The 57,671-nt window shown below is 44.9% G+C and carries 61 protein-coding genes, 1 pseudogene and 1 other annotated feature (2 of these 63 cut by a window edge); of the genes and pseudogenes, 40 read left to right on the top strand and 22 right to left on the bottom strand.

Features of this window, described 5'->3' with window-relative positions:
- The 11 genes and pseudogenes from argB to BM265_RS02890 form a co-directional block, all read right to left on the bottom strand.
- Positions 1-382 carry the 5' end (the start) of an acetylglutamate kinase gene (gene argB / locus BM265_RS02940; protein WP_074959975.1) on the bottom strand. The gene continues 482 nt to the left of window position 1, outside the view, so the window shows 382 of its 864 coding nt (coding positions 1-382); its start codon is at positions 380-382; its stop codon lies beyond the left edge, outside the window.
- 38 nt (positions 383-420) lie between these two features.
- The gene (locus BM265_RS02935) at positions 421-1,053 is read right to left on the bottom strand and encodes a GyrI-like domain-containing protein (RefSeq protein ID WP_074959974.1); all 633 of its coding nucleotides are present in this window, start codon (positions 1,051-1,053) and stop codon (positions 421-423) included.
- Between the two features lie 9 nt (positions 1,054-1,062).
- Complete coding sequence (locus BM265_RS02930) at positions 1,063-1,815, bottom strand: TraX family protein (protein ID WP_074959973.1); 753 nt, start codon at positions 1,813-1,815, stop codon at positions 1,063-1,065.
- Positions 1,816-1,867: 52 nt separating this feature from the next.
- Positions 1,868-3,166, bottom strand: a complete 1,299-nt coding sequence (gene argJ / locus BM265_RS02925; RefSeq protein WP_074959972.1) for a bifunctional glutamate N-acetyltransferase/amino-acid acetyltransferase ArgJ — start codon at positions 3,164-3,166, stop codon at positions 1,868-1,870.
- A 12-nt stretch (positions 3,167-3,178) separates the two neighbouring features.
- A pseudogene (locus BM265_RS02920) lies at positions 3,179-4,276 on the bottom strand (glycoside hydrolase family 3 protein).
- A 257-nt stretch (positions 4,277-4,533) separates the two neighbouring features.
- Positions 4,534-5,487, bottom strand: coding sequence for an N-acetyl-gamma-glutamyl-phosphate reductase (gene argC, locus BM265_RS02915; RefSeq protein ID WP_074959971.1), 954 nt, complete (start codon positions 5,485-5,487; stop codon positions 4,534-4,536).
- 21 nt (positions 5,488-5,508) lie between these two features.
- Complete coding sequence (locus BM265_RS02910; protein ID WP_074959970.1) at positions 5,509-5,976, bottom strand: hypothetical protein; 468 nt, start codon at positions 5,974-5,976, stop codon at positions 5,509-5,511.
- Complete coding sequence (gene argH, locus BM265_RS02905) at positions 5,957-7,330, bottom strand: argininosuccinate lyase (protein WP_074959969.1); 1,374 nt, start codon at positions 7,328-7,330, stop codon at positions 5,957-5,959. The genes BM265_RS02910 and argH overlap by 20 nt, the downstream gene beginning before the upstream one ends.
- Positions 7,331-7,351: 21 nt before the next feature.
- Entirely contained in the window at positions 7,352-7,789 is a 438-nt protein-coding gene (locus tag BM265_RS02900; protein WP_074959968.1) for a C-GCAxxG-C-C family protein, read from the bottom strand.
- Positions 7,790-7,937: 148 nt separating this feature from the next.
- Positions 7,938-8,369 (bottom strand): pentapeptide repeat-containing protein, encoded by a 432-nt coding sequence (locus tag BM265_RS02895; RefSeq protein WP_074828487.1) that lies wholly within the window; start codon positions 8,367-8,369, stop codon positions 7,938-7,940.
- Between the two features lie 39 nt (positions 8,370-8,408).
- Positions 8,409-9,638 carry an argininosuccinate synthase gene (locus tag BM265_RS02890; RefSeq protein WP_024856709.1) on the bottom strand — a complete coding sequence of 410 codons (1,230 nt, stop codon included), beginning with the start codon at positions 9,636-9,638 and terminating at the stop codon, positions 8,409-8,411.
- Between the two features lie 361 nt (positions 9,639-9,999).
- On the opposite strand from BM265_RS02890, the gene BM265_RS02885 reads away from it, so the two are divergent.
- The 8 genes from BM265_RS02885 (at position 10,000) to BM265_RS02850 (ending at position 17,663) form a co-directional block, all read left to right on the top strand.
- Positions 10,000-10,533: a flavin reductase gene (locus tag BM265_RS02885; protein WP_074959967.1), complete on the top strand. Its 534-nt coding sequence runs from the start codon at positions 10,000-10,002 to the stop codon at positions 10,531-10,533.
- 210 nt (positions 10,534-10,743) lie between these two features.
- Complete coding sequence (locus tag BM265_RS02880) at positions 10,744-11,181, top strand: NfeD family protein (protein WP_074959966.1); 438 nt, start codon at positions 10,744-10,746, stop codon at positions 11,179-11,181.
- A 19-nt stretch (positions 11,182-11,200) separates the two neighbouring features.
- Positions 11,201-12,163 (top strand): SPFH domain-containing protein, encoded by a 963-nt coding sequence (locus BM265_RS02875; RefSeq protein WP_074828470.1) that lies wholly within the window; start codon positions 11,201-11,203, stop codon positions 12,161-12,163.
- Positions 12,164-12,293: 130 nt separating this feature from the next.
- Positions 12,294-12,896, top strand: a complete 603-nt coding sequence (locus tag BM265_RS02870) for a pentapeptide repeat-containing protein (RefSeq protein WP_074959965.1) — start codon at positions 12,294-12,296, stop codon at positions 12,894-12,896.
- A gap of 9 nt (positions 12,897-12,905) precedes the next feature.
- Positions 12,906-13,715 (top strand): TIGR02452 family protein, encoded by an 810-nt coding sequence (locus tag BM265_RS02865; RefSeq protein WP_074959964.1) that lies wholly within the window; start codon positions 12,906-12,908, stop codon positions 13,713-13,715.
- 163 nt (positions 13,716-13,878) lie between these two features.
- Complete coding sequence (locus BM265_RS02860; RefSeq protein WP_074959963.1) at positions 13,879-15,975, top strand: glycogen debranching protein; 2,097 nt, start codon at positions 13,879-13,881, stop codon at positions 15,973-15,975.
- Positions 15,976-15,979: 4 nt separating this feature from the next.
- Complete coding sequence (locus tag BM265_RS02855) at positions 15,980-17,161, top strand: DNA polymerase beta superfamily protein (RefSeq protein ID WP_074959962.1); 1,182 nt, start codon at positions 15,980-15,982, stop codon at positions 17,159-17,161.
- Positions 17,162-17,174: 13 nt separating this feature from the next.
- Complete coding sequence (locus BM265_RS02850) at positions 17,175-17,663, top strand: acyl-CoA thioesterase (RefSeq protein ID WP_074959961.1); 489 nt, start codon at positions 17,175-17,177, stop codon at positions 17,661-17,663.
- A 186-nt stretch (positions 17,664-17,849) separates the two neighbouring features.
- Here BM265_RS02850 and BM265_RS02845 read toward each other — a convergent pair whose 3' ends face one another.
- The 5 genes from BM265_RS02845 to BM265_RS02825 form a co-directional block, all read right to left on the bottom strand.
- On the bottom strand, positions 17,850-17,999 hold the full coding sequence (locus tag BM265_RS02845) for a cyclic lactone autoinducer peptide (protein ID WP_074959960.1): 150 nt from the start codon (positions 17,997-17,999) through the stop codon (positions 17,850-17,852).
- Between the two features lie 133 nt (positions 18,000-18,132).
- On the bottom strand, positions 18,133-18,738 hold the full coding sequence (locus BM265_RS02840; protein WP_074959959.1) for a hypothetical protein: 606 nt from the start codon (positions 18,736-18,738) through the stop codon (positions 18,133-18,135).
- Complete coding sequence (locus tag BM265_RS02835) at positions 18,735-19,316, bottom strand: accessory gene regulator ArgB-like protein (RefSeq protein WP_074959958.1); 582 nt, start codon at positions 19,314-19,316, stop codon at positions 18,735-18,737. The genes BM265_RS02840 and BM265_RS02835 overlap by 4 nt, the downstream gene beginning before the upstream one ends.
- A 98-nt stretch (positions 19,317-19,414) precedes the next feature.
- Positions 19,415-20,692, bottom strand: coding sequence for a sensor histidine kinase (locus tag BM265_RS02830; RefSeq protein WP_074959957.1), 1,278 nt, complete (start codon positions 20,690-20,692; stop codon positions 19,415-19,417).
- Positions 20,692-21,402, bottom strand: a complete 711-nt coding sequence (locus tag BM265_RS02825; RefSeq protein ID WP_074959956.1) for a LytR/AlgR family response regulator transcription factor — start codon at positions 21,400-21,402, stop codon at positions 20,692-20,694. The genes BM265_RS02830 and BM265_RS02825 overlap by 1 nt, the downstream gene beginning before the upstream one ends.
- Before the next feature lie 397 nt (positions 21,403-21,799).
- Between BM265_RS02825 and BM265_RS02820 the strand changes: the two genes are divergently transcribed.
- The 4 genes from BM265_RS02820 to BM265_RS02805 all read left to right on the top strand — a co-directional run bounded on the left by BM265_RS02820 (position 21,800) and on the right by BM265_RS02805 (position 24,559).
- Complete coding sequence (locus BM265_RS02820; protein WP_074959955.1) at positions 21,800-22,093, top strand: hypothetical protein; 294 nt, start codon at positions 21,800-21,802, stop codon at positions 22,091-22,093.
- 183 nt (positions 22,094-22,276) lie between these two features.
- On the top strand, positions 22,277-23,293 hold the full coding sequence (locus BM265_RS02815; protein ID WP_074959954.1) for a tyrosine recombinase XerC: 1,017 nt from the start codon (positions 22,277-22,279) through the stop codon (positions 23,291-23,293).
- Positions 23,286-23,672 carry a RidA family protein gene (locus tag BM265_RS02810; protein WP_074959953.1) on the top strand — a complete coding sequence of 129 codons (387 nt, stop codon included), beginning with the start codon at positions 23,286-23,288 and terminating at the stop codon, positions 23,670-23,672. The genes BM265_RS02815 and BM265_RS02810 overlap by 8 nt, the downstream gene beginning before the upstream one ends.
- Positions 23,673-23,686: 14 nt before the next feature.
- Entirely contained in the window at positions 23,687-24,559 is an 873-nt protein-coding gene (locus tag BM265_RS02805; RefSeq protein WP_074959952.1) for an SUKH-3 domain-containing protein, read from the top strand.
- A 74-nt stretch (positions 24,560-24,633) separates the two neighbouring features.
- Here BM265_RS02805 and glyA read toward each other — a convergent pair whose 3' ends face one another.
- Positions 24,634-25,881, bottom strand: a complete 1,248-nt coding sequence (glyA, locus tag BM265_RS02800; protein WP_074959951.1) for a serine hydroxymethyltransferase — start codon at positions 25,879-25,881, stop codon at positions 24,634-24,636.
- Positions 25,882-26,286: 405 nt separating this feature from the next.
- Here glyA and BM265_RS02795 point away from each other — a divergent pair, with 405 nt between their 5' ends.
- From BM265_RS02795 to BM265_RS02735, 12 genes are all read left to right on the top strand, one after another.
- Positions 26,287-26,652, top strand: coding sequence for a hypothetical protein (locus tag BM265_RS02795; protein ID WP_074959950.1), 366 nt, complete (start codon positions 26,287-26,289; stop codon positions 26,650-26,652).
- Between the two features lie 2 nt (positions 26,653-26,654).
- The gene (locus BM265_RS02790; protein ID WP_074959949.1) at positions 26,655-27,128 is read left to right on the top strand and encodes a GNAT family N-acetyltransferase; all 474 of its coding nucleotides are present in this window, start codon (positions 26,655-26,657) and stop codon (positions 27,126-27,128) included.
- A 34-nt stretch (positions 27,129-27,162) separates the two neighbouring features.
- The gene (locus BM265_RS02785) at positions 27,163-27,681 is read left to right on the top strand and encodes a GNAT family N-acetyltransferase (RefSeq protein WP_074959948.1); all 519 of its coding nucleotides are present in this window, start codon (positions 27,163-27,165) and stop codon (positions 27,679-27,681) included.
- A gap of 558 nt (positions 27,682-28,239) precedes the next feature.
- Positions 28,240-28,995 carry a nucleoside phosphorylase gene (locus tag BM265_RS02780; RefSeq protein ID WP_074959947.1) on the top strand — a complete coding sequence of 252 codons (756 nt, stop codon included), beginning with the start codon at positions 28,240-28,242 and terminating at the stop codon, positions 28,993-28,995.
- A gap of 20 nt (positions 28,996-29,015) precedes the next feature.
- Positions 29,016-29,480 (top strand): GNAT family N-acetyltransferase family protein, encoded by a 465-nt coding sequence (locus BM265_RS02775; protein WP_074959946.1) that lies wholly within the window; start codon positions 29,016-29,018, stop codon positions 29,478-29,480.
- 11 nt (positions 29,481-29,491) lie between these two features.
- Entirely contained in the window at positions 29,492-30,073 is a 582-nt protein-coding gene (locus BM265_RS02770; RefSeq protein WP_074959945.1) for a GNAT family N-acetyltransferase, read from the top strand.
- A gap of 13 nt (positions 30,074-30,086) precedes the next feature.
- Entirely contained in the window at positions 30,087-31,034 is a 948-nt protein-coding gene (gene metA, locus BM265_RS02765; RefSeq protein ID WP_074959944.1) for a homoserine O-acetyltransferase MetA, read from the top strand.
- On the top strand, positions 31,031-31,711 hold the full coding sequence (locus BM265_RS02760) for a YoaK family protein (RefSeq protein ID WP_074959943.1): 681 nt from the start codon (positions 31,031-31,033) through the stop codon (positions 31,709-31,711). The genes metA and BM265_RS02760 overlap by 4 nt, the downstream gene beginning before the upstream one ends.
- Before the next feature lie 202 nt (positions 31,712-31,913).
- Entirely contained in the window at positions 31,914-32,846 is a 933-nt protein-coding gene (locus BM265_RS02755; RefSeq protein WP_074959942.1) for a DHH family phosphoesterase, read from the top strand.
- Positions 32,847-33,046: 200 nt separating this feature from the next.
- Entirely contained in the window at positions 33,047-33,493 is a 447-nt protein-coding gene (locus BM265_RS02750) for a hypothetical protein (protein WP_074959941.1), read from the top strand.
- 48 nt (positions 33,494-33,541) lie between these two features.
- A complete protein-coding gene (locus tag BM265_RS02745) occupies positions 33,542-34,366 on the top strand; it encodes a zinc ribbon domain-containing protein (RefSeq protein WP_074959940.1) in 825 nt (274 codons plus the stop codon).
- 509 nt (positions 34,367-34,875) lie between these two features.
- Positions 34,876-36,909, top strand: coding sequence for a CotH kinase family protein (locus BM265_RS02735; RefSeq protein ID WP_074959938.1), 2,034 nt, complete (start codon positions 34,876-34,878; stop codon positions 36,907-36,909).
- Between the two features lie 182 nt (positions 36,910-37,091).
- Here BM265_RS02735 and BM265_RS02730 read toward each other — a convergent pair whose 3' ends face one another.
- The 4 genes from BM265_RS02730 to BM265_RS02715 form a co-directional block, all read right to left on the bottom strand.
- Positions 37,092-38,240 carry a zinc dependent phospholipase C family protein gene (locus BM265_RS02730; protein WP_074959937.1) on the bottom strand — a complete coding sequence of 383 codons (1,149 nt, stop codon included), beginning with the start codon at positions 38,238-38,240 and terminating at the stop codon, positions 37,092-37,094.
- A gap of 64 nt (positions 38,241-38,304) precedes the next feature.
- Complete coding sequence (locus BM265_RS02725) at positions 38,305-38,895, bottom strand: flavin reductase family protein (protein WP_074959936.1); 591 nt, start codon at positions 38,893-38,895, stop codon at positions 38,305-38,307.
- Positions 38,892-39,248 (bottom strand): hypothetical protein, encoded by a 357-nt coding sequence (locus tag BM265_RS02720; RefSeq protein ID WP_074959935.1) that lies wholly within the window; start codon positions 39,246-39,248, stop codon positions 38,892-38,894. Before BM265_RS02720 ends, BM265_RS02725 begins: the two co-directional genes overlap by 4 nt.
- Positions 39,241-39,585 carry a hypothetical protein gene (locus tag BM265_RS02715; RefSeq protein ID WP_074959934.1) on the bottom strand — a complete coding sequence of 115 codons (345 nt, stop codon included), beginning with the start codon at positions 39,583-39,585 and terminating at the stop codon, positions 39,241-39,243. The genes BM265_RS02720 and BM265_RS02715 overlap by 8 nt, the downstream gene beginning before the upstream one ends.
- A 548-nt stretch (positions 39,586-40,133) precedes the next feature.
- On the opposite strand from BM265_RS02715, the gene cysK reads away from it, so the two are divergent.
- From cysK to BM265_RS02635, 16 genes are all read left to right on the top strand, one after another.
- Positions 40,134-41,060 carry a cysteine synthase A gene (gene cysK, locus BM265_RS02710; protein WP_074959933.1) on the top strand — a complete coding sequence of 309 codons (927 nt, stop codon included), beginning with the start codon at positions 40,134-40,136 and terminating at the stop codon, positions 41,058-41,060.
- A 121-nt stretch (positions 41,061-41,181) separates the two neighbouring features.
- On the top strand, positions 41,182-41,367 hold the full coding sequence (locus tag BM265_RS19650) for a hypothetical protein (protein ID WP_143098654.1): 186 nt from the start codon (positions 41,182-41,184) through the stop codon (positions 41,365-41,367).
- 57 nt (positions 41,368-41,424) lie between these two features.
- Positions 41,425-41,629, top strand: a binding site (T-box leader).
- A 95-nt stretch (positions 41,630-41,724) separates the two neighbouring features.
- Positions 41,725-42,567 (top strand): VWA domain-containing protein, encoded by an 843-nt coding sequence (locus BM265_RS02700; RefSeq protein ID WP_074959931.1) that lies wholly within the window; start codon positions 41,725-41,727, stop codon positions 42,565-42,567.
- 27 nt (positions 42,568-42,594) lie between these two features.
- Positions 42,595-45,252, top strand: coding sequence for an alanine--tRNA ligase (alaS, locus tag BM265_RS02695; protein WP_074959930.1), 2,658 nt, complete (start codon positions 42,595-42,597; stop codon positions 45,250-45,252).
- Between the two features lie 77 nt (positions 45,253-45,329).
- Positions 45,330-45,842: a GrpB family protein gene (locus BM265_RS02690; RefSeq protein ID WP_081358340.1), complete on the top strand. Its 513-nt coding sequence runs from the start codon at positions 45,330-45,332 to the stop codon at positions 45,840-45,842.
- 25 nt (positions 45,843-45,867) lie between these two features.
- Positions 45,868-46,212 carry a histidine triad nucleotide-binding protein gene (locus tag BM265_RS02685; RefSeq protein ID WP_074959928.1) on the top strand — a complete coding sequence of 115 codons (345 nt, stop codon included), beginning with the start codon at positions 45,868-45,870 and terminating at the stop codon, positions 46,210-46,212.
- A 60-nt stretch (positions 46,213-46,272) separates the two neighbouring features.
- Positions 46,273-48,225 (top strand): ComEC/Rec2 family competence protein, encoded by a 1,953-nt coding sequence (locus BM265_RS02680; protein WP_074959927.1) that lies wholly within the window; start codon positions 46,273-46,275, stop codon positions 48,223-48,225.
- A 69-nt stretch (positions 48,226-48,294) separates the two neighbouring features.
- A complete protein-coding gene (locus BM265_RS02675; RefSeq protein WP_074959926.1) occupies positions 48,295-48,585 on the top strand; it encodes a hypothetical protein in 291 nt (96 codons plus the stop codon).
- A 60-nt stretch (positions 48,586-48,645) separates the two neighbouring features.
- Positions 48,646-49,713, top strand: a complete 1,068-nt coding sequence (gene holA / locus BM265_RS02670; RefSeq protein WP_074959925.1) for a DNA polymerase III subunit delta — start codon at positions 48,646-48,648, stop codon at positions 49,711-49,713.
- Positions 49,714-49,715: 2 nt separating this feature from the next.
- Positions 49,716-50,315 carry a ribonuclease M5 gene (locus BM265_RS02665; RefSeq protein ID WP_074959924.1) on the top strand — a complete coding sequence of 200 codons (600 nt, stop codon included), beginning with the start codon at positions 49,716-49,718 and terminating at the stop codon, positions 50,313-50,315.
- The gene (locus BM265_RS02660; RefSeq protein ID WP_074959923.1) at positions 50,312-51,688 is read left to right on the top strand and encodes an MBOAT family O-acyltransferase; all 1,377 of its coding nucleotides are present in this window, start codon (positions 50,312-50,314) and stop codon (positions 51,686-51,688) included. The genes BM265_RS02665 and BM265_RS02660 overlap by 4 nt, the downstream gene beginning before the upstream one ends.
- A 12-nt stretch (positions 51,689-51,700) precedes the next feature.
- The gene (locus BM265_RS02655) at positions 51,701-52,804 is read left to right on the top strand and encodes a DHHW family protein (protein WP_074959922.1); all 1,104 of its coding nucleotides are present in this window, start codon (positions 51,701-51,703) and stop codon (positions 52,802-52,804) included.
- Between the two features lie 218 nt (positions 52,805-53,022).
- Positions 53,023-54,111 (top strand): aspartate carbamoyltransferase, encoded by a 1,089-nt coding sequence (gene pyrB, locus BM265_RS02650; RefSeq protein WP_074959921.1) that lies wholly within the window; start codon positions 53,023-53,025, stop codon positions 54,109-54,111.
- A gap of 33 nt (positions 54,112-54,144) precedes the next feature.
- Entirely contained in the window at positions 54,145-55,278 is a 1,134-nt protein-coding gene (locus BM265_RS02645) for an N-acetylmuramoyl-L-alanine amidase (RefSeq protein WP_074959920.1), read from the top strand.
- Between the two features lie 187 nt (positions 55,279-55,465).
- The gene (locus tag BM265_RS02640) at positions 55,466-56,959 is read left to right on the top strand and encodes a Y-family DNA polymerase (RefSeq protein ID WP_074959919.1); all 1,494 of its coding nucleotides are present in this window, start codon (positions 55,466-55,468) and stop codon (positions 56,957-56,959) included.
- 11 nt (positions 56,960-56,970) lie between these two features.
- Positions 56,971-57,399 (top strand): hypothetical protein, encoded by a 429-nt coding sequence (locus BM265_RS02635; RefSeq protein WP_074959918.1) that lies wholly within the window; start codon positions 56,971-56,973, stop codon positions 57,397-57,399.
- Between the two features lie 16 nt (positions 57,400-57,415).
- Here BM265_RS02635 and BM265_RS02630 read toward each other — a convergent pair whose 3' ends face one another.
- On the bottom strand, positions 57,416-57,671 hold the final stretch of the coding sequence (locus BM265_RS02630) for a putative bifunctional diguanylate cyclase/phosphodiesterase (RefSeq protein ID WP_074959917.1). 1,397 nt of this gene lie beyond the right edge of the window; 256 of the gene's 1,653 nt are visible here — the last part of the coding sequence; its start codon lies off the right edge, out of view; its stop codon occupies positions 57,416-57,418.

Here is a 57,671-nt window from a genome sequence, read left to right as displayed (position 1 = left end):
CGTCGCATCCGCAGAGACCCAGCGCATTTCCGCCGTGAAGCTGTAAAGCCGATACAAGCTCCTTGTTCAGCTTACCGCAGAGCACCATCTTGACTATATCCATAGTCTCCTTGTCGGTGTATCTAAGTCCGTTTATGAACTTGCTCTCAATGCCAACTCTTTTGAGCATAGCATTTATCTCGGGGCCGCCGCCGTGTACCAGCACGACCTTTATGCCAACCTCGCTCAGCAGAACGATATCGCTCATGACAGCCTCTTTGAGAGCCTCGTTAGTCATGGCGTTTCCGCCGTATTTTACAACAACTACCTTGTCGTGATACTTCTGTATGTAGGGCAAAGCGTCGCTGAGTATCTGACTTCTAATGCTGTTTGAAATATCCATTTTACATCTTCCTTTATATTATCCCTTGTGGGAAATTATTAGCTTTTTCTAATCGGGTGCCTGATGACTGTTTTAAGCTTGTCAGCCTCGGTCTTTCTCGGGTCTGAAAGATATATCTCGTGATGCTGTCTTTCTTCACCTATATCATTTACATATCCCTGCTCTTCCAGAAATCTCTCCATCATCTCAACAGATGCGGGCTCATCATCGTAAGAACCGATATGCATCATCTGCACACAAAGCCCCTCATTAAGTGTGAGGTATTCGACCATTGAACAGTCAAGCTTTTTCTTCTTCGCGGCAGTTTCCACCGCCCACTCAAAGTCAGCCTTTGTTATAAAGTCGGGCAGACGTATCATCGCCACCCATTCAAAGCCGTCTTTGCGTGAGTAATCAATGCTCTCCGAACCGTCCTGCTTCCAGAGACCTTCCAGCGGCGGTACGACATACTCGTAAAAGCCATCTATCCTGTGGTCGGTCTTGTAGCTCATTTTCAAGGTATATGCCACTGCATACAGCACCCCGACAGCCTGCTTGTATTCGCCGTCTTCTTCATTCGGGTCGCCTTTGCCTCTCACAGCGATGTATCTCATTTCGGGAACATCAACGATAACAGGCTTTTTGGACGGCATATAGAATTCCTTGTATTCTTTCTTGAAATCAAAAGCCATATTAACTCCTTATGCAAGCACTACCCATTTTATGATGCCAAGTATCAGCAGGTGTGCAGGGTAGAATATGTAGAAGAACCACTTGTTGAAAGCATTCTTCTTTCCGCCCTTGCCGTTGTAGCAGAAAATTATTATCAGCGGTACCATAAGAACGCCCGCCTGATGCCACCCGTCCATTATGAGAACCATCAGCATCATCGGCAGATATGCCAGCGTCACTGCGATATAGCGCTTCTTCTTGTCATCTCTGTAAATATACATAAACAGCGGCGCAAGAACGTCCATTATCGGCCAGTCTCCGATCACCGAAGCCAGACACAGCAAAAATATGAATATTATTTTCGCATCTTTTTCGTAATTCGGGCTGTCCCAGATCCTTATTGCTGTTATTCCGAGGAATAGTGTATAAATTACGCTCTGCTGTAGAAAATATACGGGAGATTCTATCAGTTTTTGAGGTCCGGGGTTTGCGAATATGAAAGGCAGCCATGATATAGCAGCAAATATCGCAAGCCTTTTCTGATACTTAGCTATATCCCGCGTGTACTTGGCGCCCTCTGCAAGAAAGAATGCCATGGTGGGACCTGTAAGTCTGCCTATGAACCTCATTATGTGGTATATGTTGGGGTCAATTGAACTTTCAAAAAGTTCACCTATGTGGTCTATCAGCATAGCCACGATAACTATGTATTTCAGCGCATTGCGGTTGATGAAACCGTGTTCCTCAGACGACACCGAAACATTGCTGATGGTGTTTTCCATATTCTTTTTTCCTTTCTTTTGTGCTGTATCTTTACAGAATCTTCTGTTTCTCTTAGCTTCTGTAGTCGCCGTTTATCTTTACGTAATCGTATGTAAGGTCGCATCCCCATGCAGTGGCACTGCCTTCGCCGTTACCCACGCATACATTTATGAAGATCTCATCTTCAAGCAGTATCTTCTTTGCTTCCTCTTCTGAGAAAGGCACGCCCGCACCGTTCTCGCAAACGTGTATCTCGCCCTGCTTTGAAGCGATCTTTACATCTACTTTGTTGATGTCGAATTCAGCTTCGGCATAACCTACCGCACAAAGTATGCGTCCCCAGTTAGCGTCCGCGCCGAACATAGCGCACTTGAAAAGGGGAGAGCAGATAACGCTCTTGGCGATGATGATAGCATCGTCCTGATCCTTTGCGCCGCATACGTTGCATTCCAGAAGCTTAGTAGCGCCCTCGCCGTCCTTAGCCAGCATCTTTGTGATGTTGCTCATTATGATGAACAGACCCTGCTTGAACTTGTCAAAATCAGCGCCCTCCGCAGTGATCTCAGCATTTCCTGCCAGACCGTTAGCCATAACAGCACAGGTGTCATTTGTGGACTGATCTCCGTCAACAGAAAGACAGTTGTAAGTTACCTTTACTATCTCGCTCAGAGCCTTTTTCAGCATATCAGAGCTAACTGCGCAGTCTGTTGTGATGACATTCAGAGTAGTAGCCATGTTAGGATGTATCATACCGCTGCCCTTGCCCATGCCGCCGATATGACAGGTCTTTCCGCCTATCTCAAACTCAACTGCTACTTCTTTCTTTACAGTGTCGGTGGTCATTATAGCGATGGCAGCCTTCTCGTTGCCGTCATAAGCAAGTCCGTTGTACAGGTCGTCCATAGCATTTTCAACAGGCTCGATAGGCATTATCTGACCGATAACACCTGTCTGTGCGATAAGCATTTCCTCAGTCTTGATGCCCAGTTTGTTTGCAGCCAGCTCGCACATTTTCAGAGCCTTAGCTTCGCCGTCAGCATTGCAGGTATTGGCGTTCTTGGAATTCAGTATAAATCCCTGTGCCTTGCCGCCTGTCTTTTCAAGATGCTTCTGTGAAACAGTTACAGGGGCGCCCTTGACCTTATTCTGTGTGAACACTGCTGCAGCACTGCACATAACGTCAGATGCTACCAGACAAAGATCGGGTTTTGTATTTGAAACGGGGCTCTCGTTTCCGTCAGGAGTTTCAGCTGCGTCCATAGCTTTCTTGATACCGCAGTACAGACCGTTTGCCTTGAAACCCTTGGCAGCACAAACGCCGCCCTCAATGTATTTGTAGCCGTCGTATACGACTTTGTTTATTTCTTTCATATCAATTTCTCCTTAGCTTTCCGATGAATCACTGTCTGTGTCCTTTGATGTGTCATCAGACTTCTGAGCATAATCATCAAAAAGATGGTTTTTAACTTTGAGCCAGAGTATCCTCTCAACGCTCTTATCTATTCTTGCTTCGCTTATCTTTCCGTCCTCTACAGCTTTCAGCACCGAGTCGTAAGCTTCGTCCAGGTCATAGGGCATCAGTATAATGTCAGCACCCGCGATGATGGCATTTACAGCAATTTCGCGCTTGACGTAGTTTTCTGTAATGCATTTGGCGGACATTGCATCTGTTATAACAACGCCTCTGAATTTCAGCTCATCTCTTATCTTGCCCTAGATTATCTGCTGTGACATCGAAGCGGGAAGACCGTCGTCACTGACTTCCGGCAGCATTATGTGCCCCACCATCAGCATATCTGTCTTTTCAAGTGCTTCAGTAAATGCAAGACCGTCGTCTTCCATTATCTCGTCCCAGGACATATCATTTACAGGAACATTGTTCTTATTGGTCACTGCATCACCGTATCCGGGGAAGTGCTTTACCGCCGACATAACTCCCGCTTCATGCAGACCCTCTATCTCAGCCACTGCCATGTCTGATACCATCATCGGGTCAGCTGCAAAACTGCTGGCTTTAACTTCTTCATCGTCTTCCGAAACATCAGCGATTGGAGCAAAATCAATGTTTATGCCGTAGCCCGCCAGATATTTTCCGATGGCTTTGCCGACTTTCTTGGCGTTTGCTGCTGTGGCAGTTTTACCGACTTCGTTCATATTGCCGAAGAGCGGCACATCGAAATTCATGTTGTTGGCGATAGGCGCCAGCTCACCGCCCAGTTCTTCAATACCTATAAACAAAGGATAATCCGAATTCGCTTGAAGATCGGAAGTCAGTTTTATCAACTTGTCTTCGTCCATGATGTTCTTTTCCATCAGGGCAACTCCGCCAACATGGTACTTTTCAAGGGCATCGATCATCATATCGTCAACATAGGTAACGCCGCCGATACTGTCGTCATTTACGACCTTGTTTTCGTATCCTGTTTCCAGAGCGTCAGCCCTTACAAAGAAAAGCTGTCCTATCTTTTCTTCGAGAGTCATATTCTCGACGGTCACTTTAACGAAATTTTCCGGATCATCCTCTATTGAGTATTCTGCGTTATCGCTGACCGAGCTTTCCTCGTCAGTTGAGAACATTTCATCAACAAGGCTTCTACGCGAAGAATTCTGATCCTCATTTGTTCTTTCGACCGTCTTGGGATCCGGTCTGCCGAAATTGCCGCACGATGCCATTGATATTGTTATTAGTAGTGCCAGTGCTGCAGCGAACGATTTTTTCATAAATTCACCTTAATAATCTATTCAAGACCGGTTGTTTCATCAATGCCCAGCATGATGTTCATATTCTGCATAGCAGCGCCGCTTGCGCCCTTGCCGAGATTGTCGAATCTCGAACACAGAAGTATCTGGTCATCGTTTCCGCAAACAAATATCTGCATATTGTTGGTATCAGCCAGAGTATTTGCAGCCAGGAAACCGTCAGCCAGTGTCTCAGTACCGCCAAGTTCCATAACTTTCACAAAATGCTGACCAGCATAGTGTGCAGTCATTATCTCGTGTATCTCAGCGGGAGTGTACTTTTTTGTCAGGCATCTTGTCACAAGAGGCACGCTCACTACCATACCGCTGTAATAGTCATCAACGATAGGATTGAACATAGGAGCATACTTCATGCCGCATATCTTCTGCATCTCAGGGATATGCTTGTGCTGCTGACCAAGAGCATACTGTCTGGGGGAGTTCATCTCAAAGGTCTTGTCAGCGCTCTCGATTACGTTGATCATCTTGTTGCCAGCACCGCTGTAACCTGATACCGCATGGCAGGTTACAGGATAATCCTCGGGCAGAACACCTGCCTGAATCAGAGGATATACCAGAGATATGAAACCGCTGGCATAGCAGCCCGGGTTAGCTACTCTCTTGGACTTACGTATGTTCTCCCTGTGCTTTTCCGAAAGCTCGGGGAAACCATAATCCCATGCAGGATCGGTTCTGTGTGCGGTAGAAGCATCGATTATCCTTGTCTCGGGATTTGTACACAGCGCTACAGCTTCCTTTGCAGCAGCATCGGGCAGGCAGAGAAATACTATATCCGCGCTGTTTATCATCTTGGCACGCTCTGCGCTGTCCTTACGCTTTTCCTCATCTATCAGCAGTATCTCGATATCGTCGCGCCTGCCAAGTCTTTCGTATATCTTAAGACCTGTAGTTCCTGCTTTACCATCTATAAAAACCTTGAATTTATTGCTCATAACGTTACACTTCCCAAAAGATCATTTCTTGTTTTTTTTGATATTATTATCATCTATTATCGAAGAATAAGGTTTGTCCTCACCGAGTTTTTTCAAGCGTCTGTTTTCACGGTAAGCTTTTACAGCTTCCTTGTCCGCAAAACATCCGCCCAGTCCGCATCCGAATAGCAGACAGAGTATGGTGAGGATAAGCATATTCGGGATTATCGCCCTGTAAGTACCCCATGCCGCGTACATAATAACATCAACTAATATGACTGCAACAGGGAAGTACCACATAACTCCGTGGCTTTTGCAAAGTCTGAAAAACATTACCAGACAACCTGTAGGATATATAAACCCGAAAGCCAGCATAAGGGTCAGTATGCTTGGTATAACTTTGTCCACCAGAATAACCAGCCCTATTCCGAAGACCAGCCACAGCAGAAAAACTGCCGCTGCGCTGAGCTCCTCGCTCTGCCTTATCTTATTAAATCCTTTCACGTACATACGCAATCTGTGCCTTTACCGATTCAGGTGCAGGTCCGCCTGCAGCCTTTCTCTGCATAACGCAGGTGTCAAGGCTTATTGCCTCATAAACGTCTTCGTCAAAATTCTCTGTGAGCTTCTTGTACTCTTCCATAGGCAGAGTTTCAAGAGTGCAGCCCAGCTCGATGCAGGTGTGTACCAGAGTACCTGTTATCTTGTAAGCATCTCTGAAAGGCATACCCTTCTTTACCAGATAATCTGCGCAGTCGGTAGCATTTATGAAACCTCTTGCAGCAGCATTTCTCATGTTATCTTTAAGAACAGTCATGGTATCCAGCATTGGTATGAATGTTTTCAGGCAAAGCTTAACGGTATCCACAGCATCAAAGATAGCTTCCTTGTCCTCCTGCATATCCTTGTTGTATGCAAGGGGAGTGCCCTTCATCATTACCAGCAGAGTGTTCAGGTCGCCGTAAACTCTTCCTGTCTTACCTCTGATAAGCTCGGTAACATCGGGGTTTTTCTTCTGGGGCATTATGGAAGAACCTGTTGCATAAGCGTCGTCAAGCTCAACGAACTTGAACTCCCATGAACACCAGAGTATTATCTCCTCCGAGAATCTTGAAAGATGCATCATCAGCATGGATATAGCCGAAGCCAGTTCAATGCAGAAATCTCTGTCCGAAACGCCGTCCAGTGAATTCTGAGTTATCTCGTCAAATCCCAGCAGGTCGCATACTCTCTGTCTGTTGATAGGATAAGTGGTTGAAGCCAGCGCACCACTGCCCAAAGGCATAATGTTGAGTCTCTTCTTGCAGTCCTCAAGTCTGCCCAGGTCTCTCAGCAGCATATTTGCATAAGCCATCAGATGATGCGCGAAAGTGATGGGCTGTGCCCTCTGTAAATGAGTATATCCGGGCATTACCGTGGTCAGGTGCTTTTCAGCCATATTGAGTATAGTCTGCTCCAGTTCCTTTACCAGCGCGATTATCTCGTCAGCCTCAACTTTCAGATTCATTCTTATATCCAGCGCTACCTGATCGTTTCTCGATCTCGCAGTGTGTAGTCTCTTGCCTGTGTCGCCAAGTCTTGAAGTCAGCTCAGCTTCCACGAACATATGGATATCTTCGGCAGTAGGGTCAAATTCAAGCTTGCCGCTTTCGATATCAGCAAGTATGCCCTTAAGACCCTCGATTATCTTCTTGCTCTCTTCGATATCGATTATACCGCATTCACCCAGCATAGTAGCGTGTGCGATAGAACCCTCGATATCCTGCTTGTACATTCTGTGGTCAAATGAGATAGATGAATTAAAATCGTTGACCCTCTCGTCTACCTCTTTAGTGAAACGTCCTGCCCACATTTTTCCAGCCATTTTACTTACCGTCCTTTTTATTTATTCATTCATAAGTTCTTCTGCTGTCTCAACGGCACTAGCGACCATCTTCGGGCAGAATTCCGTAAACATACCTTTTTCGCGAGCCTCAGCCTGCTGCTTCGGGTCTGAAAGATCATATCCGAGAAGCTCTCTGCAAAGAAATGAGCCATTCTTTTCCTTGAATCTTCTCAAAAATACCGAAGTAACAGCATTGTTCTTTTCTTTGCTGCCGATATCATCGGCTTTGAAAAATCTGTATTTCAGACCGATAGCCATCAGCGCTCCCGTGCAAGCACCGCAGACTTCACCGTTCCTCATACCGCCGCCGAAACTGCCGCTGACACTGAGAGCGAGTTCATCGCTCATGCCAAGTTCTTCTGCAAAAGCACCAAGAACAGCCTGAGAACAATGAAATCCCTGACTGAAAAGACTCAAAGCCTTGTCTTTGTGTGTCATGATACTTCTCCTTATTTATAATGATCATTTAGTCTGCTTATACAGACCGTCCTGCACAGGGCAGTCTGTATAAACAGGCATGGGCAAAATAACCCGAACCAAGGAGTTATTCTGCCCGAACACCTGCTAGCGTCCGCCAAACGGACGATCAATCCTTATCGTGCTGTTCCAGAAGCTTCTGGATGTCGATGCCGTTGATCTTCAGACCATCTATCTTGCAGTCGCTGATCTCAACACCTGTGAGGTCACAATGTATGAACTGAGAATTCTTCAGATCAGGATTCTTGAATTCAACATTGTTCATGATAGAACAGCCAAAACGTGAACCGCTTATGTTAACGCCAAGGAAACGGGAATTTACCATGTACATATCGGTGAATCTGGTGTTCTGCATACTGATGTTGTCAAAGATGGTGTCATCCATGTTGACATCTTCAAAATTTGAGCCTTTCAGATTAACATTGGTAAAAGTCGCACCGCCCAGATTAACGTCCTCGAAAGACGAATTGGGAAGATTATCGTAGGATATCTCTACTTTTTTGTCGAAGCCCGGTTCAAAGTAAGAATTCTTGTCTGACATACTATGACCTCCTAATAATAGATTTTTTACGGCGTAAGATTACTTATTGTTTCTCTTCTGCTCCAGCTTAGCGCGTACCTTGATAGGCAGACCGAACAGATTGATGAAGCCTGCGGAATCAGCCTGATTGTAAACATCATCCTCATCGAATGTAGCAACTTCCTCATCATACAGGGTGTAAGGAGAAGTAACGCCTGCATTGATAACGTTGCCCTTGTACAGCTTCAGCTTAACATCACCGGTAACATTCTTCTGTGTTTCGGTAACGAATGCGCTCAGAGCCTCTCTCAGAGGTGTGAACCACTGACCGTTGTAAACTATATCAGCGAACTTGATGCCGATGTAGCTCTTCATTCTAGCGGTCTCCTTGTCGATAGTGATGGTCTCCAGTATCTCGTGAGCCTTGTACAGGATAGTTCCGCCGGGAGTCTCGTATACGCCTCTGGACTTCATACCAACCAGTCTGTTCTCAACAAGGTCAGCCAGACCGATACCGTTAGCGCCGCCCAGTTCGTTCAGCTTTGCAACGAGATCCTTGCCGCCCATCTTTACGCCGTCAACAGCGGTGGGGATACCCTTTTCAAAGTGGATAGTAACATAAGTGGGCTTGTCGGGTGCCTGTATGGGAGATACACCCAGCTCCAGGAAACCGGGCTTCTCGTACTGAGGCTCGTTTGCGGGATCCTCAAGATCCAGACCCTCGTGAGAAAGGTGCCACAGGTTCTTATCCTTGGAGTAGTTGGTCTCTCTGTTTATCTTCAGAGGAATGTTGTGTGCCTCGGCATAATCGATCTCCTGATCTCTGGACTTGATATCCCAGATTCTCCAGGGAGCGATGATCTGCATATCGGGTGCAAATGCCTTGATAGCCAGCTCGAATCTTACCTGATCGTTGCCCTTACCTGTGCAGCCGTGGCAGATAGCGTCAGCGCCTTCCTTGATAGCGATCTCAGCAATTCTCTTTGCGATGATAGGTCTAGCAAAGGAAGTACCCAGCAGGTACTGATTCTCGTATACAGCGCCAGCCTGTACGGTGGGATAAACGTAATCAGTGATGAACTCTTCTGTCAGATCCTCGATGTAAAGCTTGGAAGCGCCTGTCTTGATAGCCTTCTCCTCCAGGCCGTCAAGCTCTGTGCCCTGTCCAACGTCGCCGGAAACTGCGATAACTTCACAGTTATTGTAGTTTTCCTTCAGCCACGGGATGATGATAGAAGTATCAAGTCCGCCCGAGTAAGCGAGTACAACTTTTTTGATTTCTTTAGCCATGATGTATTCCTCCAAAAATAAAAATTCAGGCATAAGGTGAATAGTATGTCAAACAATAATCATATTATACACCATTATTCGGATTTGTCAAGGGGTTTTACGCATAAAATTACACGAATATGCAAATTTTTGATGAATATTACGTATAAAATACAATAATATGCAGAATATCATGCATATTATGAAAAATCCTCAACACTGCATACAGATATCCCACGACAAAAACGCCCTACATATAGACTATTATAACACCAATTCTGTAAAAAAGCAATTACAAAACGGTTGCATTTTCATAAAATATGGAGTATAATAGTATCATGCTTGTATAAGCATAAATCTTACGCGAAAGGCGGAATGGAAAATGAGCATACTTACTGAGAAATACGGTTTTAAAGAGGTAGACCCCTCGGAACTGCATACAATGGGTTTTGATCCTTATAAGAAGATAGATAAGGACTGGTTCCTTGTTACCGCAGGTAACGAGAACGGCTGGAACACCATGACAGCTTCATGGGGCTTTGCAGGCATAATGTGGGGCAAGCAGACCTTCACCACCGTTATCAGACCCCAGAGATATACCAAGGAATTTCTTGACAAGGAGAATACCTTTACAATTAGTTTTTTTGATGAATCCGAGAGGAAAGCACTGGCCTTCTGCGGTTCTCACAGCGGCAGAGATTGCGATAAATCCGCCGAAACAGGGCTGGTTCCCGTTGTAGCAGACTGCTCCGTCACTTTTGAGCAGGCAAAGCTGGTTTTCGTATGTGAAAAAGCATACGTACAGTCAATGACTCCCGATAGCTTCATCAACAAAGATCTCATCGAAGCAAACTATGCAACAGGTGACTACCACGTGCAGTACATCGGCATAATCAAAAAGGTATATGTCAAGTGATTTTCTTGACATATAATCATTGAACGACAAGTTGGCTTGCTTGACCGGATCACTGTAATTTCTATCACTTTTCTGTCAGCAAAATTTTTTCTGTTATACGAATTTACCTATTGAAAAAATCGAAAAATTATGGTATAATTATGTTGCGGTAAAATTAATACCGCAGAAAGAAATATATATTTTCAGAACAGGAAAGGAGTTGATCTGTTTATGGCTACCACTTACATCATCGTTTGGGCAGTGGCTTTCGTATTCTTTGTGATCGTTGAGATCGCAAACGGCGCAGGATTGCTTAGCATCTGGTTCGCACTGGGCGCACTTGCGGCTATGTTCTGTGCTATCGCGAAGCTTTCATTCGTGTCGCAGTTTGCTGTGTTCGTTATCGCTTCGATAGTATTCCTTATAGCGACACGTCCTCTTGCAAAAAAGGTCAGAATGACCGCTGTTCCCACAAACTTTGAACTTGATGTCGGTAAGACAGCGCAGGTCATCGAGAGCATCGACAACAGCCTGAATAAAGGCAGGGTCAGACTGGACGGCACTGACTGGTCAGCTGTTTCCGAGGACGGGAGCACAATAGAGAAAGGCGCTACCGTAAGCGTAGTCGAGGTCTCAGGCGCAAAACTTGTTGTAACACAAAAGAATTGAATTCGGAGGTAAAGAAGAAATGAGTCCATTATTGATCGTACTGATACTTATCGCATTTATCGTGTTGGTTATAATCTCCAACATAAAGATAGTACCCCAGGCATATGTTTATGTCGTTGAAAGATTCGGTACATTCCACGCAGCATGGGGCACAGGTCTCCACGTTAAAGTTCCTTTTATCGACAGAGTTGCAAAGAAAGTATCCATCAAGGAGCAGGTAGTTGACTTCAAACCCCAGTCCGTTATCACCAAGGATAACGTTACCATGCAGATAGATACCGTCGTATTCTTCCAGATAACCAATGCTATGCAATTCACATACGGCGTTGAAAGACCTATCTCCGCTATCGAGAACCTCACCGCTACCACCCTGAGAAATATCGTCGGCGACCTGGATCTGGAAGCAACACTTACTTCCAGAGATATCATCAACACACGTATAACTGCTATACTCGATGAAGCTACCGACAGATGGGGCATCAAGGTTCAGCGTGTCGAGCTGAAGAACATCATCCCTCCCAGAGAGATCCAGGATGCAATGGAAAAGCAGATGAAGGCTGACCGCGAAAGACGTGAAAAAGTCATTCAGGCTGAGGCTGAAAAGAAGTCCCAGATACTCGTTGCAGAAGGTGAAAAGGAGTCCAAGATACTCCGCGCACAGGCTGACAAGGAATCTCAGATACTTGCCGCTGAGGCTGAAAAGCAGTCCATGATACTCCGTGCAGACGCTGTCAAGGAGCAGAAGATCCTGGAGGCAGAAGGTGAAGCGCAGGCTATCGACATGGTACAGCGCGCACTGGCTGACAGTATCGTTAAGCTGAATGCTGCTAATCCTAACGAAGCAGTTATCCAGCTCAAGAGCCTTGAAGCATTCAGCAAAGCAGCTGACGGCAAGGCAACCAAGATCATTATCCCAAGCGAGATTCAGAGTCTTGCAGGTCTTGCAACAGGTCTCAAGGAGATCGTTAAGGAAAACCAGTAATAATTTCAAGCCGCCTTCGGGCGGCTTTTTTGTGCATTCATACCCGTAAAGTAAAATAACTTGATGTAAATTTTCATCTGTTGTCTTTACATTTTTAAAATAATATGGTATGATATTTCGGGTGATAATTATGTTTACAGATGATATTTCAAAAGTCAGAGATCAGGATATGGAGATCAAGAACGCCGAATACGAGCGTGAGATCATTGCTTCCGAAGATATCAGTGGTTTTGAATTCTCCGAGGTAGTCTTCAAAGGCTGTCGCTTTATTCAGTGCGACCTAACCAAAGCCTGTTTCTATGGCTGTAAGTTCGATAAATGCGACCTTTCCAACTGCAAACTTGGTGACTGCTATTTTAAGGAATGTGAGTTCACGGGCTGTAAAGCAAACGGCGCAGAATTCGGAAGCGCTGTATTCAAGCAGTCTACGCTGAAAACAAGTTCCTTCACCTACGGACTTTTCTCCGAATCCACCTTCGATGCCTGCACCATCACCGACTGCGATATGTCGGGTGCGCTTCTTTCCCGAAGCGAATTTAAAAGAACGACCTTTAAAGATGTAAAGCTTGTCAGCGCTGAACTGTTCATGACAAAAATGCGTGGCACCGACTTCTCAAAATGTGATATATCGGGCATAGTCCTCTCCCGTGAACTTTCCGAACTCCGCGGCGTGACAGTAACATATGAACAGGCAGCTGACCTTGCAAAGCTGTTGGGATTAATTGTAAAGTGAGGTGTTACCATGCGCGGCAACGATAAAGAAATTCTCGTAAATATCTTCAATGACACTATTGAACAGTGCAGTAATAACAGCCTCCTGAAAGGTGCTTTCCAAAGCTCTGTTAATCGTCAGTATATTTTACTTGACAGTGAATCGATCGACCTTAAAGCCGAGCCTTACCTGACTCCGGCTAAAATATCCGTTACCCAAAAGCGTACCATAGAATCTGCTGAACAGTATAAAGACACCAAGGTATGCATACTGAATTTCGCATCCGCCAAAAATCCGGGCGGCGGTGTGGTAAACGGCGCAAAAGCTCAGGAAGAGTGCATATGCCGAATAACAACTCTCTTTCCATGTCTTTCGTCGTATAAGATAATGGAAGGCTTCTATATGCCCCACAGGACTATGTTCAGCGATCTTATCTATAACGATGATCTCATATTCACTCCAGATGTCTACTGCATCAAGACTGATACCGCATCACCTGTCCCAAGACCTGAAAAAGAGTGGTTCAAGGTAGATGTCATTACCTGTGCCTCTCCGAATCTCAGCGGCTACACCAGGATCTATGACGATACCCTCGCAAAGATACAGTATAAGCGCCTTGAAAGAGTTTTCATCACCGCCATAAATAACGGCGCTGAGACCTTTATCCTCGGTGCATTCGGCTGCGGTGCTTTCCGCAATCCCCCGAAAGTTGTGGCAAAGGTCATGAAAGATCTCACCGAAAAGTACCGATACTATTTCAAAAACATCGAATTCGCAGTATACTGTTCCCCTAAAAATCCCACAAATTACAATGTCTTCCGAGATACATTCGGAAAATGACAGCTTCAATTTAACATTCCGTGACCGCTTTACCAAATATGGCGGTCATTTTTTATACAAAAATTCAATTGATAATTTGTTCAAAATGGTATATAATCAAAGATATGATATATTCACTTTGTTATATTATCATAACATATTAATGATTTAAGGCTGTGATATAATGAAAAATTCGTCTACCTACAAAGCTACAGATATCATCGCAGGATTTGAATGCCGTCCCGGTATATATACCCTGAACGGCGCTTCTGCAATGCTCCATGCTGTTAATTTCACTATTCATTCCTCAAATGCCACAGGCTGTTCCGTAGTGCTTTTCAGGCGCGGCGAGACCGAGCCGTTTGCCATCATTCCTATCCCCGACAGCTACCGCATAGGCGATACATGGTCTATCATGATCTACGGTCTTGATATCTATGAGATCGAATACTGTTACCGCTTTTCGGGAGAATATGCCCCCGAAAAAGGTCTGCTTTTTGACGATAAAAAGAATATCCTCGACCCCTACGCAAGGGCTGTTACAGGACAGAGCGTCTGGGGCAAAAAAGCCCCGAGCGACGGCAGTTATCACGGCAGAGTAACCACTGATAAATTTGACTGGGGAAATTTCGTCAGCCATAATATACCTTTCAGCGACCTCGTTATCTACGAACTCCACGTAAGAGGATTCACCAACAGCCTGACTTCAGGTGTTCAGCACCCGGGTACGTTTGATGGTGTTATCGAGAAGATACCATACTTGAAAAAGCTGGGTGTCAACGCTATCGAACTTATGCCCGTCTTTGAATTTGACGAACTCTATGAGGAGCGTCACCACGAGGGCAATCTGCTGATGAATTACTGGGGCTACAACACAACTTGTTTCTTCGCTCCGAATACCAGCTATTCTTCAAAGGTCGAGTACAACCACGAGGGCGATGAGCTGAAAAATCTTATACGCACCTGTAATGAAAACGGCATACTTGTTTTCCTCGATGTTGTCTTCAACCATACATCCGAGGGCAACGAGGACGGCACAGTTTTCTCCTTCAAGGGCATAGACAACAGCGTCTACTATATGCTGACCCCCAACGGAAAGTATGTAAATTTCAGCGGATGCGGAAACACCATGAACTGCAATCACCCCATAGTTCAGCAGTTTATCATCGACTGCCTGCGCTACTGGGTCATAGAGTACCGCGTTGACGGTTTCCGCTTCGATCTTGCATCTATCCTTGGCAGAAGTGAGGACGGTACTCCCATGGAGAACCCGCCCCTTCTGAAAACCATCGCATATGACCCCATACTCAGCGGGTGTAAGCTTATAGCCGAAGCATGGGATGCAGGCGGACTTTATCAGGTCGGCAGCTTCCCCTCATGGAACAGATGGGCTGAATGGAACGGTCGTTTCCGTGATGACCTGCGTTGTTTCCTCAAAGGCGATAACGGCATGGCATGGGCTGCTATCCAGAGGATAACAGGTTCAGCCGACCTTTATCCCCCCGAACGCTGGCATAATGCTTCGGTAAACTTCCTCACCTGTCATGACGGCTTCACCATGTACGATCTCTACTCCTATAATACCAAGCACAACGAAGCCAACGGCTGGAACAATACCGACGGCGATAACAGTGTCACCAGCTGGAACTGTGGATTTGAGGGCGATACCGACGACCGCGAGGTAATTGGTCTGCGAATGAGAATGATAAAGAACGCTTTTGCAACACTGCTTTTCAGCAGGGGAGCAGTTATGTTCTACGCGGGCGATGAATTCTGCAACACCCAGTTCGGCAATAACAATGCATACTGTCAGGATAACGAAGTCTCATGGCTTGACTGGTCCAGGCTTAAAAAATTCCGCGAGATACATGATTTCGTCCGTGATATGATAGCTTTCCGCAAAAAGCATGAGGTCATAAGGCACGCCACCAACGAGGGAGCATTCGGTTTTCCCGATACCAGCATACACAATACCACCGCATGGAACAAAAACACAAACGACCACGACCACGTTATCGGCGTTATGTTCGCAGGCAAGGATAAAAAGGGCAATGACGATGCCGTGTTCATAGGCATCAACGCTTACTGGGAGGATTGTTCCATCGAACTTCCCGCTCTCCCCGAGGGTTACGACTGGAACGTTGATTTTTATACCTTTGTTCCCTACAAAAAGGGTACGGATTTCAATGCCCTTATCTACCGTAACGGCAATACATACAGCCTGAAACCCAGAAGCGTTATCGTCGCATCCGCAATAAAGAAACTTGGTCTTTACAGGTGATCTGATGGATATAAAAAAAGTCATCTCCGCCCCGGAGTACAGTTTTCTTAAAACCGACCCATTTCTTGGCAATCGCATTGCATTGCTGACTTTCGGCGGAAGCATATCCTATGGGCTTAACACTCCCGAATCTGATATTGATATCCGCGGCATAGTAATGCCCGAACCTTCCGATCTTCTGGGCTGCGGGTTTCTGAAAGATGAAAATTCCACCCAAAACGAACACTACATTTACGGCGCAAACGGATTTGAACAGTACATCGACCGTCCCACCGATACCACATTTTACGTCCTGGGCAAGATAGTTGCACTGTTCTATAAATGCAATCCCAACACCATCGAAATGCTTGGGTGCAGACCCGAACACTACGCCATGGTCAGCGACTATGGAAAACTCCTGCTGGATAATCGTGAGATATTCCTGAGCAAACTCGCCTACGGTTCATTTGCAGGCTATGCCAGAGGTCAGTTCCAGCGTCTGAAAAATGCCATCGGCAAGGATAACGGCTCAAACGTCTTCAAAAGCATATCCCTTGCCGATTCCATCGAGCGAATACAGCGCCATCTCGAAGAGGAGTGCAAGCACTATAAACGCGAATGCCTGAAAATGCACGTTACCGACCAAAGCGGTAATAAGATTACCGTAAACGGCACTCCCGTTGATGCCTACGATGTTGGCGTGCTTTTCAATGATACAATCACCGAGATTAAGGTAAACGGCAAGCCAATAACCGATGAAGAAGTACTGCTGTGCTTCTCTCTTGATATGGATATGCTCCCCGCAAATGAATTCAGCATTGTAGCCAACGAGATAACTTCCTGCGTCAAGGAATTTAATAAGCATCTGGGACACCGCAACCACAAAAAGGATACCTACCACCTGAATAAACACGCTATGCATCTGCTGAGACTTTATTTCATGGCTGAGGATATCCTATCCCGCGGCGAGATAATAACATACCGCGAAAAGGAACATGACCTTCTCATGAGCATCAAAACAGGGGAGTATTTCAACACTGAGCAGAACACCCTTTCATCCGAGTTCTTCGATATAGTAAACCAAATGGATAAAAAGCTCCTGACTGCTTATGAAAACAGCAAGCTCCCCGAAAGACCGGATAAAATAAAAGTCAGCCGACTTCTCACAGATATCCACATGAGATATCTCCGATCATCAAAATCTTAAGGAGGAAACAACCATGCCTTATTCCAAGGGCGATAAACGTGTCTCGGATTCCATCACCGAGATAACCAAGCTTATACAGTACCGTGATATCAACGGTGAAAACCGTCTTTTCGGCGGCAGACTGATGGAATGGATAGACGAAGCCGCAGGTGTAGCCGCCATGCGCCACTGCGGAGGAAATGCCGTCACGCTTATGGTGGACAGCCTGAAATTCAAGCACGCCGCGTTCATAAACGATATAGTCGTACTCATCGCAAAGGTCACTTACGTCGGCAAAACTTCAATGGAAGTCCGCGTTGATTCCTATGTTGAAGATAAAGGCTCAGGTATCCGCAGAGCCATAAACCACGCCTATCTCACCTGTGTACACGTAGATGAAAACGGCAGACCAAAGCCCATAGACTACGGTATAATTCCCGAGGGCATAACCGAACAGGCTGAATACGAAGGCGCCCGCAAGCGCATAGCTATCCGCAAACAAAGAACAGCCGAAGGCTACTAATACCAGAATATAAAAACAAATACCGCCTCAGCCCATGTAAAAGCCGAGGTGGTATTTGTTTTACATTTAAAAAGGGGATCGCGAAGATCACTTGCCCTGATCCGCGCCAACAGCCGACAGCTCAGAGGGTCCTGCCGGCTGAAAGCAAAAGATCGGGTGTTACTTTTGTATTTCATAAATTCCGCTTTATTTTCGGAATTTACTGATACCTTTAGGTTCTTTCGGCTGATTATACCAGAATATGCAGGCCTGTTTGTTGGTACGAACACCAACTTTCAGTGCCAGGGATGCCAAAGCTGTGCTGCACTTAACAATTGGTTTTTTCAAAGTTTTCATAGAATTCCACTCCTTTTAAAATAATATTTATAACCCCGACAACTGCGGCTGCAAATTACCAAACAGCCGCGCTTCCATACTGCCGGGAATTAATACCATAGCCTGTCCATATTCCGTCCGACTAAGACTTTATTTACGATCTCAGTTCAAGATCTATCCCTTTTGAATCAAGAATCATCTTTATGTTTTTCCTGTCCTTGGGGAACTGTGTCTTGACCAGAGTCATATTCTTAGACTGTATCTTTTTTAGTGTGCTTAAACTTATATTTGATGTCACTCTCAGCCTGTTGAGTGTATCATCGCTCATTCTTACGTGCTTTATACTCTTCCAGAAAGGCAGATCCTTTCTCTTTCCCGAAAATTTCAGCGTACTGCTGAAAAGCTTGTCATCTGAATAACGTCCTTCTTCGGGAGTGCTGTTAAGTATATGCTCTTCAAGATGCTCGAACATATCGTCCAGCTTTTTATTCACAAGTATTCTTCTCAGTATCCCGAGAGGTATCTTGTGCAGATATTCAATGTTAGTATCCGTATCGTCAACATTCAGCGAGGTGTAATAATAATCCCTCTCATAAATCAGTATCACAGAAAGTGAAAGTGCCTGATAGTCATAAGCGTCAAAATAAACGTGAACATAAACGCCGTTGTAAGTAAACCGATATTTCGTGAAAGTATCATCCGTATGATAACTCAGATCGTTGTAATCATTTATCAGTTTGTCTTTTACCATGTTTTTCATCCTATTTTCTCCTTAAGTTTGAATTTCTCGGCTATCATTGCCAAAGCTATCGTAAATACTCCCGATGCCGCATAAAAGCAGTAACGCACATCGATGATCAAAAATACTATGCAGAACACCGTCCATATACCCGCCCAAATTACTGATTTGTTCCTGAGTCTGATCTTCATATCATCATCAATAGGTTTGTTAGGGTGTTCCACAGGTGAAAGCATTATGATCAGTATGTTTGAAAGCATCAGCATTAACAATGAACTATAGAACATAGCCGTTACTGAAATATTCTTCTCGGCAAATATAAACACAAGCATCACCGATACCAATGTCATCGTGCAGCCAAGATGAGTATCAGCGTGATAACCTCCTGCATTTACCCGAAGTGTCAGGAAAGCAGTCAGATTCACAAGACAGGGAATAAAAGACTTTGTCAACAATGCGATTGCTATCGCAACAGCAAAGTTAACCACCGTCGACAGAAGCAGTTCCATGCCGTAGGAATATACTTCCTTGTCTTCCTCTTCGATTATCTTGTTGTCAACAAAAAAACACGCTGTACTTTTTGCAAGTCTGGTAATCATTTCATTTTCACCGCCTGCAATCAGTATAGCGTGTTTTATTCATTTTTTCAATTAGTTTTACATGAAGTACGATTAATCGTGCATGAAGTGCAGTTTAGTTAATATTTTATTATTATATCAGCCGAAAAGATTTCACATTCGCACTTAAAGGTGATTATTCCGTTAAGTTGTTCAACAGCTTTTTTGATGCTCTTAACTCCCAAACCATGAGCAGAAAGATCACTTTTCTCCGTCCTCAGATCATCTACGTCCACCTGATTCGAGGAGTTTGAAATACTTATATGCAGATTTCCATTTATCTGGCTTATCCTGATGCTGATAAATTTGTTGTCACCGCTGTACCGCTCGCATCCCTCGATGGCATTGTCCAACAGATTGGCAAATATCCTGCAAAGCAGAAGATCGTCAAGTTCTATCTTGTCGCTGACAGTTATCTGGGTAACATACTCGATATCATGCTTCAAAGCTTCCTGCCATTTCAGATTGACTATGGAGTCCACCGAGGAAATACCGGTATAGCATACACCGCTTGTTTCCGAAAGCTTGTCCTGCAAATCGTTCAGATGCTTTATTGCCTCGCTTGTAAGCCCTTTCTCAAACATATCGTTTGCTACCGCTATCTGGTTTTTAAAATCATGTCTAAGGGTGCGTATCTCGTTGTACTTGTCTTCGATAAGCTTGTAATTGTCCTCATCATTTTTCAACTGCTGTTCCATCAGTGCCATTTTCAGCTGATTGGCGTACACATCAAAAAAGTCGAATACAAAGAGATTCACCGCCAGCAGACCAACCGCCGATGATATAAAGATCACCGTGTCCTTTCTGTCAACTCTGTTTGGATCGAACATACAGTACAGTATAAATATGCTGAAAAATGGTGTGAGAAAGATAGCCATCCAGTTTCTGAGTGGGATCGAGCGGGTCTTGTTTTTAAGGTATTCAATGATATATACCGATATCCAGAACATGAATATCTTCGACAGTATCATTCCGATATACCGCCCTCTTCCTGAAGACAGCTGATCTATCGGAGTTCCCATATCAAGCATATATATCACCGTCATCGGCAGAAATTCCGACACCAGCGCAATAACAACAAACATCACTGAGTAAAACAATCGTTCTATCATACTGACGTTGAACCAGATATGGGAAGTCAGCACCAGTATAAGCAGAGTTGCTCCGAGATTCAGCAAAGGCACAGGCGTAAAGAATGATAGCGCCGAAAATACCGATATTGATATCACAGTCATCAGTGCTATGCCCCTGGAACCATGATAGTATCTCTCCTTGAATATGTTGTACAGAAAGAAAACTATTATCAGTGATTCCGCTGCATTGTTCAGCAGTTCAGCAATTATTTCCGTCCTGTTCATCAGATGCACCTGCTTTTTGTGTACTCAACAAAAGTATCGACGATCTCCTTGTAATGCTTTCGGCTTATGTAAAGATGTTCGCCGTTTTTCAAAAGCAGCCTGTCCTTTTCCACAAAATCGATGTTCGCCGCATTTACAAGATGGCTCTTGTCAGGCTTGGCAAAATACATTCCCTTGAAATTGTTCTCGTAGTCTTTCAGCTTGCCCGTTGTCCTGTGGCACTTATCCGCCAGATGGATTATGATCTCCCGAGAGTATACCTCTATGTAGTATATATCATCTATCATCAGTTTCTGCAGAACATCATTCAGATATATGGTTATGTACTTGAACTTTCTGCTGTATTCATCGATGGTGTCTTTTATCTGCTTTAGATATATAGGACGCGCCTGATCTTTCAGTATATATCGGAAAGCATTCACCTCGTAGCCCGAATATACGAACTTATCGTAATTTGTAAGAAATGCGAGTATAACATTGCGGTCTATGGAACGTATATATTCCGCAGTTTTAAGACCGTCCAGCTCTTTCATTTCAATGTCCATGAAGATAATATCAAACTCACCTCTGGTAAAATTTGAAATAATATCCTCACCACTGTTGAATGACCTGAAATGAAAGCCGCTGTTCTCTCCGTAGATCTCAGCAATGTCATTCAGCAGTGTATCAACATAGTTTTTTTCATCATCACAGATCGCGATATTAACCAAGGCTGTCACCTTCCTTTGCAGTACTCTGATATTTTAGTATATCATTCATTCTTACATTAATCAAGTATTGATATGATAATTTTCTTATCTTGTACATACTTTCGATGATATTTTCCGCGATAAATCTGTAACTCAGTCGAATGTCAATTTTTTGTGAACAAAAATTACGAGTCTGTACTCAAAATAACGCAGAAGAATTGACTATCTTATTCAAAAAAGCATGATATGAATAAAAAATATCTAAACTAATATAACTATATTAACAAATACGCATCTTGTGCGCATAAATCAGCACTTCGTGTGCAAACTGTTGAAATATAAATTTAATATGCTATACTTATATTAGTTCATCGGACAGATATCAAAACCTGAAACACTCATTATATGAAATACCGATATGTATGTATATGAGCTTGAGATCTATGTTTTCAGAGACGATGAGCAGACTCGTGTTCCTGGTACAGGCAAGGATATCTGTGTGGGACAGAGCGAAGAACTGGATGTGGGTCAGTACGGCATTGAAGAAGGCGAGCTGTTCACAGCGTATTGCAATGTCAAGCTGGGCAAAGATGTATACGGAAATAAGTGGGTCACATATGATCCTAACGTAAACAGAAGAGCAAATTATGAATCTACAGGCACTACGCTCAGCGATTCCTGCAACTTCCTTGGTACAACAGCGAGAGAGTAACAAACTCATATTTATATCCACGGTTTGACCGTGGACTAGCTCCATCGCAGAGGCCTATCCGCAAGGGTGGGCTTTTTGCATTTTGCTGCAGAAATCTCGTGTTCTCAGAAAAGTTGACTTCTCCCCGCGAATGTTGTATAATCAGTTATAACGAACGTTTCGCAATGATATGGAGATGAAAAAATGAAAAAAGCCTATTATGATGACTGCCCTGATTACCTTGCAGATTATCTCACATATATGCAGCTTGTAAAAGGCAGAGGTGACAGGACAGTTGAAGCCTACTACATCGACCTCAGGACATTCCTGCGCTATATGCGCATCCTTCATAATGAAGTTGATACAAACAAGATCCCATTTGAGGAAATTCCCATAGGGGGAGTGCCCTTTGAGTATGTCCGAAAACTCAGGCTTATAGATGCTTACGATTACCTGAAATGGCTGGCTGAAGACCGTGCAAATTCTCTGAAGACCCGCGCACGCAAGACCTCAGCATTAAAACAGTTTTACTCCTATCTTCACCTGAAAAAGAACCTTATCCCATCCGATCCACTAACTCAGCTGGAGATACCCAAACTTCCCAAAACTCTCCCCAAATATCTCTCCTTAGAGGACGCACAGCGCCTGCTTTCTTCCATAGAATCCGACCACTTCGAGCGGGATTACTGCATGATAACTCTGTTCCTGAATTGCGGTATGCGTCTGTCGGAGCTCTGCGGGTTAAATCTCAGCGATTTCAGTTTCGAGAGTGAAACTCTCCGACTTTTCGGTAAGGGTCAGAAAGAAAGGATAGTCTACATAAATCAAGCGTGTATCAGTGCCCTGAAAGCCTATCTGCCTATCCGTCTTTCTGTCCAGACTCAGGAGAAAGCTCTTTTCCTCTCCAACCGAAATACGCGAATTTCCCGCCGCCGCACTCAGGAGATAGTGGAAGAAAGCCTGAAAAAAGCGGGGCTGGGAAACCTCGGCATAACCACCCATAAACTCCGCCATACTGCCGCGACCCTGATGTATCAGTACGGCAACGTGGATACCTTGGTCATCAAGGATATCCTCGGTCACGAAAGCCTTGCCACCACTGAGATATACACTCACCTCAGCAACGAGAATCTCCGTCAGGCGGCAAACGCCAACCCTCTGGCGGGAAACAAAGCACCAAAGCATAAAAAGAAGACAGATAAGGAGGACAACGATGAGTGAAATAATCAGAAAAGATGTGAATGAACAATGGTGCCATTCTGGCATAATCAAAGCAGGGGATTACTGCTTCATAAACTACTGCGCAGGCAACGTAGGCGGTACTGTTGAAGAACAGATAAACGGCGCTTTCGATGAAATGGAAAAACGTCTCGCCCTTTTTGACCTTACTCTTGAAAACGTAGTACAGATGGACTGCCTTTTCCGCGATGTATGGAATATCCCCATAATGGAAAAAGTAATAAAAGAACGCTTCAACGGCAGATACCCCGTCCGCAAATCCATACAGACCGAGTTTGCCCACATCGGCGGAGAAAACGGCTTGCAGTTCCAGGCGGATGCCATCGCATACTGTGGCAAACCAGAAGATGCGAACGCATAGTTTGGAGGTAAAACATGAGTTTGGTAACTTTTGATGATATAAAAAATGATCCAGGTTTCAGAACAGTCAACGGAACACTTGAACATCAATTAGAAGATTGCAATTCAAGGATTATGAATGAAAGTATTACTTTTGGAGATAAGATCATAGAACTTGTCAAAAAATATGGCGAATTTTATATTGACAGAATAGAGCATGATTCCGGTGACAGATTACGTTTTTATTTTGAACCACTATTTAATCCAACTAAATACTGGTCTGAATTTGATCAATATGCAGTGTTTATAGGATCAATCATAAACTCTGATTGTAAATATTATAACGGAGATCCAAGTCCAATCGAGAGTGCATATCTTCTTAATGACGGCTGTTATTATAATCAGTCCAAAAAGAAAATAGCCGACAGTATTGAGGAGCTTTTTGATTATTTTATGAAGGTCGAATACGATTATCATGCTCCTATTTCTCAAAAAACTTACGATAGCCTTAAAAAATGTGGCTGGTATGAAGGCAGGAAAGTTGATATTTCCGGTCTGATTGAAGAGTGTGAAGAAAACGGCATAACCTTGACTGATAAACAGAAATCATTCTTTGAAGAATTTTCGGGAATTTCTAACAGATCTTATGACGGGTCGGAACCTGATATGTTCATTCTCTCGGAAGGAATATTTCAGGATATTGATGATTTTGAAAAAAAATGGATTTATGATCATTATGATGAAAATGCCGTATTTGTAGGGTATTGTTATCTCGAAGAAGGAACGATCTGGCTCACAAGTGATGGACAGATGTTACTGACCAACATATCTGGTATGCTTAACGATGAAAACTGGGTCAGCCCTATTGGCAGAACCATTATGAATGGATTCAATGTGCTGTTAAGCTGATATCAAAACTGCCGACAATAAACATAAAAAGACCCGGAAACATTTAGCTTCCGGGTCATATTTATCTGTGTAAATTATTCGTACAGAGGATACTTCTTGCAGATGCCTGTTACCATCTCTCTTACCTTGTCAGCATTAGCGTCAAAGTCAGATGCAGTCAGGTAGATGCACTCAGCAATAACGTCCATGTCCTCCTCAACAAGACCTCTTGTGGTAACTGCGGGAGTACCGATACGAACACCGCTTGTTACGAAGGGGCTCTCAGGGTCATTGGGGATAGCGTTCTTGTTAACGGTGATGTAAACCTCATCCAGATCATTCTGCAGCTTCTTGCCTGTGATGCTGAAAGGACGAAGGTCAGCCAGCATAAGGTGATTGTCAGTGCCTCCGGATACCAGTGCAAAGCCCTTGTCAACCAGACCCTTAGCCAGTCTCTGTGCGTTCTTTACGATCTGCTCACCGTAAGCCTTGAACTCAGGCTTCAGAGCCTCACCGAAGCATACAGCCTTGCCTGCGATAACGTGCATCAGAGGACCGCCCTGTGTGCCGGGGAAGATAGCGCTGTTGAACTTCTTAGCCAGAGCTTCGTCATTTGTCAGTATCAGACCGCCTCTGGGACCTCTCAGGGTCTTGTGAGTTGTAGTGGTTGTAACATCAGCAAAAGGAACAGGAGAGGGGTGCATACCCGCAGCAACAAGACCTGCGATATGAGCCATATCTACCATGAAGTAAGCGCCTACAGACTTAGCGATCTGAGAGATGCGCTCGAAGTCGATTATCCTGGGGTAAGCAGAAGCACCTGCTACTATCATCTTGGGCTTAACTTCCTTAGCCTGCTTCTCCATAGCGTCGTAATCGATGAAACCTTCATCGTTAACGCCGTAAGGAACGAAGTTGAAATACTTACCCGAAATGTTAACGGGTGAACCGTGTGTGAGGTGACCGCCGTTGTCAAGGCTCATGCCCATAACGGTGTCGCCGGGCTGAAGCAGTGCGAAGTATACAGCAGTGTTAGCCTGTGCACCGGAGTGGGGCTGAACATTAGCGAACTTTGCGCCGAACAGCTTGCAGGCTCTGTCGATAGCGATCTGTTCAACGATATCAACGTCCTCGCATCCGCCGTAGTATCTCTTTCCGGGATAGCCCTCAGCGTACTTGTTTGTCAGCACACTGCCCATAGCTGCCATAACAGCAGGCGATACGATGTTCTCGCTGGCGATGAGCTCCAGATTTCTTCTCTGACGAGCCAGCTCCAGGTTCATAGCCTCGCCGACTTCCTTGTCAAATCCGGTAACAAAACCGATTGAATCAAGCATCTTCATAGTTTAACTCTCCTTGTCAATAAATTTAAATAAAAATCAACATAGAGTTATTATACAATATTTTTCAGAAAATAGCAAGAGGTTTTTTCAAATTTTTTCTATATTTCTTAACTATCCTTATCTATAAGCAATATTTCATGTCCGCTGTGCCTCGAAGTGTCAATTTTGTTTTGAAAACTTGACAATATCCTGCTTATATGGTATAATAAGTGCAATAAGGGAGGGCGGCACTATGATCGCATTTGAAGTCATGTACAATAATATAGTCATGTCGGGCTGTGCGGGACGAGCCGTTTTCGGATAACTGCTATGGCTTTTTTACCGTGGCTGAGTTTGAAACTTCGGTGCGTCTGTTGAACGGGCGCACCTTTTATTTTGTGATTTTGATTCGGGGGAGGATGAGCCATGAAACTGTACAGACCTGTCGGCACGGCAGAACTAAAGCTTATAGAACAAAGCGGATACAAAGCCTTTCCGCCCAGACTGCCGGAACAGCCGATATTCTACCCTGTGCTTAATGAAAAGTACGCTCGTGAAATAGCAGAAAGATGGAATGTGAAAGATACATCAGACCATAAAGGTTATGTAACAGAATTTGAAGTTGATGACGATTACTGCTCAAAATTTCAGGTTCAGACCGTGGGAAGAAGCTATCATCAGGAACTGTGGGTACCCGCCGATGAATTGGAGAATTTCAACCGTCACATTATCGGTACGATAAAAGTCATCACCGAGTTTTCGGGTGATGATACTGATATCAAGGAGATGTAAAAATGCCGAATACTGTTCGTCTTGCAGAGGAAAAAGATATCCCCGCTGTTATGGAATTGCTGAAACAGGTCAACCGTGTCCATCATGAGGGTCGTCCCGATCTGTTTAAACTTGCCACGAAGTACACAGAAGAGGAACTTCGATCCATAATCAATAACGATGATACACCCGTATTTGTCTGCACCGACAGCGACGACAAAGTACTGGGTCATGGATTCTGTGTTTTACAGCGACCGCAAAATACCAGACTTCTGACTGATATAACTACCCTTTATATCGATGATATCTGCGTTGATGAAACATCCCGTGGTCAGCAAGTTGGCAGAATGATCTACGAACATATCGTGGCTTATGCCCGCGAATGCGGCTGCTATAATGTTACCCTGAATGTCTGGACCTGCAATCCCGGTGCTATGAAGTTTTATGAAAAGCTGGGATTAGTGCCATACAAGATCGGCATGGAAAAGATACTTTAAATTGACCCTTTTGCAGTTCCGTGGAGGTATCATAATGAAAGAACTGTTTTCAACAGAAAGACTGATCGTCAGGAAATTTACCCCCGAAGATCATAATGATATTGCAGATATTCTGACAGATGCTGAAGTGACTTATTTTGAACCTTACGAAACTTTTACAAGGGAAGCTTGCGTTCAGGAAGCAATAAACTTTTCAAACAGCGATGAATTCTATGCCGTGGTTTTAGATGATAAAGTCATCGGTAAAATTTATTTTTCCGACAAAGGTTTCGGCAGTTATGAGATAGGATATACCTTCAACCGAAATTATCAGGGCAAAGGATATGCCTGCGAAAGTATCGTCGGGATGATGAGATATGCTTTCACAACTCTGGGCGTTCGCCGCATTTTTGCCGAAATAGACACAAGAAATCAAAAGTCAATAAGACTGGTCGAAAGGGCAGGAATGCGCAAAGAGGCTGAACATAAAGAACTGTTCCCCCGCAAAGGCGAAAATGATGTCTATAATGATTTTCTGATATATGCGATCCTCAAAAAGGAATTTATGAAATAGATACTGTATTGTTTTGCAGAGTGGAATTTAGAAAGGTCATTTATGCAGTGGATTTTCTTGATAGGTGATGATTCATTATCATTGGAACGTTTCTCCAAAATGAATTTTACAGACAGCAAAAAAAATATCGAATGGCCATCAAATTGAGGTCATATACAATGATAATGACTATGCTGTTTTCTGTAAAGAAGAAAATTCAGATAATATGGCAGGTAGTTTTGAACCCTCCGGGTTTGAGAAATACTTGCAAAAACTACCTTTCGATGACCCGAGATGGATAATGGTGAAATTTAATAATGCCAAGATACTGAAAAAATATTAAGCGAAAAGGGATTTCCGACAGATACTATAATAGACTGTGACGGTCTTGATCTTGGATTAGAAGAAGTATTTGATAAAAACAGGATAATTGAGACAGGTCCATCATAAATTCCCTGTTACAAAAGTAATATATCAAGCTGAAAAATTATCTTCCGAACACTGCGAACCAAATAAAGCTTTCGGTAGGGTAATGGAAAATTTCGGGCTATGGACTATACAACATAAGGAGGCAATGACATGAGCATACTTGACACTTTTGACGGCGATGGCGAGGAGATACTCCGGCCTGATATGATCTTCGAGCACACAGAAGATATACCCAAAAAGCTGATATCGGTATTCAATATCAATTCAGTAAATTCTCTTCTTGATCGCTACGACTGTGCAAAGTGTTCGGCGCGAATGTCAGCAGGTCAGAATATACCGATATACAGCCTTGAATATAAAGGCGAAAAGATAGGTTTCTACCTTTCACCCATCGGCAGTGCCGCTTCCGTGGGTATCATGGAGGAAATAGCTTTCCGCAAAGATAAGAAGCTGCTTTTCTTTGGTTCCTGCGGTTCTCTCGATAAGGATATCTCTTCCGGTAAACTTCTTATCCCCGCCGAAGCCTACCGCGATGAGGGCACAAGCTACCACTATGCTCCGCCCTCGGATTATATCAAGATTAAATCAGCCGACAGACTTGCAGAAGTTTTCGATGAGATAAACGTTCCATACTGCAAGACAAAGATATGGACAACTGACGCTTTCTACCGCGAGACCAAAAGAAATATGCTTGCCCGTAAAGCCGAAGGCTGTTCAGCAGTTGATATGGAATGTTCAGCGCTTATGGCTTGTGCGCAGTTTAGGGGCTATGAGGTCTATGAGTTCGTTTATGCCGCTGATTGTCTTGACGGCGACGAGTGGGATATGCGTATACTCGGCAACGGCGAAAAAGACCTCTGCGATATGATGACCGATATCGCGCTTGAAACTATAATCAGATTGTAATAATAAAATGGGGTGATACCATGATAAAGCTTAAGTTTGAACAGATGTCCGCAGAAACAATGGAAAAACTCACCGCCGATATCCCCGAAGCAAAACAGCTCGAAGATATCGTAAGGGAACATAAAGGCGTAGTCTTCGCCCTTAATGACGGCGAAAAATATACCGCCGCATCTGCTATGATGTTTGAGATGAATGACGAAACACTCACCGTCGCTCTGAGAAAACTCTATCTCTCGGCACTGCTTGTGAGCGATAATGCAGACAGCGGCATCGACGGCATGATGCTGGAATATACAGCCGACAAAGCAAAATTCATGGGATATGATCTTGTCACCACTAAAGTAAGCACCGAGGACGTAAGAGCTATAAAGTTCTATGCGTCCCACGGCTTTGATAAGATCGTTAAAGCAAATATAACCGGAAAATATCTGATACTGCAGCGGGACGTAAAAATAAAAGTAAGCTGCTGCGGTTTTTACGCATAGGAGGAGAAAAAATGGAGGGACTTAACCTTATCGGATCACAGCCCTTTGATACCAAAAGGCTGAAGATCAGACCTTTCAATATAAAAGACGCTCAGTTTATGTACAAAAACTGGGCTAACAGCGATAACGTAACCAAATACCTTGTATGGAACACCCACAAGAGCGTTGAAGAAAGCATTGAGTACTGCAATTCCGTTGTAAAAGAATCTCAGGCGCTGGATTATTTTCACTGGATAATCGAGCTCAGCGAGATAAAAGAACCCATAGGTTCTATCGGAGTTTCCGAGATCGATAAAGATAAGCGTGAAGCTAAGATAGGCTACGTCCTTGGCGAAAAATGGTGGAATCAGGGATATATGACAGAAGCTCTGGAAGCTGTACTTGCCTATCTGATATTTGTTATCGGTTTTGATAAGATCACCATTGAACATTTCACCGAAAACAAAGCCAGCGGCAGGGTCATGCAAAAGTGCGGACTTAGTCACAGCGGAACTTCTAAGTGCGTCCTCGAACAGAAGGGCGGCAGGGAAGTCACCAACGAGGTTTACACTATCACAAAACAAGAATGGTTCGCTAAAAATATCAGGATTTAAAGGTGGGAAAATAATGCCTATAAAAATACCTAACGATCTGCCTGCTTTTAAGGCACTTGAAAAAGAAAGGATATTCGTCATACCCAACGACAGGGCTATGCACCAGGATATCCGAGCACTTAAAATAGCCATACTGAATCTCATGCCCGATAAGATAACCACAGAGACCCAGCTGCTCCGCCTGCTGAGCAACACACCTCTCCATGTGGATATCGAGCTTATACAAATGAGCAGCCACGTTTCCAAAAACACCTCTCAGGAGCATATGCTGGCTTTCTATAAGCCCTTTAGCGAGGTGAAAGATAACCGCTATGACGGACTTATCATAACAGGCGCACCCATCGAACAGCTGGATTACGAACAGGTGGATTACTGGGATGAGTTCTGTCAGGTTCTTGAATGGTCGAAGACTAACGTTTACTCTACAATCCACATATGCTGGGGCGCACAGGCGGCGCTGTATTATCACTACGGTGTGCCGAAGTACCCTCTTGATGACAAGATGTTCGGTAACTTCAAACACCATATCGAACACCCGGAATGTATGATACTTAAAGGTTTCGGCGATGTTTTCCACTGTCCCCATTCCAGACATACCGAGGTCAGACACGAGGATGTTATCAAAGTTCCTGAGCTGACTGTCCTCGCCGAATCCTATGAAGCAGGACTTCAGCTTATATGCGATAACAGCGAAAGACTCTTCTTCCAGCTTGGTCACTGGGAATATGACCGCGAGACACTCGCTAAGGAGTATTTCCGCGATGTACGCAAGGGTCTGGATATTCAGGTGCCCTACAATTATTTCCCGGGAAATGACTCCGACCAGCAGCCCATATTCAACTGGAGCTGTTCAGCCAATCTGCTCTATTCCAACTGGCTGAACTACTGCGTATACCAGAAGACCCCCTACGCACTGGAAGACCTTACTCCCGTTCCCGTTGAGGGCAGGAATAAAAGATGAGCAAAACAAGGCATATTGCGGAAAATTTCAAGGTTGGCGCCTTGCTGACCCTTGTGGGCGGATATCTCGATACCTATACCTATATCAGCCGCGGCGGCGTTTTCGCCAATGCCCAGACAGGCAATATCGTTCTGATGGGTCTCAAACTCAAAGGCGGAGAATTTGCCGAAGCCGTTCACTACTTTATACCCATACTTTCATTTGTGGCGGGCGTGCTTCTGGTAGAACTCGTTAAATCCAGATTCAATGACGACCCGAAAGTCCACTGGCACCAGCTGACTCTCGCACTTGAGATGCTGATAGTAGTTGCTGTGGCATTTATCCCGGAGAGCCACAATAATATCGCCAACGTACTTGTTTCTCTGACCTGTGCTATGCAGGTCGAAGGATTTCGCCGTCTGAACGGCAATGCCTACGCCACTACCATGTGTACAGGCAATCTCCGCAGCGGCAGCGAGAGCCTTTTCGCTTACCTGAAAACCAAGGATGCCGCTCAGGGAAAAAAAGCTTTGCAATATTACAGCATTATACTGATATTCATAGCAGGTGCAGTAATAGGCGCTGTCCTTACTGGACTGATAGGCATTAAAGCCGTGCTTTTCTGCCTTGCTGGACAGGCAGGCGCACTTCTTGTACTGAGAACTTATAAGACCCCCGATGATAAGGCAGCAGAATGAACTTCTGTTGCCTTTAAATTTTTTATTCCTGTTTTTGTGGAATTTCACAAAAATCTACAAAAATCGTAAAATAATGGTTTAAATTATATAAATATCTATTGACATTAACGAATTAATTTGCTATAATTTATATAGTAAATTTGAACGTGGCTTGTGAGAATTAATCTCGCATGAATAAATCATTAATAAAATGGAGGCAAACATGAGAAGACTTGTTACAAGAAGTGACTTTGACGGCTTGGTTTGCGCTATGCTGCTCAAGGAAATTGAGATCATTGATGAAATCAAATTCGTTCACCCAAAAGATGTTCAGGACGGCAAGATTGAGCTCTCCGAAAATGATATCACCACTAACCTGCCCTTTGATAAGCGCGTAGGCCTGGCTTTCGATCATCATGAAAGTGAGCTCATAAGAAATAAGATTGAGGATTATCTCGGCAAATATATCATCGACGGCAATGCTAAATCCGCAGCAAGAGTAGTTTATGACTACTACGGTGGTGAACTTGTTTTCCACGATGTTTCCGAGGAGATAATGGAAGCAGTTGATAAAGGCGACAGTGCCGACTTCACAGAGGACGAGATCCTTAACCCCACAGGCTGGGTGCTTATGAACTTCCTCATGGATGCAAGAACCGGTCTGGGCAGATTCCATAACTTCCGTATCTCCAATTATGACCTGATGATGAAGCTGATAGATTTCTGCGTCGATCACTCCATCGAGGATGTGCTCAAGCTTCCCGATGTCAAGGAGCGTGTTGATCTGTATTTTGAACAGCAGGAAATGTTCAAGGAACAGCTGAAGCGTATCACCGAGATACATGATAAGGTAGCAGTCATTGACCTTAGAAAAGAAGATACCATTTATGCTGGCAACCGCTTCATGGTATACGCTATGTGGCCGGAGGTTGAGCTATCCGTCCATGTTGCATGGGGCTTCAAAAAGCAGAATACAGCTGTTATGATAGGCAAGTCCATCATCAACAGAAGTTCGCCTTTCGATATCGGCTCTCTGTGCTTGTCCTACGGCGGAGGCGGTCATGCAAATGCAGGCACCTGCCAGCTGAGCAATGAGGTTATCGATTCCGAACTTCCTCTCATTATAGATAAGTTAAACGGTAAGATCCCTGTGTGATAATATTGGCTTATAATAGGTAAATATTTGACCGTCGGTTCGTCCCGACGGTCTTTTTGTTGCGAAAACCCCATAATTAGCGTGATTTGTTTGTGCAGGCTTGCAATTGCTTTTTTCTTATTAGTATGATATAATTAATGCGATATGTAAAATTTATCACATTGCGGGCATTTGATGCTCGCTTCTTGGGGGAAAAGAATATGACAAAAACAGAGGCACAGGAAGTATTGTCCTTCCATTCATGCCGTAACACTAACGTGAACGATCCCAGATGGGAATACGGTTTTGTAGGAAGGCTCCGTCCTTCCAGCGGAGAACTCAATGAGGATAACTTCATCCAGATAATGGAGAGTATCCGTATACTCAAACATGATCTATCAGCAGAGACCATCGACAAAAATCTTGTCTATGATATCATAAGCATAATCCGCCTGACCAGAACATGGTGCGTATCACCGGGCGGTCTCAACAATAACCTCACCGACCACGACCAGGACAAGCTCCTGACATGGGTCGGTATAATCGAAAAGACCCTTTTCTATCTGCTTGACGGCGCAGATGAAGAGATAGCCTTTCAGGATTACGAATGCTATCTCCAGGACAGCAGTGATCAGCTGTTGAAAGCCGAACTGCTCAGAGTTATCTGAACCATATCCAATATCGGCGGTTTCCGCTGAATGTGAGGAGTGTTAATATTGAAATGTCCTAAATGCGGAGAAATTGTGGGGGATCACGACAAGCTTTGTCCCCACTGCAACGCCGAACTTTTTATAGATACCCAGCTTGCCGAGCGCCTTTTCAAGAAAAAGGAAGACCCTCTTCCCGATGAGGGAGATAATTTTTTCAAACCCGGCAAGAAAGCTAAAGATAATAGCGGTCAGAAAAAGCCGAAGATGAAGATAGATATCCACAATCTAAAACTCATCGCGATTGTTGTACTTTCGCTTCTCATAATCATCCTTGCTATAGTTCTTGTTGTTACTTCAATGAGCTCAAAGGGTGAGAAGTATGCTAAAAAAGCCGCTGATTATATCGGAGCTGATTATGAGATAGCTTCAAAGAAATTTGATTTTAAGATCAAGCAGGAATCGGGCTACAAAGGACTTACCGCAGTTATCGATTATAATTATGTGGCCGAGTCCGATACTGAAGTACGCATAGACGGAGTTACCTACCCGGAGTGGGCTGTTATTATAAATACCGATGATGAAAACCGCATCACCGAGGTACGCTACTGCAATTTCAAGAGCATTAAGAGTGATATCAAGGGTGTTAAGAAAGAACACAATATCAATCTCGATAAATTCAACCCGGGTACGGACAAGTCTACTGTGGATAAAGAGCTTGATATGGACTACTACAGCGTATCCTACACCAAGGACGGTGAAGCCTATATCTACCGTTATTGGTACGAAAACGACAGCGGCGATGAACAGCCGGTGGTGCTCACCGTTTACTACGATACCAAGGGTAAGCTCAAGGTCTATACTCCCCAGATGCTGTACCACCAGTTCATGTAAATCAGCCCCGAACTATTCGGATGCTAAAAATACATATTTAAGGCACTTTTGTCTCTTCACTGACAGAAGTGCCTTTTTTATTCCATCGACTTACTTTGACAAAAAATTGTTAATCCGATATATTATCTTCTTTTTTCTATCTTTTGTTACAGAAAATATTTATAAAAAATATGCAAAAGGACTTGACAATTGTGAGAAGATTTGTTATAATATGCTTGACGAAGGGCAATAGTTCTTCGTATGCCTGCCGTAAGCACGGCGAAAATAACATCTTAAAGACGCCATCAGGTGCCTTTTGATTCGGCTGGCTCATCACGATGTTTAAGGCTTTTTGATGAGCAGGGAAGTGATTTATTCGGATAGCGTCCGAAAGAATCATATACTGCCCTCTGGGTTGGGGGCAGACCAGGGAGCAGAGGCGTGTCAGCCATAAGCTCTTACCATGTTTATGTTGATAGCCTGTCTGCTTATGCCGACAGGCTGTTTTACTTGAAAGGAACTGACAATAAATGGATATCAGGAAAAATATCGCGCTGCTTACGGCTATTGTATGTGTGCTGAGTATGGGCAGCTGTTCAAATAAAAAGACCGATAACAAAAAGAATTCCGCATCGCAATCCGCGGGAACAATAGATGATGGTAAGCTGGACGAAACCATCGGCGCTGTTGATTTCAGTCTTGAAAGCGGATTCTACGACACCGACCAGCAGCTTGAACTGTCAGCACAAGGCGAGGGCATCACAATAAGGTATACCACCGACGGAAGTATACCAAACGAGTCTTCACCCGAGTATACCGAAGCACTGACCCTCACCGACCGCGCCAACGATTTTTCCACTCTGGCGGAACACACGGATATCACAGCCAGCCATGACTATAAAGCGCCAATGTCAGTGGATAAAGGCAACGTCATCAGGGCGGCGGCTTTCAAGTCCGATGGAACCCACGGTGCAGTAACTTCCCGAACCATTTTTGTCGGAATTGACCGCGCGAAAAAGTACGGTGATGTTCCTGTTATATCTCTGATGATGGATCAGGCTGATCTCTTCGATTATGAAAGAGGCATCTACGTTCTTGGTAAAGTTCATGATGACTGGCTGGCGGAAGACTCCAAAAACAAATCTGTTGATGTCTGGAAGCAGGAAGCCAACTTTACTCAGCGGGGTAAAGAATGGGAGCGTCCTGTCTACGCTGAGTATATCCTTTCTGACGGCACTACGGCTTTCACCCAGAATCTCGGCATCAGGATAATGGGAGCCGCTTCACGTAACGAACACCAGAAAAGTCTCCGTCTTTCCGCGCGCAAGGACTACGGTGCGAAGAACGTAAAATACGAACTTATTCCTGCTAACACCCGTTCCGACGGTCAGGGAAATGTGGATAAGTACAAATCTTTCGTTCTGCGAAACGGAGGAAATGACTGTAATTTTGCTAAGATACGTGACCCGCTTCTTCAATCCATGGTAAGCGATAAAAGCTTTGAAACTATCCAGTCCACGCCTGTTGTAGCTTTCATTGACGGCGAATACTGGGGAATGTACACCCTCACCGAGGATTACAGCGATAACTATATTGCCAATAATTACGATATCGATAATAACAACGTTGTCATACTTAAAGTCGGCGAGATAGAAGAAGGCAACGACGAGGATATCAAGCTATACAGTGATATGTACGAATTCATCACAGGCAATGATATGTCTGATGCAGACAATTATACCAAGGCTTGCGAGATGCTGGATATGCAGACTTTCTCAGATTACATGGCATTCAACATCTACATTGCCAACGAGGACAGCATTATTCAGGGCAATAACTGGCGTATGTGGAGAGTCCGCGATGCGGATAATGTTACTTCCGTATCAGATGGCAAATGGCGCATGATGGCTTATGATACAGACTATTCCAGCGGCATTTACACAGGCGGACAGAACTACGATGACAACTTCATAAAGAAAGCCATAGACGGCACCAAGACTTTCAAAGACCTTGACCAGCCTCCCGCGGAGATATTCCGCGCATTGCTGGATAACGAGGATTTCAAGCAGATGTTCATTCTCTCCCTATGCGATATGAGGAATATAAGCTTTGAGAAAAGTAAAGTCGATGCCGCATACAAGGAAATTGTGAATGTTTATTCCGACCTTGTAAAAGACACCTTTAAGCGTTTCGGTCCCGACTATGCGAAAGATGGTTTTGAGTGGAATGCCAATGGTCTGAAACAGTTTCTCGATGGCAGAAACAAGGTCTTCATGACCCATATCACCGACGTTTTCAAGCCCGGTGAAAAAGTCTCCGTGACAGTAAAGACTTCCGACAGCGCCAAGGGCGGAGTAATCCTCAATACCACAGCACTCGACCTTTCAGGCAAGGATTTTTCGGGTGAATATTACACCGCATATCCCATAACCGTCACTGCAGACCCTGCATCGGGAAAGTTTGTCAAATGGGAAGCCACTGGCTGTACTCTCTCTGATGCAAATTCTGCCACCGCAACCGTCACCATCAAAGGCGACTGCGAGATAAAGGCTATATACCAATGATATAAAAAAAGGCAGGGCGATCCTGCCTTATATCTTTCTCAAAATTTCTCCAAAAGGAAACCGACAACGAAAACACTTATCTTCAACGGTTCGCCGCAATTATCCTAAGTATTACAAAATCAACCGTCTGCACACAGTGGCATACTGTGGCAGACGGTTGTATTTTTTATATTCAGTTTCGGTCAGCTGAGCACCCATATCATGTAATGATTGTCGGGCTCGTATGAAGCTGTAGTCAGCTTGCCGCCCTTGGCTGTCAGATACTTTTTAAAATCGCTTTCTTCGGTACTGATAACAAATCTGCGGTTGCCAAGAGCTTCAGCCCTGAACTGTGCAGCCTTGCCGTCGATCTTCAGATAATCGTATCCGTTGCACTTTTTGTTGATATATCCGCCGCTTATGGCTCTCAGTCCGAAAGTGCCTGTCTCACTGAGTTTTACGCGCAGCTTCTGATCCTTATCCTTGTCGGCTTCATCAACGGAGATGCTCTTTTCTGTAGTAGTCAGCAGAAGACCTGTTGCTTCGTTCTTAAAAGTGTACATCTTGTCGTTGCATACAAAGTTGCCGCTGTCGGTATTGCAGTCGTTGAAGAATTTCAACAGAACAGCCATAACGTGCTGTTCGGTAACAGGGATAGTATTCTTAGCGGTGTCATCAAATGCGCGGGGGTCGAGGTGAAGTATGGTATCAACGAATTTACCTGCATATTTTATCAGCTTGTTGAAAGCGTCACCGGGGTCGGCTTTTTCGTAGTACTTCGTAAGGCGCTTGTCGAAGCTGTCAGCCTTGAAACCTGTGTAGCTGTTCTTTACCTGCTTTTCGAATGCGTTATGGACATTGCTTGCTTTGATGCCGCTGGTCATATTCGCAACATGGGGAGTACAGCCCATATCGGAAACGAAGTGGATAGCTCTGCCAAGATAAATCATAGCTTCCTTGGTCTTTCCACTCTTGTAAAGGGACACCGCAGAGGTATAATTTGCGCGGAAAAGTGTTCTTGCGCTGGGGGCGAAATCTCCCAGTCTGTTGCGGTAGAAGCCGCTTGATTCATCAAGCTCCTTGCCCTTTGCGTTCATGCAGGAATAATAGTGCATTCCGGGACCTTCGTCTATATCACCCGATTTATCGGGCGCAACAGCACCCTGCTTTATCTCTTCATGCCAGTCTTTATAAAATGCAGCGGGACGGAGCTTTTTCTCAATTGTAAGAAGCTCCAGCGCCTTTTCTGCGATATAGCTGTGTACGTCAGAAGTCCATGCATAAGCAGTTTTAGCCCTGACCTTGCTACATATAAATGCGGAGGCTGTGGTAGTTATGTTTTTCTTCATCATTCTCTAATTCCTCTTTCGTATATTTATATAAAGCTGAATATCTGTCCTTGAAGGGACATGGTTTTCAGCGTTTTTTCTCATTACGCTTTTTGTTTTTCCTTACGGAATAACCGAAGCTGCCCAGCTGTTTTCCCAGCTCGAAATATCCGCCGTGGGCATAAGCCAGAAGTCCTGCTTTTTCAAGGCAGAGCTTTCCGCTTTCATCAAGAAGTTCCTTGGCGGCATTTATTCCCACGATATCAGCAATGAACATATCATGGCTGCCTAAGGGTACTATCTCTTTCACCTTACATTCTATGCTGACAGGACATTCAGCGATCATTGGCACAGATACATTTACGCACTCTTCGATATGAAGTCCGCAGTCGGCAAATTTATCAAGTTTAGCACCTGTTTTTACACCGCAGCGATCAACCGCTCTTACAAGTTCTTTAGTAGGCAGATTGATAACGAACTCGCCGCTGTTTTTTATTATGTCATAAGAATATCTTTCCGGTCTGACAGAGATATAAGTCACGGGAGGGCGGGTGCAGAGTATGCCTGTCCACGCAATAGTCAGCACATTTATCTTTCCTTCAAATGCGCAGGTAACAAGAGTGGGCGGCAGGGGAGAAGTGATAACACTGCCTTTCCAGTGCTCTTTATGATATGTCATTTCAAGTCCTCCTGGGAAAAGCCGTGAACCTTTTTATAAATTGCATCATAGTCTTTGTAAAGCAGCTGTACTGTATTTTCGAGAAAAAAGTAATGCTTGATATATGGCAGAAGTAAACCCATAAGGAGTGCCGCTAAAGGTATCAGCGTAAGCTTGTCATAGATAGCAACAGCAAGTATGGTTATAACTGTACATAGCGCGAAAAGTACCAGCACTATAAGATGTATGAATCTTTCGTGCTGAAAATGACTGAGCTTCTCGCTGTGATAATCTAAGAGTTTCGCGAAGTCACAGTTTTCATTTTCAAGACATTCAAGGATATATTTCCTGTATTTTGTCAGATATTCAGTCATTGCTGCTCTCCGTTTTTTCTTCTGAAATATCAGAAAGATCTATCGGTTCGGCGACGATTATATTCAGGTCGCGGAGCTTCTTGTTCTTGAATTCCTGTTCCAGGGCACGGCGCTTTTCATCTTCTGCAGCTTCCTTGGCAACAGTCATCACAAGCAGCTTGTCGATGGAACTGTAATATTTGCCGATTCGCTGAAAAAAGTTTGGTTTGCCTTTTTTCTTTTTTGACGATATCGTCAGTATAGCCAGCGCGGTTGATATAGCGGCAGTCATTATACCTTTCTCGGTTTTTGTATTGAGAGAAATATTGACTTTTTTGCTGATATCCTTGATATCCATTTGAATCGACCTGCCTTTCCCGATAAAAGTTTTACACTTTATTATACACTATTTTTTCATCGATTGCAAGTAGCAAGAGCTAAAATCAGTAAAAAATTATTATTTTAGCTTAAAATACATTGTTATTCGGTTATCAAGATACTGTCCCGTTACAGTATGACACGTCATTTTTTGTGCCGTAGTCACAGCAAATGTCAGCCTGCCATCGTGCGCATCGGGACTTTATGTAAACGGCATATTTTTGAAAAATGCCTGGATAGTCTTTTTACTATCAGCGATTTTAGCTGAAAAGTTGTACGTTTTTGTACAACTCTTGCAGAAATATGTCCGAGTAAAATGAAAAAACAGTTGTTTGCACAATGTTTTCGGGCAGTATGTGTGCAAGTCTTATAAGGCACTAATCATTTCAGTCGATCTTTTGGAGTCCGGTAAGCCCTTGACAAAATACGTTTTTTATAGTATCATAAATTAGATATTGCATGACCGATCTCGGGCTGTTTTTGATGGTCGGGGATCTGGTTTTATGATTTTGAACGGAGAAGATTACTATGGTATACAATAATGTGCTTGAAGCTCTGGGTCACACTCCCATGATAAGACTCAACCGAATGAACAAGCCCGGAAACGCTGAGGTGCTTGTAAAGTTCGAGGGCTTGAATGTGGGCGGTTCGATAAAAACGAGAACTGCTTATAACATGATAAAGAACGCCGAAAAGGAAGGTCTTATAAAAGAGGACACTATAATCGTTGAGCCTACTAGTGGCAACCAGGGCATTGGTCTGGCACTTGTTGGTGCAGTGAGAGGTTATAAGACTGTCATAATAATGCCGGATTCCGTAAGTGAGGAAAGGCGCAAGCTGGTTGAACATTACGGTGCACAGGTTATACTTGTTCATGATGACGGTGATATCGGTGCCTGCATACAGGAATGCCTTGATACTGCGCTTCGTATGGCTGAGAATGACCCAAAGGTCTTCGTGCCCCAGCAGTTTGCTAACCCAAACAATGTTTATGCTCACAAGTATCATACTGCTCTGGAGATAATGGAGCAGGTGGCAGGCAAGATAGATGGTTTCTGCTCGGGTATAGGTACAGGGGGAACTATTACAGGTATCGGTGAGGCTCTCCGCTGCCAGTATCCCGAACTTGAAATATGGGCTGTTGAGCCTGAAAACGCTGCAATTCTGGCTGGCGGTACTATCGGCACACACTTGCAGATGGGCATCGGTGACGGTATAATTCCCGACATACTGAACCAGAATATCTATGATGAGATCTACATAGTCAGCGATGAGGAAGCTATTCAGACTGCTAAGGATCTTGCTTCAAAAGAGGGCATAATGTGCGGAATATCAAGCGGCACTAATGTGGCTGCGGCTCTGAAGCTGGCTGAAAAGCTGGGCGAGGGCAAGACTGTTGTTACTATCCTGCCCGATACAGCGGAGAGATATTTCTCTACGCCGCTGTTTGAGTGATGTATAATAATTATTGTTTTGAAACGGACGGTGCATGGGAGTTATGCGCTGTCCGTTCTTATCTTGAAGACAAAGGGCTTGTGACAGAAGAAGGTTACAGCTATGACAGCAAATCGGCGTTTTGGAGCATATCTTTGCTGCATCTGAAAGGCAGCAGAGACTGGAATTCCGAAGGAGACAGAGATTCACGGTTCTGCATTATATCCCCATAGTTACTTCTGATATCAGTGATGGAGATGCTTTTGTCAGGGAAGTTCTTGAAAGTCTTTCTCGGGTGCTTGGTGATGAACAAAAAGAGGAATGGTGAAAAAATCCGTTAAAACTCTTGACAAGCGCGGGTATTTCGTATATAATAGATGTATATGTAAATGCTGTGACGGAATTATCCGCAGGCGAGGACTTCAGAGAGGGAGCGGTCGGTGTAAGCTCCTGTCCGGATGGCGGTGGCTGACCTGAGCTTGTGCTGTGAAAACAGTGACGTATCATCTGCGTTAAAGATGTCGAGTGGGCGTGTGCTATAGTATGCGTCAATTTGGGTGGTAACACGGAGTATCAGCTTCGTCCCATGTGCAGGGGCGGGGCTGTTTTTTATAGATATTGCGGCATTTACCATTGACAGAGAAAAAGAACTAATGGAGATATACATAACGGGAGGTGCTTCACGGTGAGCGTAAGATTATCAAAGGAAGAATCGGAAAAGCGTCTTGACCTCAGGAAAGATACGGTAAAGAAAGTCTGTCTTGCAAAGGCGGATATTATGAGCCATCTGATATCAAGAGTGGCTGTGGTGCTGGATGTATCCGGCTCTATGCAGAACTCTTTCAAGAGCGGCATGGTTCAGGCAACCCTGGAAAGACTGCTTCCGCTGGCTATGGCTTTTGATGATGACGGCTCCATGGAGGTCTGGACTTTTGATCACGAGTTCAAGCGGTATCCGCCCATAACAAGGACGAATTTCTACAACTACATCACGGATAATAAGATATCTGCCAGGGGCGGTACAATGTATGCTCCTGTGCTTTGCGATGTGGGCAAGTATTTCGCTGAAGAAGAGCCTGCAAAGATACCTACCTATGTTATATTCATTACCGATGGCGACAATGCCGATGGCCCTGATACGGACAAGGCTATAAAGGCTCTTTCTCACTTCCCGATATTCTTCCAGTTTGTGGGAATAAGCGGGTTTGGCACGAATGGTTTCAGGTATCTGGCAGAGCTTGACGAGATGGACGGCAGATATGTTGATAATGCGAATTTCTTTGCTATAGAAAATCTTGCCGATATTGATGTCATAGACGATGCATCCCTCTACACAAAGCTTATGGATGAATATCCGAAATGGCTGGCTTACCCTCAGGTCAGGGAAATGATCGAGAGGGGCGATATCATGGACAAGCAGAAGAAAAAGCTTCTAAAAAAACTCAAAAGACGCAACGGCGGTACAGAGTCTAATGCCGGCGACATTCTGGGTGCAATTATTGATATTATACTTGAATTTTTAACGTAAATTATTTTTTGAAAGGAAAGATATATAATGGAATGGACTAGTCTTAATGATCTGAGAGAATCCTATCTGAAATTTTTTGAAAGCAAGGGCTGTCTGAGGCACAAGAGTTATCCTCTGGTACCCCAGAACGACAAGAGCCTGCTGCTGATCGTTGCAGGTATGGCTCCTCTGAAGCCTTATTTCACAGGTCAGGAGGTTCCTCCAAGAGTGAGGATGACTACATGTCAGAAGTGTATCAGAACAGGCGACATCGAGAACGTTGGTAAGACCGCAAGACACGGCACTTATTTCGAGATGCTTGGTAACTTCTCATTTGGCGATTACTTCAAGAAAGAGGCTATCGCTTGGGCTTGGGAGTATGTTACAGAAGTTCTGAAACTGCCCCTTGACAGACTGCACGTATCTGTATACGAGGACGATGATGAGGCTGAAAAGATCTGGCACGAAGAGATCGGTGTGCCTATGGATCACATTGTCCGCATGGGCAAGGAGGATAACTTCTGGGAGGCTGGTACTGACGGTCCCTGCGGTCCTTGCTCTGAGATATACTTCGACCGCGGCGAGAAGTACGGCTGCGGCAAGCCTGATTGTAAGGTAGGCTGCGACTGCGACAGATTCATGGAGTTCTGGAATCTGGTATTCACCCAGTTTGAAAGACACGAGGACGGTACCTACACTCCTCTGGCACAGAAGAACATCGACACAGGTATGGGTCTTGAAAGACTTGCTGCACTGATGCAGGGCGTTGATTCCATATTCGATGTTGATACAGTTAAGGCTATCAGAGACCACATCTGCAAGATAGCAGGCTGCGAGTACGGCGCTGAGTATAAGAAAGACGTTTCTATCCGCGTTATTACCGACCATATCCGTGCGGTAACATTCCTTGCTTCCGACGGTGTTCTTCCTTCAAACGAGGGCAGGGGCTATGTTATGAGAAGACTTCTCAGACGTGCTGTTCGTCACGGCAAACTGCTGGGCATCAATGGTCTGTTCCTTAAAGACCTTGTTAAGACTGTTGTTGACTGCAACAAGTGCGAGTACAATGAGCTTGAAGAAAAGTTCGATTACATCGTAAAGGTACTGACTACTGAGGAGCAGAACTTCAACTCCACTATCGACAGAGGTATGAAGATCCTCGATGAATACATCGAGAAGCTTCAGGCTGAGGGCAAGACAATGCTGGACGGCGAAAGCTGCTTCAAGCTTTCGGATACATACGGTTTCCCTCTCGATCTGACCAGAGAGATACTGGAAGAAAAGGGACTTTCTGCCGATGAAGAGGGCTATGCAGTATGCATGGAGAAGCAGAGAGAGACCGCAAGAGGAGCAAGAGAATCTCAGGGCTACATGGGCGCTGAGGAGACCGTATTCCACAAGATAGACAAGAACGTTTCCACTAAGTTCACAGGCTATGACAAGACCGAGGACACAGGCGTTATCTCATATCTGGCTAACGATGAAGACCTCATCGAGAATGCAGGTGTTGAGGACGTTGTATACATCGTTCCCGACCAGACCTGTTTCTATGCTGAGAGCGGCGGACAGTCAGGCGACACTGGTGTTGTTGAGACTGCTACCGGCAAGGCAGAAGTTCTTGATACACAGAAGGCTGTTGGCGGAAAGTTCGCGCTGAAAGTAAAGGTAACAGAGGGCGCACTTACTGTTGGTCAGAAGATCACATTCAAGGTTGACAAGGCTAAGCGTCTGGCTACCATGAGAAACCACAGCTGTGCACATCTGCTGCAGGCTGCGCTGAGAACGGTTCTGGGTGACCACGTTCATCAGGCAGGTCAGCTGGTCGACAGCCAGAGACTGCGTTTTGACTTCTCTCACTTTGAGGCTATGACCAACGAGGAAAAGGCTAAGGTGGAGGCTCTGGTAAACAAGTACATCTTTGATGCACTGGATATCACCATGGAGGAAATGCCTATTGCTGAGGCTCAGAAGCTGGGCGCTATGGCACTCTTCGGCGAGAAGTACGGCGAGACTGTTAGAGTTGTTACCATGGGTGACAAAGCTGATGCCGCTTCCATCGAATTCTGCGGCGGTACTCATCTTAACAACACTTCTAAGATCGGTCTTTTCAAGATAATTTCCGAGAACTCCGTAGCTTCGGGTGTTAGAAGAATCGAGGCTGTTACAGGTACAGGTGTTCTTGAACTGCTCAATTCCAATATCGATACTATCAACAAGGCATCTGAGACACTGAAACTCAACAACCCTGCTGAACTGGTTTCACGCTGCGGCGCTGTAATGCAGGAGATAAAGGGTCTGGAGAAGGAGAGAGATTCTCTGGAGACTGCAATGGCTAACATGAGAGCAAAGTCGGTTCTGGAAAATGCTGTTGATGTTAACGGTGTTTCTGTGGCAACTGCTCAGTTGACAAATATTAAGCCCGATGTACTGAGAAAGATGGCTGACGAGCTCAAGGCTGCAAACGACAACGTTCTGGTTATCATGACAACCGTAAACGGCGACAAGGGCAACATCGTTGCTGCTTGTGGCAAGGACGCTGTTGCTAAGGGTGCTCATGCAGGCAAGATTGCTGGCAAGATAGCTGCGCTGACTAACGGCAAGGGCGGCGGACGTCCTGATTCGGCTATGGCAGGTGTTGGCGATATCGCGCTTATCGGTGCTGCACTTGAAAAGGCTGCTGAAGTTGCAGGCGAGTTCATAAAGTAACATAAAATATCAATCTGCGGCGGCGCAAAATCATCTGCGCCGCTGGCAGATATTCTTCATATGTATCGGAGGAAAGGCTGATGGGCAAGACTGTGATCGTTGAGCCTTACAACGAGGCTTGGACGTCTGATTTTCAGGCTATAAGAGATGAACTGGCGGATGCGCTGGGAAGTCTGGCACTGAGGATAGAGCACGTCGGCAGCACTTCTGTAAAGGGGCTTTCGGCTAAGCCTATTATAGATATCGATGTGGTGATAGGCGATTTAAGTCTGCTTGGCGATGTTATTAAAGCGCTTGGTAAGGCAGGATATCATCACGAGGGCGACCTTGGCATAAAGGGGCGCGAGGCTTTTAAGTACGAGGGCAAGGAACATCTACGCAAGCATCATCTTTATGTTTGTGCGGAAGATTCAGCTGAACTTAAAAGACACATCACGTTCAGGGACTATCTGCGTTCACATCCGGAAGCTGTGATGGAATACAGCCGAATTAAGGAAGAGGGAGCGGCACTTTTCCACGATGATATGGGAAAATACATTGAATATAAATCGCCGTTCATCGAGAAGATATACGGTGAGTTGGGAATATAAATTATTTGATCTGGAGGTATGAAAAATGTCTGATTGTTTATTCTGCAAGATAATCGCTGGGGAGATACCCTCAAAGAAGGTTTACGAGGACGAACTTGTTTATGCGTTCGAGGATATCGCACCTACTGCGCCTGTTCATTTTCTTGTTATTCCTAAACAGCATATCTCAAAGCTTAGCGAGGTTACTGAGGAGAACAGTGCTGTTATCGCGCATATCTACGAGGTCATCGCGAAGATCGCTAAGGAAAACGAGGCTATGAAGGACGGCTACCGCGTTGTTTCGAACTGCGGCGAAAGCGCAGGACAGAGCGTTTTCCATATTCATTTCCATGTTCTTGCGGGCAGACCGCTTACCTGGCCTGCGGGTTAAGATTAGGTTTTGTGGCTGTCGGAAAGGAATTTTCGGCAGCCTTATAAGTATGGTGATAATATGACCAGAAAAGCAGCTTGGGCGGGTATTTCGTTCTGGGCAGCACTGCTGTTCGGAGCTGTATCTCGCAGTGAAAAGAATGTAATGTTCCTGCTGACAGCCCTTGGGTTGGCGGTGATAGTATTTTCTGCGCTAAAAAATTATCGTCGCCATGCGGTGGTATGTTTTATAGCTTTCGCGGCGGGCATCGCCGTGAATTCGGTCTACACTCATTTCGTTTATGACAGGCTTACGGCGATGGACGGAAAAGAAGTCACAATGAGGGGCTATGTTAAGGACTTCTCACAAATCGACGGCAATTATGACAGAGTTGTGGTCTGCGGTGAGGTTGACGGCATACGCACGGAGATAAGCTATGTTCTGCCATATGGAGATATGCATTATTATGATGAGATATCCGTGACGGATACTGTCAGCGTTATCGAAGACGGTGTTCGTTTTGACAGCGGGAGCTACAACTTTTCAAAGAGCGTGTTTTTGCAGGGCGGGTATGCCACGGGAAGCTATGAGCTTACGGGGCGTTCGGTGAACCCTGTTTTCAGCGGGATACGAGAATACCGTGACAGACTGTTTGAGAAGATAACTTCGGTCCGTCCGAAACGCGAGGGTGCTTTCCTTGGTGCGATGCTTTGCGGAGACAAGAGCGAGATGACTCCTGCGATGAAGACAGAGCTTTACAGGAGCGGTCTTGGGCATATATTTGCTGTATCGGGAATACATCTTGTTATTGCTGCTGCATTCTTTGGATACGCTGTTGGAAAAATCGTCAAGGCAAAGCGGGCTGTCTACTGGCTGACTCTTGCTGAGATATGGGGCTTTGCGGTATTTGCAGGTCTGTCGGAGAGTGTAGTGAGAGCTGCGGTGATGATGACTGTCACGCGGAGCGGTTACTATTTCGGCAGAAAGAGCGACGGACTGAATTCACTTGGACTTTGTGCTGTGTTACTTACGGTGGCTAAACCTTACACGGCGATATCGCCTTCATTTTTGCTTTCATTCCTGGCGGTTGCGGCTATAGAGTTTGTCACACTTTCAAAACACGAAGAAGACGGCAAAGCCGGGAGCACGCTTAGACTTTCAGCGGCTGTGCTTTTTATGACAGCGCCTGCATCTGCAGTGCTGTTTGGCGGGGTTTCAGCTGCATCGGTTGTTACTAATCTTCTGCTGGAACTGCTGTGCACGATATCTTTGCAGATATGTTTTATTGTGCTGTTTACAGGCGGTAGCGCTCTGGCTACACCTTTGCTTATAGCGACGGCTGTACCTGTGAAGTTCGTACTTTACTGTTCGGATATACTGGCGAGGTATGATTTCAGCTATGTTTTTGCATCATCGAATGTTTTGCTTTTTTTAGTTATCGGGACTTCCGTTTTGATGACTTATGGATGTGTGCGCATCAGGGACAGCAGGAAAGACGCGTTGTGTACTGCGGCTGTGCTTGCTGTATGGTGTGCCTGCGGAAAGGTCGCGCGAGTGATTAATGATGATATCAGGGTGACTGTTCTGCCCAACGGCAAGAAATCGGCTTACATTGTTTCAACAGGCGGCAGGGCTGTTATCTTTGATGTTGGCTGCAAGGGCAAAATGGACAGCGCTTTGCAGCACCGGATGGACAAGCTTGGTATCCGTGAGATGCCATACGCATTTATCCTTGATGATGGCGTGGTGACGGCTGCGGGTTACGAGGACGATTTCTTTTTGCAGCCGGATATCGTGTTTGTCTGCGATGATCTTATCTCGGCTGATGGACGGACGGTCTATCTTAAAAGCGGTGATACGGCTGATATCGGAGATATGCAGGTGAAGTCAGCGGAGAGCGGATTTATTGTCAGCTATGAAGACTGTGAGCTTTTCCTCGGCAAAGGTAAGATGGAGATAAATGGCGATGTGATCGATATCTCAGACGAAAAACTTGCTCTGGAGTTTGACGGGCATGAACTTAGTCGGCTTTGATGTGGCTGTGTTTTTGTAAGTCCGCTTTTACTCAACAAGATATTTCTGGATTCAGGAAGGCGGTATAGCATGAAAAAGACCGGTGTTAAACTTATACTTTCGTTTATGGCATTTTTATCCGTAAATCTTTATTTTATGTTTAAGGGTGCTGCGAAAGGTGCTGAATTTTTCATATCTCCTGCTGTAGAGGAAACTATTTTCTTTATCTTTTTACAGCTGTCCGTCATTGTTGTTTACTTTGTTCGTCCACTTACAGTAAAAAAATCAAAAATAATCTATTGGTGTGTTTCCGAGTTGTTTGTTCTTGTAACGGTTTACTTTTGGGGCATATTTATAGTCGGACCTATATGGTTTCAATAATATAAATTCTGATCTATATCAGGATAATTTTAGCATAAAATTAGTCAGGGAGGCTGTGTTATGGCTGTCAGCAATACTTCAAATATTACTAAAGATATCAAAAATGGTGAGGCGGCAAGCCTTTACTATTTTTACGGTCATGATACGGCTTCAATTGAAAGCTTTACAAAATGGCTGATAAACAAGCTTTGTCCGAAGGATGCTCAGTTCATGAATTTTCATAAGTTTGAGGGCAAGGGTCTGGATATACCTGCGCTGGTTGATGCCTGCGAGGCTTTGCCTATGTTCGCAGAACGTGTTGTTATCGCTATAAACGATCTTCGCATGGAGGACATAAGCAAAGAGGACGGCGATGCCCTGAGGAAGATAGTATCCAATCTTTCGGAGACCACCACGGTAATAATTTATTCTACCGGTGTTGACCTTTACAAGAACAAGAGGAATCTCACGGACAAGAATAAGAGGTTCTGTGACCACTGCGCTAAGTACGGCGAGGTGGTGGACTTTGCTTATAAGTCGGCAGGTGAGCTTGGTCGCTCCATCGCGGCGGCTTTGCAGAAGAACGGCTGCTCCATTGATAAGAGGACAGCTGAATATCTGGCGGAGTGTTGCGGCTGCGATTCGGCTTATATTAAGCAGGAGATCGACAAGCTTTCGGCTTATGCACAGGGGCGGTCGGTGACGAAAGAGGATATCGACACCATATGCGTAAAGCACATTGAATCAGATGGTTACGAGCTGGCTGTGAATATCCTCAACAACAATGCAAAATACGTATACAATCGACTTTCCGAGCTTGCAAAGCAGGATTATGATGCTTATGAGATAGTGAGCATAATCGGATTTTCACTGACGGATATATATCGTGCTAAGCTTGCAAGGTCATCGGGGCTGTCAGCAGCTGATGCCTGCAAGGATTTCGGGTATGCGAAGAACAGGGAATTCGCGGTGAAAAAAGCTTTTCAGATTTGCGGAAGTATTTCCCTTACCAAGATAAGAGAGGTACTGAAGATAATGTCTCAGACCGATCTTACTATGAAGACCACATCGCTGGATAAAAAAGGCGCTATGTTGGTGCTAGAACAGCGTGTGGCAGAATGTTTCATGGCAGGAAACGGCAGGGTTTAATGATGGAAAAGATCAAAGTCAAGCAGGCGGTCGTTGTTGAGGGAAAGTACGACAAGATCGCTTTAAAAAATGTTATAGACGGAGTGATAATCACCACTGACGGTTTCGGAGTTTACAGGAGTGAGGACAAAATAAAACTCATTCAGATGTACGCGAAAAGTGTAGGGCTTATCATTCTGACGGATTCGGATACTGCGGGTCAGCAGATACGCGGACGGATAAAAAGTCTTGTGGGTGATGCACAGATCATCAATGTGTATTGCCCTGTGATATTCGGCAAGGAGCGCAGGAAAGATCATGCTTCAAAAGAGGGAAAACTAGGAGTTGAAGGCATGAGCGTCGAAGTGCTGAGAGAGGCTTTTGAAAAGGCGGGACTTGCTGGAGATGCGGAGATAGTCCGTGAACCTGTGACAAAACAGGATATGATCGCTCTGGGTCTGAACGGTTCACCTAACAGTTCGCTTTTGCGTGAAAAGGCGGCGGAATCCCTTGGATTACCTGCTAAACTTTCTTCAAACGCTCTGCGTGATGCAGTAAGCACCATGATGGGCAGAGATGCATTTATAGAATTTATCAATAAAATGAAAGGGGCGGAAAAATGAGCGATATCAGCTTTTTATATTTTTTTCTGCCCGTTTTTACGGGTCTTTATCTGATAACGCCCAAGGTGTTGAAAAGGCTGCTGGTGATACTGGCGGGTGCGGGTGTTATCCTTTGGGCGGACCCTATGGGGCTGATACCTATGGGAGTCTGCATACTGAGCGGATATCTGTTCGGTATATTCATACATAATTTCAGGGAGAAAGTCTGGGGTAAGGTCTTCCTCGGTCTGGAAATAGCCGTCAATGCTGCAGTGTTACTGCTGTTTCATCGGACGGCATTTGACGGTACTGACTTTATGACTCTCATTGGGCAGAGATCCCTGATAAAAAGCGCTGCTGCCGTCGGTGCCGCAGTGATGCCATTGCATTCGGTGGCATACTGCATAGACGTTTACAAGAAAAAGTATGTCTGCGAGCACAGGTTCACAACAGTTGCTGAGTATATCGCTTTTTTTCCGACATTCGGTGCAGGGCCCATACTCAGCTTTGACAAGATGAAGTCTCAGTTTGAAGATCCAAAACCAAGCTTTTCAAAATGTGCTGTGGGTGTCAGGATGCTGATGCTTGGTCTTATAATGAAGCTTTTTTTATCAAACGCCATGAATGATATGTGGCACGATGTGACTGACATCCCTTTGAAAAGTATGCCTGCGACTACTGCGTGGATGGGTGCATTGGCATTTGCTATGTTCTTCTATTTTGAAGTCTGTGCTTTCTGCTGTATGGCCTGTGGAATGGCTTCTCTTATGGGGATAGAGCTGAATTACAGTCTGCCGGTAGGGATACACTCCAAGAGTTTCAGAGCGTTGTGCAGACGTGCTAATCCGTCGCTGTATCACTGGTCAAGAAACTATATTTACAGGAACATAAAGGGTGACGGCAATGGCTTTTCGGAATTTCTTGCAATAATATTCTCGGTTATGCTGGCAGTGCTGTGGTACGGCGTTTCCATGAGATCCGTGATGTTCGGGGCGGCATTGATAGTAGTGCTGTGTTTTGAAAAGATACTGGAATCTCCGCTGAAAAAGCTGCCGGTCTTTGTCAGATACATTATACTGTTTTTTGTGATGCTGGTAATAATGCCTTTCATGGCTTTTTCTGAGCCTGCTGAGGCACTGCAGTACATCTCGGCAATGTTCGGCAGCGGCAACAATACTCTTGATACCGCATCCAGCTATCTGCTGGGAAGCTACAGCTGTCCGATGATAACAGCGATAATAGTATCATTCGGTGCTTTTGGATATCTGAAGAGGAAAAAGGTCTTCAACAACGAATATCTGACGACCATAATTCAGCCCGTATGGGTCATAGCTCTGCTGATAATATGCACAGCTTTTCTGGTTTCGGGCGAAAACTGCATATATATGTTTTAGGAGGTGTGCTGAGTGAAAAAGTTTTCAGATGCGATAACTGTTGTTGCTTTCTTTGCGATACTGCTGATGTTTGCTGTCAGCACACTTTTCTTCCAGGGCAAGGTATCTTTTGATGATATATCCAGGAACAGTGGTACGACAAAAGAAGCCTGTTCGGAATACGTGGTTCAGAATTTTCCCATGAATTCAAACTGGCATTCCATGTTCGGAAATCTTATGGGATTTGTGGGGAGAAAGCGTTTCGGTGATACTTTCATTGCCGGAGAACGACTTGTAAAGGTATCGGATTTTCACGGCGGGGATAATACCATCGAGAATGTGGCATACATAAACGAGCTTGCCGCTAATACGGAAAGTCCGATATACATGATGCTTGCACCTACCGCAGGGGGAGTTTACAGCGCAGATATCCCCGATCTGCTTGGCTGTGGAGGTCAGCGAGAGCGTATAAACGAAGCTTATATGCAGCTGGACAGGAGGATAATTTCCATCGATGCCTTTTATCCGTTGTATTCTGCGCGTGATGAGTATGTCTATTATCGGACTGAAGATCTGTGGACCAGCTTCGGGGCATATTACGCTTATACCGAATCCGTCGGACAGCTTGGTTTTAATGCGGTATCCCTTGATAATTACGATCAGGAGTACGCCGATGCTAACTTTATGGGAAGTCTCTACAACAAGGCGATGGTGGGAAGTATCAAACCTGACAGGATAAATATTTTCAGGTCAAAGTACCAGAGCCCTGTAACTAAAGTAAAAATGTACAGCAATGATGACGAAAAGGAAGCGGAGTCGGTATATTTCCGATCGGCGCTCAAAAGCGGTAAAAAGACGGATATATTCCTGCTGGGCAACAGATATATAAAGACAGATGTTTTCACGGAACTGAAAGATAATCCGAAGCTCCTTATAATCAAGGGCAGTTATGCGAATACGATAGTGCCTTTCTACACCGCCCATTACAGCAAGATAACCATGGTAGACCCCAACAGGCTGAAGCAGGCTGATATGAAGCTTTCGGACGTTGTTGACCCCGATGATTACGATCAGATATTGGTCATCTTTGATATCGATAGTTTTTCAAGGGCATCGTTCTTTGATACACTTACATAATGTCATCGGGCGGACAGCTCGATACGTTACTACATGGTTTGAGCATGAGGTCGCTTCTCGGCGGCAATTGTTTTATATCTTATGACAGCTCGGCTTGTTTCACATCCGAAACAGGCCGAGAATTTTTTGATGGTGTCTTTACTTTTCTGACAAGATGTGTTATAATATAACAGTATGATGTTTTAAGGGTATGTTTAGTGCTGAAAGGAAGTTTATTTATGGCAAATCTTTATAACAACCTCAACCTTATCGACCTTAATGATTATTCCGTTAGCTGGTGGGAAAAACTGCTGGACAGAGCTCACGAGATAATGGCTGACCCCTCAGCTTATGTTGAGAGCTGCAAAGGCAAGATAATGGGTACGCTGTTCTATGAACCGTCTACAAGGACACAGATGTCTTTTCAGACGGCTATGCTCAGGCTGGGCGGAACGATAATCGGCTTTGACAACCCTGCGACTTCTTCGGTCGCTAAAGGCGAGAACATCAAGGATACCACTAAGATAGTTTCGGGCTATGCAGATATAATGGTAATGAGACACCCTGTTGCGGGATCCGTGAAAGCGGCTGCGCTGACTGCCGATTGTCCTGTTATAAATGCGGGCGACGGAGGACATCTTCATCCGACCCAGACACTTACCGATCTTCTGACCCTGAAAGAGGAAAAAGGTTCACTGGAGGGTCTGTGCATTGGTCTTTGCGGCGACCTTAAAAATGGAAGAACGGTACATTCGCTGATAAAGGCAATGTCCTGCTTCAAGGGTACCAGTTTTGTGCTGATCTCAACTCCCGAACTGGCGCTGCCTGCTTACATCAAAGATGTGCTTTCCGCAGGCGGACACCCTTACAAGGAAGTATCATCACTTGATGATGCGGTGGGAATGCTTGATGTTCTGTACATGACCAGAATTCAGCGGGAAAGATTTGCTAGTCCCGAGGAATATGAAAAGCAGAAAGGTCATTACATACTGGATAAAAAGAAGATGGCTAAGGCTAAGGAAAGCATGATAGTTCTTCACCCGCTGCCGAGAGTTGATGAGATAGCTATCGAAGTCGATGACGACCCAAGAGCTATGTATTTCAAACAGGCTAAGTACGGTATGTATATCAGAATGGCGCTGATACTCACGATGCTTGAAGAGAACAGTCTGAAAGTGCCCCTCATAACAGGCAAGGTGCATAATCATCAGAAATGCTCGAATCCATTGTGCATAACCCACAAGGAGACCTATCTGCCCCATTATTTCAGGGGCGACGGCACAATGCTTGAATGTGAGTACTGCGACGAAAGAACGCTGGTGGAATGATCAGTTTTCCGCCGATAACGGGGAGCGATATCCATGTATAAAATGTCAGATGAAGAATTTTATCAGGTATACGGCCGTATGCCTCGTAAAAATAAAAACAAGAAGAAAAAGGTCAAGGTCTACTGGGGCAGGATAAGCATTGCGCTGGTGGCAATCATCCTCATAATTGTTGTTATCGTCAAGATCGTCGGCGCTGTTTCGGGAAAGTCACAGAAAGGCAAAGGCGAAAAGGCAGGTGTCACATCTTCGACTGAAAATAAGGGCGATGATTACTACGCAGCTCCCGAAAACAAGGAGAACGATGTTGTTTATGACGGCATAGAGCTTACTGTCTGCATAGATGCCGCCCACGGCGGTTTTGACAAGGGCACTATAGGCGAGGACAACAGGTTTGAAAAGAACGACACCCTGAAGATAGCCGAGGCTGTGAGAGATTATCTTGAAAGTTGCGGAGTAAAGGTCATTATGACCAGGACTGACGACAGATATATCAGTGTTGAGGAAAGATGCAATATCGCCAATGATAACGGCGCTGATCTGTTTGTTTCGATACATCGAAGCAGTAACGAGATAGAGGGCAGTGATACCCACGGCTTTGAAGCTTGGATACATACTTCAAAGCCCGAATCAGACAAGCTTTTCGCTGAGAAGATAATGGCAAAGCTGCAGGATATAGGCATATCGGAAAACAGGGGAGTACGCGCGGGATATCCCAATGACAACTCCGTTAACTACAAAATAAACCAGTTGACGGTCATGCCCAGCGTTCTGCTGGATATGGGTTATCTTACCAGCGACATCGACAATCAGCTTTTGGAAGCCAGCCTTGAACCCTATGCAAGAGCTATCGGCAATGCGATAATCAGCGGAGCGAATGAGTTGGGGGTTATCGACGATGACGGTGCAAGGCTGTTGAACGGTCAGCTTTTATCGAATAAGCCCGCCCCCGCAGAAACGCCTGTGGAGACTGAAAGCAAGCCCGACGAGAGCTCGGAAATCGATGAAGGCAGCAGTCAGACCGAGGAAGACGGATACAGCTATGACGGTGGCTACGATGACGGTTATGGATATGATGACTATGATGATACTCAGGCTGAATCCGAACCGGAAACCGTTTATACCGATGACGGCATGGGTTACTACACTGACCCAATGATGACAGAATAATAATTAGGGATTTTTCCTGTAAAGGCAGATACTTCGGCTGAGGTATCTGCCTTGAATTTTTACGCAGACAGATTTTTGCTGTCTGTATTTTTTATAGTCGAATCGAACAAATTTTCGTAAAACTATTGACAATCGAACAAATGTATGATAGAATATATACAAACAAACGTGCGAAAGGCGGTGACTTATGGACAGGATATATGTGGCGATCGATCTTAAATCCTTTTATGCATCGGTGGAATGTGTTCAACTTGGGCGTGACCCTCTGGATACTAATCTGGTTGTGGCTGACCCTTCGCGTACTGAGAAAACTATCTGTCTGGCTGTCACGCCTGCGCTGAAAGCTCATGGGATATCGGGCAGGGCCAGGCTTTTTGAAGTTGTGGAAAAGGTCAAGGAGATAAACAGTATCCGCAGGAGCAAGCTTCACGGCAGGGGATTTTCGGGAAACTCGGATTCGGATAAGGCGCTGAAAGCCGATCCTACACTGGAACTCAGCTATATAACAGCAACGCCGCAGATGTCGAAGTATATGGAGGTCAGCGCAAAGATATACGGGATATATCTCAGGTATGTTGCACCTGAGGATATTTTTGCATATTCGATAGATGAGGTTTTCATAGATGCTACGAGCTATCTGACGACCTATGGGGTATCGCCCTGTGAATTTGCCGCTATGCTGGTTCGTGATGTACTTTCAGAAACAAAGATAACCGCAACGGCAGGCATCGGCACTAATATGTACCTTTGCAAGATAGCGATGGATATAGTTGCGAAGCATATCCCTGCGGATAAGTACGGAGTGCGTATAGCTTATCTTGACGAAAGGCTTTACCGCGAAAAGCTGTGGGAGCACACCCCGATCACTGATTTCTGGCGGGTGGGCGGAGGTATCGCAAAGCGTCTTGAGAAGCTTGGGATACGGACTATGGGCGATATTGCAAGGCATTCACTGGATAGGTGGCGGATAGGCAATATTTACAGGGAGCTTGGAAAAAATGCGGAACTTCTGATTGACCATGCATGGGGGATCGAGCCTACTACTATGGCTGATGTCAAGGCATACCGTCCCGAAACTAAAAGTCTGTCATCGGGGCAGGTACTGCAAAAGCCTACGGAATACAAGGATGTTCACATAATAATACGCGAGATGGCTGATGCGCTTTCCCTTGATCTGGCAGAAAAGGGCTTGGTTACAGATCAGCTGGTGCTGATGCTTGGGTATGACAGAGAAAGTCTTTCAGGCAGGAATTACGATGGCGAAGTAGTGCGAGATCATTATGGCAGGTCGATACCGAAACATTCCAGAGGTACTGTAAATCTCAGGCGGCACACGGCATCTTCAAAGGAGATAACTGCGGCAGTGACCGAAGTTTTTGAGCGGATAGCTGACAGCAGACTGCTTTTCCGCAGGCTGAACATCGCCGCTTGCAATCTGATATATGAGGAAGAAGCATCTGAATATGATATGTGCGAACAGCTGGATATATTCACGATAGCTTCATCCCAGCAGGAGAGTGAGGAACGTGAAAAGGCTTACCACAAGGAAAAAGCCATACAGCAGGCGATGCTGAAGATCAAGCACCGATACGGAAAAAATGCGGTGCTCAAGGGTTTTAACTATCTTGAGGGTGGCACTGCCCGCGAGAGAAACGGAACTATCGGCGGACACAAGGCTTGAGGAGTGAGGATATGTTTCATGATTACAGCGATATAAAAGAAATGAGCCGTCCCTATTATGACGATCTTCCGCCTATGTCACGACATGACCGTGCGGCACAGTTCGCGCCATTTGCGGCTTTGACAGGTTATGATGACGCGGTCTGTGAGACTGCGCGGTACACTGACTGTAAGCGAGAACTTGACGAAGACGGTATAAACAGGCTGAATTCTCAGCTTTGCAGGCTGATGGAGAATATCGCGGAAAGACCTGAGATACTGGCTGTGTATTTTCTGCCGGACGTAAAGAAATCAGGCGGAAGTTACAATGTAAAAAAAGGAGCTGTGCGCATCATTGACAGTTATGAGAATTCTCTGGTTTTTGCTGACGGTGCGCGCATACCGATAGATGATCTTTGCAGTTTGGAATTCGTAGGAATAGAAAACGGAGCGTTCGTTTGAGAAACGCTCCGTTTTTTCAGTATGTCTTAGCAGAAAGCCTATTCCGAAAAGCATCGGTAAAAAGAGGCTTATCATAAAAATATCCCTGTATCCGATGGCAGTGCATATCTGTCAGATTGCTGCGCTGTTCATCGGTCTCAACGCCCTCGGCAACTATCTCTACACCCAATTCCTCTGCCATATTTATTATATGGCGAAGAATGATATTTTCGCGTTTTTCCGCGTCACCTGTAAGTTCGGCAATGAAAGCTTTATCGATCTTCAGAACATCC

Origin of the sequence: Hominimerdicola alba, from assembly GCF_900112155.1 — a bacterium.
Classification (GTDB): Bacteria; Bacillota; Clostridia; order Oscillospirales; family Ruminococcaceae; genus Hominimerdicola; species Hominimerdicola alba_D.
Note: the sequence above shows the minus strand (reverse complement) of the source record. Positions and strands in the feature narration are given on the sequence as shown.

Excerpts from the sequence above, each read along its gene's own strand:
- BM265_RS02935 (WP_074959974.1), bottom strand. The coding sequence starts at position 1,053 with ATGGCTTTTGATTTCAAGAAAGAATACAAGGAATTCTATATGCCGTCC.
- BM265_RS02930 (WP_074959973.1), bottom strand. The coding sequence starts at position 1,815 with ATGGAAAACACCATCAGCAATGTTTCGGTGTCGTCTGAGGAACACGGT.
- argJ (WP_074959972.1), bottom strand. The coding sequence starts at position 3,166 with ATGAAAGAAATAAACAAAGTCGTATACGACGGCTACAAATACATTGAG.
- argC (WP_074959971.1), bottom strand. The coding sequence starts at position 5,487 with ATGAGCAATAAATTCAAGGTTTTTATAGATGGTAAAGCAGGAACTACA.
- BM265_RS02910 (WP_074959970.1), bottom strand. The coding sequence starts at position 5,976 with ATGTACGTGAAAGGATTTAATAAGATAAGGCAGAGCGAGGAGCTCAGC.
- argH (WP_074959969.1), bottom strand. The coding sequence starts at position 7,330 with ATGGCTGGAAAAATGTGGGCAGGACGTTTCACTAAAGAGGTAGACGAG.
- BM265_RS02900 (WP_074959968.1), bottom strand. The coding sequence starts at position 7,789 with ATGACACACAAAGACAAGGCTTTGAGTCTTTTCAGTCAGGGATTTCAT.
- BM265_RS02895 (WP_074828487.1), bottom strand. The coding sequence starts at position 8,369 with ATGTCAGACAAGAATTCTTACTTTGAACCGGGCTTCGACAAAAAAGTA.
- BM265_RS02890 (WP_024856709.1), bottom strand. The coding sequence starts at position 9,638 with ATGGCTAAAGAAATCAAAAAAGTTGTACTCGCTTACTCGGGCGGACTT.
- BM265_RS02885 (WP_074959967.1), top strand. The coding sequence starts at position 10,000 with ATGAGCATACTTACTGAGAAATACGGTTTTAAAGAGGTAGACCCCTCG.
- BM265_RS02880 (WP_074959966.1), top strand. The coding sequence starts at position 10,744 with ATGGCTACCACTTACATCATCGTTTGGGCAGTGGCTTTCGTATTCTTT.
- BM265_RS02875 (WP_074828470.1), top strand. The coding sequence starts at position 11,201 with ATGAGTCCATTATTGATCGTACTGATACTTATCGCATTTATCGTGTTG.
- BM265_RS02870 (WP_074959965.1), top strand. The coding sequence starts at position 12,294 with ATGTTTACAGATGATATTTCAAAAGTCAGAGATCAGGATATGGAGATC.
- BM265_RS02865 (WP_074959964.1), top strand. The coding sequence starts at position 12,906 with ATGCGCGGCAACGATAAAGAAATTCTCGTAAATATCTTCAATGACACT.
- BM265_RS02860 (WP_074959963.1), top strand. The coding sequence starts at position 13,879 with ATGAAAAATTCGTCTACCTACAAAGCTACAGATATCATCGCAGGATTT.
- BM265_RS02855 (WP_074959962.1), top strand. The coding sequence starts at position 15,980 with ATGGATATAAAAAAAGTCATCTCCGCCCCGGAGTACAGTTTTCTTAAA.
- BM265_RS02850 (WP_074959961.1), top strand. The coding sequence starts at position 17,175 with ATGCCTTATTCCAAGGGCGATAAACGTGTCTCGGATTCCATCACCGAG.
- BM265_RS02845 (WP_074959960.1), bottom strand. The coding sequence starts at position 17,999 with ATGAAAACTTTGAAAAAACCAATTGTTAAGTGCAGCACAGCTTTGGCA.
- BM265_RS02840 (WP_074959959.1), bottom strand. The coding sequence starts at position 18,738 with ATGAAAAACATGGTAAAAGACAAACTGATAAATGATTACAACGATCTG.
- BM265_RS02835 (WP_074959958.1), bottom strand. The coding sequence starts at position 19,316 with ATGATTACCAGACTTGCAAAAAGTACAGCGTGTTTTTTTGTTGACAAC.
- BM265_RS02830 (WP_074959957.1), bottom strand. The coding sequence starts at position 20,692 with ATGAACAGGACGGAAATAATTGCTGAACTGCTGAACAATGCAGCGGAA.
- BM265_RS02820 (WP_074959955.1), top strand. The coding sequence starts at position 21,800 with ATGTATGTATATGAGCTTGAGATCTATGTTTTCAGAGACGATGAGCAG.
- BM265_RS02815 (WP_074959954.1), top strand. The coding sequence starts at position 22,277 with ATGAAAAAAGCCTATTATGATGACTGCCCTGATTACCTTGCAGATTAT.
- BM265_RS02810 (WP_074959953.1), top strand. The coding sequence starts at position 23,286 with ATGAGTGAAATAATCAGAAAAGATGTGAATGAACAATGGTGCCATTCT.
- BM265_RS02805 (WP_074959952.1), top strand. The coding sequence starts at position 23,687 with ATGAGTTTGGTAACTTTTGATGATATAAAAAATGATCCAGGTTTCAGA.
- glyA (WP_074959951.1), bottom strand. The coding sequence starts at position 25,881 with ATGAAGATGCTTGATTCAATCGGTTTTGTTACCGGATTTGACAAGGAA.
- BM265_RS02795 (WP_074959950.1), top strand. The coding sequence starts at position 26,287 with ATGAAACTGTACAGACCTGTCGGCACGGCAGAACTAAAGCTTATAGAA.
- BM265_RS02790 (WP_074959949.1), top strand. The coding sequence starts at position 26,655 with ATGCCGAATACTGTTCGTCTTGCAGAGGAAAAAGATATCCCCGCTGTT.
- BM265_RS02785 (WP_074959948.1), top strand. The coding sequence starts at position 27,163 with ATGAAAGAACTGTTTTCAACAGAAAGACTGATCGTCAGGAAATTTACC.
- BM265_RS02780 (WP_074959947.1), top strand. The coding sequence starts at position 28,240 with ATGAGCATACTTGACACTTTTGACGGCGATGGCGAGGAGATACTCCGG.
- BM265_RS02775 (WP_074959946.1), top strand. The coding sequence starts at position 29,016 with ATGATAAAGCTTAAGTTTGAACAGATGTCCGCAGAAACAATGGAAAAA.
- BM265_RS02770 (WP_074959945.1), top strand. The coding sequence starts at position 29,492 with ATGGAGGGACTTAACCTTATCGGATCACAGCCCTTTGATACCAAAAGG.
- metA (WP_074959944.1), top strand. The coding sequence starts at position 30,087 with ATGCCTATAAAAATACCTAACGATCTGCCTGCTTTTAAGGCACTTGAA.
- BM265_RS02760 (WP_074959943.1), top strand. The coding sequence starts at position 31,031 with ATGAGCAAAACAAGGCATATTGCGGAAAATTTCAAGGTTGGCGCCTTG.
- BM265_RS02755 (WP_074959942.1), top strand. The coding sequence starts at position 31,914 with ATGAGAAGACTTGTTACAAGAAGTGACTTTGACGGCTTGGTTTGCGCT.
- BM265_RS02750 (WP_074959941.1), top strand. The coding sequence starts at position 33,047 with ATGACAAAAACAGAGGCACAGGAAGTATTGTCCTTCCATTCATGCCGT.
- BM265_RS02735 (WP_074959938.1), top strand. The coding sequence starts at position 34,876 with ATGGATATCAGGAAAAATATCGCGCTGCTTACGGCTATTGTATGTGTG.
- BM265_RS02730 (WP_074959937.1), bottom strand. The coding sequence starts at position 38,240 with ATGATGAAGAAAAACATAACTACCACAGCCTCCGCATTTATATGTAGC.
- BM265_RS02725 (WP_074959936.1), bottom strand. The coding sequence starts at position 38,895 with ATGACATATCATAAAGAGCACTGGAAAGGCAGTGTTATCACTTCTCCC.
- BM265_RS02720 (WP_074959935.1), bottom strand. The coding sequence starts at position 39,248 with ATGACTGAATATCTGACAAAATACAGGAAATATATCCTTGAATGTCTT.
- BM265_RS02715 (WP_074959934.1), bottom strand. The coding sequence starts at position 39,585 with ATGGATATCAAGGATATCAGCAAAAAAGTCAATATTTCTCTCAATACA.
- cysK (WP_074959933.1), top strand. The coding sequence starts at position 40,134 with ATGGTATACAATAATGTGCTTGAAGCTCTGGGTCACACTCCCATGATA.
- alaS (WP_074959930.1), top strand. The coding sequence starts at position 42,595 with ATGGAATGGACTAGTCTTAATGATCTGAGAGAATCCTATCTGAAATTT.
- BM265_RS02685 (WP_074959928.1), top strand. The coding sequence starts at position 45,868 with ATGTCTGATTGTTTATTCTGCAAGATAATCGCTGGGGAGATACCCTCA.
- BM265_RS02680 (WP_074959927.1), top strand. The coding sequence starts at position 46,273 with ATGACCAGAAAAGCAGCTTGGGCGGGTATTTCGTTCTGGGCAGCACTG.
- BM265_RS02675 (WP_074959926.1), top strand. The coding sequence starts at position 48,295 with ATGAAAAAGACCGGTGTTAAACTTATACTTTCGTTTATGGCATTTTTA.
- holA (WP_074959925.1), top strand. The coding sequence starts at position 48,646 with ATGGCTGTCAGCAATACTTCAAATATTACTAAAGATATCAAAAATGGT.
- BM265_RS02665 (WP_074959924.1), top strand. The coding sequence starts at position 49,716 with ATGGAAAAGATCAAAGTCAAGCAGGCGGTCGTTGTTGAGGGAAAGTAC.
- BM265_RS02660 (WP_074959923.1), top strand. The coding sequence starts at position 50,312 with ATGAGCGATATCAGCTTTTTATATTTTTTTCTGCCCGTTTTTACGGGT.
- pyrB (WP_074959921.1), top strand. The coding sequence starts at position 53,023 with ATGGCAAATCTTTATAACAACCTCAACCTTATCGACCTTAATGATTAT.
- BM265_RS02645 (WP_074959920.1), top strand. The coding sequence starts at position 54,145 with ATGTATAAAATGTCAGATGAAGAATTTTATCAGGTATACGGCCGTATG.
- BM265_RS02640 (WP_074959919.1), top strand. The coding sequence starts at position 55,466 with ATGGACAGGATATATGTGGCGATCGATCTTAAATCCTTTTATGCATCG.
- BM265_RS02635 (WP_074959918.1), top strand. The coding sequence starts at position 56,971 with ATGTTTCATGATTACAGCGATATAAAAGAAATGAGCCGTCCCTATTAT.